Raw genomic sequence first — 57,051 nt, 5'->3', positions numbered from 1 at the left:
TGGTGAAGTCGGCCCGGATCTTCTCGAAGACGTCCTTGTCCTCGGCCCGCCAGTGGGCGAAGGAGATGTCGCCCTCGCGTGGCCCGGCGAGCCCGTTACCGGTGGCGGCCTTGTCGGTGGTGTCGGAGCCGCCGGGGCCGGCGCAGGCCGCCAGCAGTGCGGCGGCGCCGGTACCGGCGGCGAGACGCAGCAGATCGCGCCGGCTGAACGTGGTCATTTATCGATTTCTCCTGTCGAGGAGCCGAGGAGGCCACGACGCCGGAGTTCGGGCAGCAGGCCCTCACCGGCGTGGTACGCCTCCTCGAGGTGCGGGTATCCGGAGAGGATGAATTCGTCGATGCCGAGGTCGTGGTACTCGGCGATCCGGTCGGCGACCTCGGTGTGGCTGCCGACCAGGGCGGTTCCGGCTCCGGGTCGGACGAGTCCGACGCCGGCCCAGAGATTGGGGTAGATCTCCAGTCCGTCGCGGGTGCCGCCGTGGAGAGCGAGCATCCGCTGTTGCCCGACCGAGTCGGCCTGGCGCAAGGACGCCTGCGCCGCCGCGATCTGATCGGGAGTGAGGGCGTCGAGCAGGGCGTCGGCCTCGGCCCAGGCCTGCTTCGCGGTGTCCCGGGTGATCACATGCAACCGGATCCCGAATCGTCCGGTATAGCCGAGGTCGCGCAGCGCGGTGATCTTCCCGGCCACCGCGGTGGGTGGCTCGCCCCAGGTCAGGTAGACCTCGGCGTGGTCGGTGGCGACCCGCAGCGCGGCCTCCGACGAGCCGCCGAAGTAGATCGGCGGGGCGTCGAACCGGCGCGGCGCGAGGGCTCCGGCGACGTGGAAGTGCTCGCCCTTGAAGTCGAACGGCCCGGTCCAGGCGCCGCGCAGCACGGTCAGGAATTCGCCGGTCCGGGCGTACCGCTCGTCCTTGGCCAGCCAGTCGCCGAAGCGCTGCTGCTCGGCGGCGTCGCTGCCGGTGACGATGTTGAGCATCAGCCGGCCGCGGGAGATCCGCTGGAAGGTGGCGGCCATCTGGGCGGCCAGGGTGGGGGAGAGCGAGCCGGGGCGGAACGCGACCAGGAACTTCAGGGTGCTGGTCTCGAGGGCGATGGCCGCGGTGGTCAGCCAGGCGTCCTCGCACCAGGTGCCGGTCGGGGTGAGCACCCCGGTGAATCCGGTGCGCTCGGCGGCACGGGCGACGTCGATCAGGTATTCGATGTCCGGCTCGCGCAGAGCCGCACCGTCGGTGTGCGTGCTGCGTCCGCCGCGATCGTCGACGCCCACGATGGACCGGCTGTCACCGGTCGTGGGCAGGAACCAATGCAGGACCACGGGCATAGCCGGGAATATATGTGCGGCATCTCCTATCGATCAAGGGGGTGAACTAGAATATGTGCACGTTCTCACACGGTGGCTGTTCAGCGGCGGCCACGGGGACCGTGAAGACGAAGATCGTTCCCCCGCCCGGATTGGGCAGCGCCTCGATGTGGCCGCCGTGCCGCTCCACGATCCGGCGGCAGATGGCCAGCCCGAGGCCGGTGCCGGGCATCGCCGTACCGTTGCTGGCCCGATGGAAGCTGTCGAAGACGGCGGCGTGCTCCCCGTCCGGGATGCCGATGCCCCGGTCCGCCACCTGCACCCGCACCGCGCCGGAGCCGTCCACCCGGGCCGTCACGTCGATCCGCGGCGACTGGCCCGGCGGGGTGTACTTGATCGCGTTGCCCAGCAGGTTGTCCAGCACCTGCCGTAGCAGCACCCGGTCACCACGCACCGGCGGCAGCGCCCCGACGAACACGTCCGGCCGGCAACCCACCGCGTCGGGCGCGTCGGTCCGGGCGGTCACCACATCGTCGACCAGCTCACGCAAGCCCACGTCCTCGACCCGCATCGTCGCGTCCCGGGCCGCCGTGTAGTCCAGCAACTCCATGATCAGCGTGTGCATCCGGTCCGCGCCGGCCATCACCCGCCCGGCGCAGCGCAGCGCGTCCTCCACCGCCGCCGGATCCGGACCGTTGTCGTGCGGCGCGTCCGTCTCGGCCGCGGCATCCGGACCCCGGTTGCGTGGTGCGTCCGTCCCCGCCGCCGGATCCGGACCGCGCAGCGCCTCGACGATCAGCTCGGCGTACCCGCGGACCGCGGCCAACGGCGCCTTCAGATCGTGCGCCACCACCCCGGCGAACCCGCGCAGCTCGTTCTCCACATGCTTGCGTTCGGTGATGTCGTGGAAGACGGCGACCGCCCCACGCTCCCCGCCCACGGTCGCGATCGGTCGGGCCGACACACTGATCACCCGCCCCTCCGGGTGCGCCGGATTGCGGACCAGCATCTCCACCTGCTCGCTGCTCACCCCGTTCAGCGCCCGGGTCAGCGGCATCTCCGCCACCGGGTACGAGGTGATCCCGTCCAGCCGGAACAGCCCGAACCGCTCCGCCCAGTCATCCGGCCCGGTCGCCATGTCGTGCCGCCCCAGGATCCGCCGGGCCGCCGGATTGTCCAGCAGGAACCGGCCGTCCGGCCCGACCACGCCCACCCCGTCGCTGATCCCGTCCATCACCGCCAGCAGCAGCTCCGCCTGGCGGCGTGACTCCTCCTCACCGGCCAGCAACTCCTCGGTGGCCAGCCGGACCCGTTCCTCGGCCCGTTCCCGCCCGGCGACCAGCACCCACACCAGCAACGTCAGCAGAACCGTCAGACACAGGCCACCCACGGTCACCGCGGCCGGCAGTGCGCTCGCCGCACCCGGCAGCCGACTCCTCACCGCGGCCAGATGCAGGGTCCAGGTGCCGTCGGCGACCGGGACGCTCACCGTACGGCTGAGATCGCGCTCCCCGACGACCGGCGCCCGCAGCTCCGCTACGGTGACCTCCCGCCGCTCCGCATCGTCCGCGCGCAGCGCCAGGTCCAGCAGGTTCTGCCCGGCCCGGGCCAGCGTGGCACCCATGAAGTCCTGTCCGCGAACCCCCAGCAGGATCCAGCCCAGGAACCGCCGCTGCTCACCCTGATAGACCGGCGCGCTCAACACGAACGAGTTCTGCCGCTGCTCCGGCGGTTTCGTCCGATCCACGATCAGCTGATAGGTATCGGACACGGCGACGGTGCCGCTGCGGCGTGAGGCGGCCATCGCGGCGGCCGGTGCCTCGGCCCGCATCAGGTCCAGACCGGGCGTCAGCACGCTGCCGTCGAGCGACGTCAGATAGATCGAGAAGGCATGATCACCGTGTCCGTACGCGTCGAGCTCCAGGTCCGGCGCCCCCCGCGCCCGCCACGTCTCCCGTACCTCGGCGATCTGGTCGTCGGCGGCCGGCACGACCAGCGCGATGGTGTTCGCGCCGGCCAGTTTCATCGACTTCAGCGGTTCGGTCAGGGCCGCGTACTCGGACCGGGTCAGCACCTCCTGCGCGCCCGCCGCAGCCGCCGTGGTGAGCAGAGTGTCGACGTAGCGCTGCGTCTCGGTGCGCACGGCCTCGGCCGCGGCGGCGGTGCGTCGGTCCATCTGGACCCCGCCGTTGGCGGCATCGTGCCGCGCCAGCACGGCGCCGATGCCCAACGTCACCCCGCACCCCACCGCCGCCACCAGCGCGCTGATGACCGCCCGCTTCCCTCTCACCCCTGCCTTATCGGGCACCTCGGCAGCCGGACTGAGACCTCTCTCACCCCGGCCGCCCCTGAGTCGGCCCTCACTGCCGCCGGGGCAGGAGCCAGTTCACCCGCCGGACCAGCTCACCGGGGTTGACCGGCTTCGGTAGGTACTCCTCGGCCCCCGAGACGTACGCCAGATCAATATCGGTCTCGGTAGCCATCCCGCTCAGCATGATCACCGGAATCTCGGCGGTGGCCGGATCAGCGTGCATCCGATAGCAGACACTGAGCCCGTCCAGCCCCGGCATGGCGATGTCCAGCACCACCAGATCCGGCCGGGTCTCCCCGATGAGCGTCAGAGCCGTGCACCCGTCCGCCGCGGTGACCGTCCGATACCCGGCCATCTGCAACTTGAACGTCACCAGATCCCGGACCCCCTCGTCGTCGTCGACCACGAGCACCATGGGCCCGGCGGCGGTACGCGGGAGAGTCGGCGCGATGTCCAGCAGAGCCGTCATGTTCGTCTCCGGTTCTCGAGGTCGGCGGTGATCCACCACCGAGGTGACCCGAGCAATCGGCCCCGACCCCGCATTTCCCAGACGAATCCGAGTTGCCGCCGGGTTTCCATTCGGTACGGCCACCGCGGGTTTCAGGTGCGGGCGGGGGTGGCCTCGGCCGGTTCCAGCACGGTCCGGGTGGGGATCCCGGCCTGGCGGGCGGTCACGGCGCGTTCGGGGCGGCTCCGGCCCAGGAACGTCACCGCCCAGCGGATCAGCGAGCTTGCCCGGTTGCGGCCGCGCGGCAGATAGGCCCAGTGCACGCCCAGCCAGAGAAGCCAGCCGGCGAGGCCGCTGAGGCGTACCCCGCGGAGGTCGGCGACCGCGGAGAAGCGGGACACCGTCGCGATGTTGCCCTTGTCGAAGTAGTGGAACGGTCTGCCCGTCGGCTTGCCGGCGAGGCGGCGCCGGATGGTCCGTCCGGCGTGACCGCCGCCCTGGATGGAGACCTGTGCCACGCCGGGCAGGCCGTCGAGGCTCATCAGGTCGCCGACCACGAAGATCTCCGGGTGCCCGGGGACGGTCAGGTCCGGTTCGACCAGGATCCGGCCGGAGCGGTCGGTGGGTGCGCCGGTGGCCGCCGCGATGCGGGCGGCGAGCGGCGCGGCGGCGACACCGGCGCTCCACACCCGGGTCATCGCCTCGATGAAGGTCCCGGCTCCGGCGGCGGTGACCTGGACGCCCGCCGCGGAGACGTCGGTGACCAGGGTGTTCACGTGGATCTCGACGCCCAGCTCACGGAGCCGGCGGGCGGCGGCCGCCGACGAACCGGGACTGAAGGTGGGCAGGATCCGGGGCGCGGCGTCGATCAGGACGATGCGGGCGGTCGCCGGGTCGATGCGCCGGTACTCGCCGGGCAGGGTGCGGTGGGCGATCTCGGCGATCTGCCCGGCCAGTTCGACACCGGTCGGCCCGGCGCCGACGATCGCGAAGGTCATCCAGCGGGCCTGTTCGGCCGGGTCGGTGGCGAGTTCGGCCATCTCGAAGGCGGTCAGGATGCGGGACCGCAACTCGACCGCGTCGTCGATGCTCTTCAGGCTGATGGTGTGCGCGGCGAACCGGTCGTTGCCGAAGTACGACTGGGCGGTCCCGGCCGCCACGATCAGCGTGTCGTAGGGCACCTGGTACGGCAGCCCGCCCGGCGCGGTGGCGGTGACGGTACGCCCGTCGGTGTCCACATCGGTCACCCAGCCGAGCAGCACCTCGGTGTTGGGCTGCCCCCGGAAGAGCTCACGCACCGGGGTGGCCACCTCGCCGGGGGACAGGACGCCGGTGGCGACCTGGTAGATGAGGGGTTCGAACACGTGGTGGTTGGTTCCGTTGATGACGGTGACGTCGGCCGGTGCGTTCCGGAGGGCCCGCGCGGCGTACTTGCCGCCGAAGCCCGCTCCGATCACGACGACCCGGTGCCGTGCCTGTCCGATCATGTCGATCACGCTCCTCGCATCCAGTAGAACCCATCGGAGGGGGTCATAAGTCCTGGTGGGAGCGTGGGCATCAACACTGTCACAAAAGGCCGGGGACGATCGTCCCCGGCCTTTCGAAGCGGTCTAGAGGGTCACTGGACGACGAACAGCAGGCGGTTCGGCGAGCCGGATCCGGCGTTCGTCACCACACCCGTGGTGGCGTTGGCGGTCAGGGCCGAGGAGACCTGGGCCGGGGTGTAGCTCGGGTTGCGGGACAGGACCAGGGCGGCCGCGCCGGCCACGTGCGGCGACGCCATCGAGGTGCCGCTGATCGTGTTGGTGGCGGTGCTGCTGGTGTACCAGGCCGACGTGATCGACGAGCCGGGCGCGAAGATGTCCAGCGTGCTGCCGTAGTTGGAGAAGCTGGACCGCGCGTCGGTGCTGGTGGTGGAGCCGACCGTGATGGCGGTGGCGACCCGGGCGGGGGAGTAGTTGGCGGCGTTGGCGTTGGAGTTGCCGGCCGCGACGGCGTACGTGACACCCGACGCGATCGAGTTGCGGACCGCGGTGTCGATGGAGGTGCTGGCACCGCCGCCGAGGCTCATGTTGGCGACCGCCGGCTTGACCGCGTTGTTGGTGACCCAGTTGACACCCGCGATGACGCCGGCGGTGGTGCCGGAGCCGGAGCAGTTGAGCACCCGTACGCCGACGAGTTTGACCGCCTTGGCCACACCGTAGGTGGAGCCGCCGACCGTGCCGGCCACGTGCGTGCCGTGCCCGTTGCAGTCGACCGCGCCGCTGCCGACGGCGTCGTAGCCGGCCGTGGCCCGCCCGCCGAACTGGCTGTGGCTGTAGAGGATGCCGGTGTCGATGATGTAGGCGGTGACGTTGGAGGCGGTGACCGGGTAGGTGTAGGTGGTGCTGAGCGGTAGCGCCCGCTGGTCGATGCGGTCGATGCCCCAGGTCGCGTTGGACTGGGTGGCGGCCAGCGTGATCACCTGGTTCTGCTCGACGTACTCCACCCGGCTGTTGGCGGCGAGCCGTTTGGCCTGTGCCTCGGTGAGGGTGGCCTCGTACCCGTTGAGCGCCTTGCCGAAGCTGCGCTTGACCGCGCCGCCGTACGACTTGGTGAGCCCGGCCTCCTGGGCGCCGGACTTCAGCACCACGATGTAGCTCCCGGGAACCGCGTCCGCGGTGCCGGCGAGCCGGATCTGGCCGGTGGCGGGTGCGGCCGCGGCGGGGGTTCCCGTCGCGACGACCGCGGTCGCCAGCGCGAACAGACCGGCGGCCAGGATGCGGCCGCTGCTGTGTCGAATCGCCATGATCTTCCTCTCTCGCGCCTGTCGGCGGAGCACGGGGATAGATGCCCATCGCTCGACAGCTCCGAGCTGAGAGTATTCGTGACGGCTGTTAACAACTAGATATCGAAATGTATATATCTCCGGCTAAGCGATGTCCCGGATGTGCCGACAAGAGGGTGAAAGGGTCACATCCCGATACGAGGCGAACCGATGAGACTTCCGATGGCCGTACCGCCCGTTGTCGGCTACGCGGCGCTTCATCTGATCGCCGTGCTGGCCGGTGCCGGAACGACACTCGGCGATCCCGGCGAGCCGATGATCTGGCCGGCCTGCGGCGTCGCGGCGATGTGGCTGGTGATGAGCGGGGAGTCCCGGTGGCGGTGGGCCGCGACCGGCGCCGTCGGGCTGTTCACCACGGCCGGGCTCGCCGTCACCGGCACCGGTCTCGGCCTCGCCCTGCTGGAGGGCGTGGTGGCGATGCTGGGCGCGGTGGTCTTCGCGATCGCGGTGGCCCGCCGGCTGCCCGGCCTGCAGCCCTCCGCGACCGGTGGCCGGCCGCTGTCCAGCCTCTCCGATCTGTGGGGCCTGCTGCTCTGCGCCGGCCTCGCCTCGCTGGTCGGGAACCTGCTGCGGGTCGCCGGGGATCTGGTGCTCGACGGCGAACGGATGTTCTCGGTCACCGGCACCGCCGCCCTGTTTCTGCGGGACGTGGTCGCCGTACTCGTGTTCGGCTCGGCCACCCGGTTGCTCGGCGGCATCCTCGACGGCGACCGGAACCGGCTGTTGGAGGGGGCGGCCGTCTTCGCCGTCTCGGCCGCCGCCTACTGGGCGGTGTTCAGCAGTCAGGAGGACCTGCCGATCGGGTTCGTCCTGATTCCGCTGACCGTCTGGGCGGCCATTCGGCTGCCAACCCCGATGGTGGTGCTGCACGCGGTCGTGTTCGACTGCGCGGCCCTGCTCTGGACGGTGAGCGGCCACGGCCCGTACGCCGTGGTCGCCGATGTCGAACTGCGGGCCATGCTGATCCAGCTCTACGCCGGGATCCTGGCCTGCGTCGGTCTCTCCCTCGCGTTCAGCCACGACGAACGCGACCACCTGATCGAGCGTCTCCGGGTCTCCGAGCAGGAGGCCATCGACAAGGCGACGATGATGACCACGGTGGTCAACTCGATGACCGAGGGTCTCGCCATCCTCGATCACACCGGCCGTCTGGTGCTGCGCAACCCGGCCGCCGGTCGTCTGCTCGGCTCGGCGTCGGCGGTCACCGGTGAGGTGGCGCTCGGCAGCGATCACGGGTTCTTCCAGCCGGACGGTTCCCCGCTGGCCGACACCGAACTACCGCACGTACGGGTGCTGGCCGGTCAGGACGTCGAGCCGATGGACGTGCTGGTCCGCAACTCGGCGGTGCCGGAGGGGCGGGTGGTCCGGTTCAACGCGGCCCGCCTCGCGCTCGGCACCGGCCCGTACCACGTGGTGGTGGTCTTCCATGACGTGACCGCCGACCGGCGGCACCGCGACGAGCTGATGTCGTTCGCCGGGCGGGTCGCCCACGACCTGCTGAACCCGCTCACCACCATCGAGGGCTGGGCCGAGGTGCTGGAACAGGAGCTGGCCGGGTACCGGCCGGCCGAGCGGGTGGAGCGGATCCAGCGGGCCGCCGCCCGGATGCGCACGTTCCTCAACGGGCTGCTCGCCTACACCGCGGCCCGCGACGGCAAGCTGATGCCGACCACGATCAACATGGCCCTGCTGGTCGGCGACATCATCAACAGCCGCCTCGACCAGGCCGAGAGCGTGGGCGCGGCGCCGCCGTACTTCGAGGTGGGCCGGCTCGACCCGGTCGAGGCCGACCCGGTGCTGCTGCGGCAGCTGCTGGAGAACCTGATCGACAACTCGCTGCGGACGATGGCCCCGGGCGTCGCGCCCTACCTGGCGATCTCCTGCCAGCCGGCGCCGAACGGGCTGCTGCGCATCGACATCCTGGACAACAGCCTCGGCATCCCGCCGGGCACCCGGCACGAGGTGTTCACGAACTTCCACCGGGAGAAGGGCTCGACCAACAGCAACGGCCTGGAGCTGGCCGTCTGCAAGCGGATCGTGGAACGGCACGGCGGCACGATCGAGGCGACCGCCAATCCGTACGGCCAGGGCACCCGGATGTCGTTCACGCTGCCGATGGGCCGTTCCGCCTACGCCCGGGCGCTCGCCCCGACCCGCTAGACCGGTGGGACCGCGCCGAGCATGTCCAGCACGCCGCCGAACAGCGCCGCGGTGCCCGCCTGATCGAGGTGGTGCGCCTGCCAGCCGCGATCCCGCAGACCCTGCAGGACACCGATCACCGTGGTCCGCGCGGTCCGCAGGGTGGCCGGCGAGAGCAGCACCGCCGAGGTGCCGTCGGAGTGCGCGGCCCGTGCGGCCGAACCGAGGGCCACCAGGGCCGCCGCCGCGCCGTTGAGGATCTGCGCGACGTGCAGCCGGTCCCGGTCCAGGTTGAATGCGGCCACGTGCACGGCCAGCCCGAGCGCGGTCATCAGCCGGCCGGTCTCGTCGCCGCTGAGCACCGCGGGCATGGTCGCCGAGTCGTCCTCGACCGCCGTCACCCCGGAGCAGAACCCGTTGATCAGCTCCTCGGCGACATCGATCGGCACCAACTCACTGTCCCCGGCCCGGCGGCGCAGGGCGGCCTCGATCGCGTCCCGCACGATGTACTCGGGCACCACCCGCTGCCGGTCGGTCAGCCGCCGGACGATCGCGGCCACGATGTCGTCGACACGCATCGCGCCGGGCTGCTCCATCCCCCCACCCTAGGGTCTACGCGGCGGCGGGCAGAGCGACCCGGGCCGTCGTTCCGGCGTCGCCGCTGTCCACGGTCACCGTTCCGTGGTGCGCCTCGATGATGTTGCGGGCGATCGTCAGGCCCAGACCGACACCGGGAACGGCCTGGTCCCGGGCGTACCGCCCGCGATAAAAACGATCGAAGACGTATGGCAGCTCCTCGGCCGGGATGCCGATGCCGTTGTCGCTGATCTCCACGAACGGGCGCGGCACGGCGCCGGTGACGATCGTGATCGGACGGTCGGCCGGGGTGAAGAGCAGCGCGTTGCGCATCAACTGCGACAGGGCGTGCGCCAGGCGGGAGAGGTCGGCGCGGACCGGCACTTCGGCGTCGCATCGCAGTCGTACGGTCTCCGCGCGCAACGCGATGAGCGGACGATTGCCGGTGACCGCCGCCGCGACCACGGTGTCCAAGCCGACCGGCGCGACCGGGGCGGGCAGCGGAGCCTCGGCCGGCCGGGTACCGGCGAGCAGGTGGTCGACCATCGACACGAGACGTTCGCCGTTGCGGTGGATCGGCTCGATCAGCCGCCGGTAGGGCGCCAGGTCGTCCTGGTCGCCGAGGATCTCCAGATAGCCCTGGATGGACGCGACCGGCGTACGCAACTCGTGGGTGATCGTGGCGACCAGGTCGTCCTCGCGTTTCGAGGTCCGGGCCAGCTCGTCGCCGAGGTCGGCCATCCGCAGACGGTTGCGGATCGCGGTCAGGTGCACCGCCGCCTGCCCGGCGAAGGTGACCAGGTTGCGGACCTGTTTGTCGTCGACCTCGCGGGGCCGGTCGTCGATCACGCACATCGCGCCGAGGGTGTGCCCGTCCTCGTCGACGATCGGTGCGCCGGCGTAGAACCTGATGTTCGGGTTGCCGACCACGTTCGGCAGACCGGCGAAGCGGCTGTCGCGAGTGGCGTCCGGGACGATCAGCGGCCGACCGGCCGGGACGACGTGCTTGCAGAACGACACGTCCAGGGGGGTCTGCTCGTCGGCGAGTCCGTGACTGCCGGCGAACCACTGCCGGTCCCGGTCGACCAGGGAGACCGCCGCCATGGGAGTGTCGAACATCGACGCGGCCAACCGGGTCAGATCGTCGAGAGCGGCCGGCCGGGGCCGGTCGAGCACCTCGTACGACCGCACGGCGGACAGCCGGGCCCGCTCGTCCTCGTCCCGGGGATTGTGCTCCACGACTACCTTTCGGCGGAGGGTCATCGGAGCTGAGTGGAATCCGCGACGGGTTGGCGGTCCACCCCGGCGGCCGGTACCGAGAACTCGAACCGCGATCCACCGCCCGGATTGTCGGTCGCGGAGATCGTCCCGCCGTGCCGTTCCACGATCCGTTTGCAGATGCCCAGCCCGAGACCGGTCCCGGCGTAGCCGAGCGTGGAATGTGCCCGGTGGAAGTTGCCGAAGATCTCGTCGTGCTGCCCGGCCGGGATGCCGATGCCGTTGTCCGCGACGCACACCAGCACCATGTCGCCGGTCCGGGTGGCGGTCACGGTCAGTGCCGGTGTCACGCCCCGCGCGGTGTACTTGACGGCGTTGCCGATCAGGTTGTCCAGCAATTGCCGCAGCAGCACCGGGTCGGCCTGCACCGGCGGCAGGTCGGCCACCGTGAACCGGGGCGCCGGCAGGCCCGCCGCGATGGCCGCGTCGAGTCGGGCCACGGTCACCTCGGAGACCATCTGGCCCAGGTCGACGGACACCGACGCGACGGTCGCGTCCCGGGCCGTGGTGTAGGCGAGCAGCCCACCGATCAGCGACCGCATCCGCCCGGCGGCCCGGTCCACCCGTCCCAGGGCGTCCAGCGCCAGCCCCGCCTCCGGGGTCCGGGGCAGCCGCTCGACCGCCTCGGCGGCCGTCTCGGTCCAGCCCTCGACCGCGGTCACCGGGTTGAGCAGGTCGTGCGCCACCACCCCGGCGAACCCGGCGAGCTCGTCTCGATGCCGGCGCTCGGAGGTGACGTCGTGGAACAGGAACACCACCCGACGTGTGCCGTCCGGGTCGCGTACCGCCGCGGTCCGGACGCAGACGATCTGTCCGGCCGACGCGCCCGGCCGGCGGACCAGCACGTCGGTCTCCGGGACCTCCTCGCCGGCCAACGCCCGGGTGAAGATCTCCTCGAAGTCGCCCGTCGGACCGTCGGCGAGCAGCCCGTCGGCGGCCGGGTTGCGGAGCACCACCCGCCGGTCCGAGCCGATCACGGCCAGCCCGTCGGTGGTCGAGTCGATGATCGCCCGCAGCAGCTCGGCCCGCTGCGACGCCTGCTCCCGCTCGGCGGCCAGCTCCGCCTTCTCGGCGGCCAGGTCGGTCATCAGGACGTGGCGCTCGTCGCGGCCGAGAGCCAGGGCCAGCCCGATCACCGCCACCATCGCGACGTAGAGCTGGGCGACACAGGCCCGGGCGGCCGGTTCGGGGATCGTCGCGAACGGCCCGTACCCGTTCAGCGTGAAGAGCACCGCCATGGTGCCGGCGGCCAGGTCGTGCAGCACCACCAGCGGGGTGGGGAACCGGGTGCCGGCCCACACCGTCACGGCGATCAGCGCGAACGCGATCGGCAGGCCCCGGCCCAGGGCGAACCCGGCCAGGTAACCGGCAGACGAGCAGAGCACCAGGGCGGCGTACTCGACCAGGCGCACCCGCGGAGTGGCCCGCCACCAGCCGAGCGGGGTGCCGTACCGCTCCCGGAACCGGGTGACCGCCTGCGCGGCGCACAGCCCGACCGCACCGATCAGCAGGATGGCCGCGGTGTTGCGGGACAGCCAGACGAGCGTGGCCGCCCACGAGTGCCGTCCGGTGAGCAGCCACATCCCGGTCGGCCCGGCCGCGGCGCCGGCCACCGTCGAGGCGGCCGCGGCGGCCAGCAGCGCCCACAGGTCGCGGGGGCTGTGCAGGCCGGAGTCGGGTCTCAGCTCCGGCCGCCAGCGGGCCAGCAGATGCAGGAAGACCGCCACCTGGACCAGGTTGGCGCTGACGAAGACCATCGCCATCATCGGTGTCGCGCCGGTCGCCGTGTTCACCACCAGGGTGATCACGGCGAGCGCGGCGACGTCGGCCCAGCGGGCGGGCGCCTCCCGCTGAGCGCAGAACCAGACGACCGCGACCCCGGCGGCCGGCCATACCATGCTGAGGTTGGTCTCGTCCATCACGGTGAGACGGCCGGCCCAGACCGCGATCAGGTAGGCGACCGCGAACATGCCGGTCCGAGCCAGCGATCCGCGGTACGTCATGGCGCACTTCCCAGGAGACCCGTCGGGCCCCCTATCGGCGGGAAGTGTGGGGAACTGAGCGTCAGCCCACCGCGGCGCGGCGTGCGGTGTAGTCGTTGCCGGAGCGCTGGCTCGGGTACTGGATCAGGCTGTCCGGCTGGTCGTCGTAGGCCGCGTCGGCCCAGCGTGCCCGCGGGGTGCTCTCCAGCGGGTCGGTGTCGTAGACCGACCGGGTGTGGAACCGCTGCGCGTAGTCGAGCATGCCGTCGACCAGCCGGTCCACGTCACCGGCCGGCCGTACCACGAGACGCATGAACTGGCTGGTCATGCCGAGCTTGTTGCCGCACTCACGGGTCATGATGCCGTGGTTGGCGACCAGATAGTCGCGCAGCGCCACACCGGACCACTCGTTCGGCAGCTTGACCAGGAAGAAGTTGCCCTGTGACGGGAAGACCGTCAGGCCCTGGATGCGCTGCAGCTCCCGGCCCATCGACCGGCGGTCCCGGCTGAGCAGGCGCAGGCTCTCCTCGTACTCCATCTCGTGGTCGGAGATCATGTGGACGACCTTCTCGGCGAGCGAGTTCAGGTTCCACTTGGGCAGCATCTTCGCGATCTTCCCGGCGATCGCCGGGTTGGCCAGCATGTAGCCGAACCGGATGCCGTGCAGGCCGAAGTTCTTGCCGAGGCTCTTGAGCACCACCGCGTTCGGGCGGATCACCGCGTCCGGGCCGACCGAGGGGTAGCGCTCGGCGTCGGAGAAGTCGATGAACGATTCGTCGACGACGACCAGGTCCAGGTCGCTGAGCGCGTCCATGAACCGGATCACGTCACGCCGCGGGATGTAGTGGCCGTCCGGGTTGTTCACGTTGCAGACCACCGCGACCCGGGACTTGCGCTCCCGGATGAACTGGACGTACTCCTCCAGGTCGAGGCGGAACCCGTCGCGCTCCTGGAGGGGGAACATGTCGACCCGCTTGCCGGTCTCCATCGGCTGGTCGGTCCACCGGCCGAAGGTCGGGATCGGGATCGCCACGCTCTCCTTGATCAGCAGGTGGTCGATCCAGGTGATCAGCTCGGTCGAGCCGTTCGCCATCGCCACCGTCTGCGGGTGCAGGCCGAGCACGCCGGCCAGCTTCTTGGTGATCGTCGACGAGTCGCTCGGGTAGTACTTGAGGATGCTCTTCAGGTCCCGGGTCAGCTCGTCGAACATCTCCGGGGTGGGGAAGTACGGGTTGCACGGGATGCAGAAGTCGACGATCTCGACGCCCTCTCCCGCGGCTCGTGACACGTCGAAGAACGATGCGCTGTGTGAGCCCTTGTGCAGGATCGACGTATCGATACCGGTCCGCGCCACGGTAGTCCTCCCGAACCCCTCGGTGATGGTGCCGCCCTCCGATACGGGCACGGGGGTTGAATCGTTCGATACTTAATTCTCAGGAAAGAAACAGCCTCCGCCACGATTGATCAACTAAGTCGTTCTCTTCTCTGGTGGCTGTGACGGAGGGAGAAGGATGCGCGGATTGATCAGGCTCTGGCTGGCGAGCGTCGTGGTGATGGGCGCGGTGATGACGGCGAGCCCGGCGCACGCCGCGCCCCGGCCGACCTTCATCGACCAGGCCCTAGCATGAGGTGACGTTACGGAGGGGGTCCGCATGACCGGGTGGCCGACGGCACCGGCGATCTACGAGATCGGCACGTGGCCGTGGCTGGCCGGGCTCAGCCGGCGCTACGGCCGTGCGGTGACCCTGGCGACGGTGCCGGGCGAGGTGTGGGACGAGGTCGCCGCGCCCGGCGTCGACGCGGTCTGGCTGATGGGCGTCTGGGAGCGCAGCCCGGCCGGTCTCGCGGTGGCCCGGACGAACGAGTCGTTGCAGCGCGCCTTCCGGGCCGCGCTGCCCGACCTGGCCGACGACGACGTGGTCGGCTCGCCGTACTGCGTGCGCGGCTACCGGGTCGACGACCGGCTGGGCGGTCCGGCCGGGCTGGCCACAGCCCGGGCCGAACTGAATCGGCGCGGCCTGAAACTGATCCTCGACTACGTGCCCAACCACGTCGCCCCGGATCATCCGGCGACCGTCGATCACCCGAACTGGTTCATCCAGGGCGGCCCGGCCGACCTGGCCGCCGACCCCGGTGCCTGGTTCGAGGCGGCCGGTCGGGTGCTGGCGTTCGGCCGTGACCCGTTCTTTCCGCCGTGGCCCGACGTCGCCCAGCTCAACGCGTTCGACGAGGGGCTGCGCGAGGCGACCGTCGCCACCCTGACCTGGATCGGCGAGCAGTGCGACGGTGTCCGCTGCGACATGGCGATGCTGGTCGTCAACGACATCTTCGCCGGCACCTGGGGGGCGTATGCGGGGGCGGTCCCGGCCGCCGAGTTCTGGCCGCCGATCATCGAGCGGGTCAAGGCCGCCCACCCGGGGCTGGTGCTGATCGCCGAGGCGTACTGGGACACCGAGTGGACGCTCCAGCGGCAGGGTTTCGACTTCTGCTACGACAAGCGCCTCTACGACCGGCTCATCCACGAGGACGCCGAGTCGCTGCGCAAGCACCTGGTCGCCGACCGGGGCTACCAGGACGGGCTGCTGCGGTTCACCGAGAACCACGACGAGCCGCGGGCCGCCGCGAGCATGCCGGCCGGTCGTCGCCGGGCCGCCGCGGTGGCCATCGCCACGCTGCCCGGCGCCACCCTCTGGCACGACGGCCAGTTCGAGGGCCGGCGTACGCATCTGTCGGTCTTCCTCGGCCGGTACCCGGACGAGCCGGCCGACCCGGAGCTGCGTTCCTTCCACCGGCGGCTGCTGTCGATCGCCCCGGGCGTGCGCCGCGGCGAGTGGCGGCTGCTCGACACCCGTGGCTGGCCGGACAACCCGTCGCACCGGGACGTGGTCGCCTGGTCCTGGCACGAGGGGACGGCCCGGCGGCTGGTCGTGGTCAACTTCGGCGACCAGTCGGCCCAGGCGCGGGTCACGCTGCCGTGGCCGGGCCTGTCCGGCCGGTCGTGGGAGCTGACCGACCTGCTGGACGGCCGGGTCTTCGACCGGGACGGCGATGAGCTGTCCGGCGAGGGCCTCTTCGTGGATCTGCCGCCGTGGGGCACCCACGTCCTGACCGTGGAGCCGGCCTGACCGATCTGGACCGGATCAGACCAGAGAGCCGGCCCGCAGCCGCAGGCGCGGCGGGGTCGCCGGCAGGGCCGCGGCGGCGTCGGCGGCGACCGTCACCACCAGGCAGCCGGGCCGCCGGGCGACCTCGGCGGTGACCCCGAGCAGTCGGGCTGCCCGGACCAGGACCGCGGCGATCTCCTGATCCCGCAAGGTCACCCAGAGCAGATGGCCGCGCCGCCGCTGGCCGGCGGCGAGCAGAGCGGCCCGCCAGGCGGCCTGCGCGAGGGTGAGCCGCTGCACGTGCCGCGGCGAGGAGGCGCCGAGCTGTTCGGTGCCGAGGAGGGCTTGCCGACCCTGGCGCCAGGCCGCCGCCAGCATCCGGCTCGTCGCCAGACGCTGCGATTCCGCTACGACCACGCGCTGCACCTCGTATCGCCGCCGCCCGCCCCCCGTTCGGATCTCCCGCGCCGCCTCACAACCGAGGCCGTCGAGCAGGTAGACCAGGCGGTCCGCAGCGTCTTCCCGATCGAACTCGGCCAGCGCCTCACCGGCCCGCGGAACCGGGGCGGGCAGGGGCTGTCGCTGGGTACGGGAGTTGTCCACGCACTCGACCAGGCAGGCCGACTCGAACGCGCCGGGCAGCGCGTCGGCCAGCACGACCGGACGAATCGAAGTCGGGTCCATCGGCATCTCCCTCCGTGGCTGAGGACACCGTCGCCGATAAGGCCGTTCGGCCGGTACACCCGCGGCGCAGACTTGAGGGAAACTTGCGCGGACCGGGCCGTCCCGCGTGGGGAAACAAAGGTGACCCTTCGAACCAGCCGTCGCATGGCGCTTGCCGGGCTGGTCACGCTACTCGTCGTCACAGGCTGTGGCCGTGACGCTGCGGAGGATCGCCAGGTACGGATCGCCACCGGCAGCCCGACCGCGGTCTACTACGCGATCGGCACCGCGTTCAGCGGCATCGTCGACCGGGAGCTGCCGGGCACCGACGCCAGCGTGCTGGCCACCGCCGCGTCCAAGGCGAACATGGACCTGGTCGCCGGCGGGCAGGCCGAGGTCGGGTTCGCCCAGTCCGATGTGCTGGTCACCGGCGGCGCCCCGGCCCCCGGGCTGGTCGCGCTGGCCCGGGTCTACGACGACCTGCTGCACCTGGTGGTCCGCGCGGACAGCCCGGTCAAGGGCCTGGCCGGGTTGCGGGGTAAACGGGTCTCGGTCGGCGCCACCGGCTCCGGCACCACGGTGACCGTCGGCCGGCTGCTCTCGGTGGCCGGTATGTCGGGTACCGTGCAGCGCCGTGACCTGGGCCTCGACGACTCGATCCGGGCGCTGGAGCGCGGTGAGATCGACGCGTTCTTCTTCTCCGGCGGGCTGCCGGTCACCGGGATCAAACGGCTCGGCTCCCAGGTCGGCATCCGGATCGTCGACCTGTCCGAATGGGCCGGTGAGCTGCGCAAGGCCTACAGCGACGTGTACGTGGTCCGGGACGTGCCGACCTCCGCCTACTCGCTGCCGCCGGTGGCCACGATCGCGGTCCCGAACCTGCTCGTCGTCTCCGAGAAGATGCCCGAGGACCTGGCGTACGACCTGACCCGTCTGCTGATGGAGCGGCGCGGGGAGCTGGCCGCCGCCCACCCGGCCGCCGAGCGCCTGGAGCTGCGGGCCGCGATCTCCACCCTGCCGGTACCGCTGCATCCGGGGGCGGCCCGCTACTACCGCAGCGTCAAGCCCTGAACCGGATCGTCGCGGCCAGGCCGCCCTCCTCGGCGGGGGCCAGCGTGAACCGGCCGCCGGACGCCTCGACCAGCACGTTCACGATCGACAGGCCGAGTCCGGCGCCGTCCACGTTCTGCGCGTCGGGGGCCCGCCAGAACCGTTCGGTGGCCTGCCGGCACTGCTCCTCGGTCATTCCGGGGCCGGTGTCGCGTACCGTCACCTCGGCATCGCCGTCCTCGGCGGACCGCAACCGGACCGCCACCCGGCCACCGGCCGGAGTGAATTTGAGGGCGTTGTCGATCAGCGCGTCGAGCGCCTGATCGAGAGCGGTCGCGACCAGCCGGGTCGGCACCGGCTCCGCGGGCAGCTCGGCGACCAGCTCGACGTCGCGCCGCTCGGCCAGCGGCTGCCACGCCTTCACCCGGTCCGCGGTCAGCGCCGTCGCGTCGGCCGTCTCCACCTGGTGCCGACCGCGTTCGGCGCGGGCCAGCGCGAGCAGCCCGTCCAGCACGTCGGCCAGCCGGTCGGTCTCCTCCAGGGCGAACTCGCGGTCCTCGCGCAGCTCCTCGTCGTCGACCCGGCTGCCCAGGTCCTCGATCCGCAGCCGCAGCACGGTCAGCGGGTTGCGCAGCTGGTGGCTGGCGTGCGCGACGAACGATCGCTGGCGCTCCATCGCCTCGGCGACCGCGTCGGCCATCTCGTTGAAACTCGCCGACAACCGCCGCAGCTCGGGCGGCCCCAGGCCGGGCTGCACCCGGGCCGCGCTGTCCCCGCCGGCGATCTCGTGCGCGGCCGCGTCCAGCCTGGTCACCGGGCGCAGCACCCAGCTGGCCAGCCGGTCCGCGGTGGTCAGGCAGGAGGCCACCGCCAGCACCCCGACCAGGGTCAGCACCAGCCACACGATCAGCACGTCGCGGCGGCTGCGGTCGGTCGGCGAGACGGTCAGCACCACACCCAGCACCGCGCCGCCGTCACTGATCGGCACCGCCACCATCAGCGGCTCCCGCTCCCACGGCCACAGCGTGCCCGGCGAGCTCACCTGGTGCCCGGCGAGCGCCCCACGGACCGCGACCGCGGGCGCCGCCGGTGCCGTGCCGAACGCGCTGAGCACCCGCTGGTCTTGGTCGACCAGGAGCGTGCCGATGCCGTAGAGCTCCTGGTAGCGGCGTAACTCGTCGTTGAGCGCGGCGAGGTCGCCGCTGCGCACCGCGGGCGCCGCCAGCGACGCGAACCGGGTCGCGTCAGCCAGCCGGTCGGCGACCGCCCGGTCGGTCTCCCGGCTGGCGACGGTGACGGCGAGCGGGATCTCCAGGGCCAGCAGCACCATGCAGAGCAGCAGCAGGTAGGTGACCACCAGCCGCCTGCGCACGCCGTCTCCCGTTGCTCATGTAGTGCGCAAACGGTAGCCCACACCGCGGACGGTCTCCACCAGCCCGGGATCGCCGAGTTTCGCCCGCAGCGACGCCACGTGCACTTCCAGGGTGTGTTTGCCGGACCAGGTGGTCTGCCACACGTCCAGCATGATCCGCTCGCGGGTCAGCGCCACCCCCGGCTGCCGGGCCAGTGAGCTGAGGATGTCGAACTCCTTGCGGGTCAGCATCACCGGCACACCGTTCATCTCGACGGTCCGGGCCGCCGGATCGATCCGTACCGGGCCCACCTCGATCGCCTCGACGGCCACCGGGGCCTGTCGCACGGTCCGCCGCAGCAGTGCCTCGATCCGGGCTTGGAGCTCGGCCATCGAGAACGGCTTGACCACGTAGTCGTCGGCGCCGACCCGCAGCCCGGTCACCCGGTCGCGTTCCTCACCGCGCGCGGTGACCGCGATGATCCCCAGGTTCTCGTTACGGGCCCGCAGCGTCCGGCACACGTCGAGGCCGTCGCCGTCCGGCAGGTTCAGGTCGAGCAGCACGAGGTCGCAGGGTGCCGCCTCGAGCGCCGCGGTGGCGGTGGCGGCGTGCTCCACCGCGTAGCCCCGCCGCTGCAGCATCGAGGTCATCACCGCCCCGACCCGGCGGTCGTCCTCCACGAGCAATATCCGCATCGGTGTCCGCCCATCCTCGTTCGATGTTCGAACGGTAACCGCCCATTGTTTCCAGCGGGACCCTGCCGGAACACCGTTGGCACGCTCGCCAGGGGTTAGGTCAGGGTCGTCCGGGTACCGAAGGGGCACATCGACTTCATCGGCTACCGGCGGCACGGCCACGCCGCCATGTAGCTAACAACTCGTGCCGGGCAGGTGCAGCCGGATGACCGTGCCGCCGGCCGGTGACTCGTCGACGGTGATCCGGCCACCGTGCCGTTCGACGATCCGCATGCAGGTGGACAGGCCGATGCCGTGGCCCTTGCGGGACTCCGGGTCGACCTGGGCGAACATGTCGAACACCCGGTCCCGCTGCTCCGGTGGAATGCCCAGCCCGTTGTCGGCGACCGACACCACACAGCCCGCGGGATCGGGCACGCAGCCGACCTCGATGGCCGGCGCCCGGTCCGGATGCCGGTACTTGATCGCGTTGTCGATCAGGTTCTGGAGCAGCTGCCGCAGCAGGGTCGGGTCGCCCTCGACGGACGGCAGCGACCCGCCGACGGTGATCGCGGCTCCCGCGCTCTCGGCGTGGTCACGCAGGTCGGCGAGCACCTGGGCGACCACCTCGTTCAGGTCGACCGGCACCGCCCGGATCGGCGCGTGCCCGGCCCGCGCGTAGTCGAGTAGTGCCCGGACCAGCTGCTGCATCCGTTCCAGGGCCCTACCGGCGCCGGACACCCACTTGGCGCCGCGTTCGTCGAGCTGGTCGCCGTACACCTGGCCGAACATCTCCAGGAAGCCGCTGGCGCTGGCCAGTGGCCGGACCAGGTCGTGACTGACCGCCGCCGCGAAGCCCTCCAGCTCGTCGTTGGAGCGTTCCAAGTCGCTGACCGCCAGCCGCAGCTCGGCGTGCGCCCGCTCGATGGTCTGCCGGTGCTCCCGATCGCGGGTCACGTCGGTGAACGCCACCACCGCGCCGACCCGCTCGCCGTCGTCGGTGACCATGCTGCGGCTGTTCGCGGTCACCGTGAGCCGGGAGTCGTCGGCGGTCCGCAGCACGAACTCCACATCGTCGACCAGATGGTCCCGCAGCGCCCGGTACAGCGGGGTCTCGTCCGGTGACAGCGGGGTGAGCCCGTCCGCCTCGAGCAGCTCGCAGCGGTTCGCGAGGATCTCCAGCGGCGTGGTCAGGTCCTCACCGGCTCCGGCCCAGCGCCGTACCGCCCGGTTCAGCACGGTGAGCCGCCCGTCGGCGTCGGCCGCGGCGATCCCCACGTCGACCGTGTCCAGCAGGGTCTCGATGAACTTGTGGCTGCGCTCGGTCTCCAGGGCGAGTTCGGCGCTGATCCGGGCCTGCCGGCGGCGCTCGAACAACCCGACGATGATCTCCGCGAGGTCCTCCAGGCGGGCGATCTGTCGACGGCTCAGCGCCTTGCTCACCTCGTCGAAGACACAGAGGGTGCCGAGCGCGTACCCGGCCGGGCTGATCAGCGGCGCGGAGGCGTAGAACCGGACGTTGGCCATCCGCCCGTCCACCCACGGGGTGCTCGCGTAGACCGGATTCAGCCGGGCATCGGGCAGGTGGACCACCCGACCGTCCCGAAACGCGATGTCGCACATCGAGTCGCCGCGGTCCGAGTCGCCGCCCGGGAAACCCACGGTGGTGAGCTGACACTGCCGGTTCTCGTCGATCAGGTTGAGGGTCGCGGTCGGCACGTCGGCGACCATCGCGGCGACCCGGACGACGGCGGTCAGCTCGTCGTCCGCGGGGGCGTCCAGCAGCTGATATTCGTGCAGCGCCGCGAGCCGCTGGAACTCCGCGTCGGGACGCTCGATGGCCAGTGTCAGCACGACCCACCGTTCGGCACCGTACCCCCGGTTCTTAGTGCTCCTCGAACGTTTTGAGCAGCTGCAGCACGGCCGGTCCGATGATCACCACGAAGATCACCGGGAACATGCAGAACAGGATCGGGAAGAGCATCTTCACCGGCACCTTCTGGGCCGCCTCCTCGGCCCGCTGCCGTCGTCGGACCCGCTGCTCCTGAGCGTGCTCCCGCATGATCGGCGCCACCGAGATGCCCAGTTCACCGGCCTGGATGAGAGCCGTGACGAGACGTTTCAGATCTCGCACGGTGGTACGCCCGGCAAGCGCCCGGAGAGCCTCGGACCGGGCCACCCCGAGCCGCATCTCCTGCAGTACCCGGTGCAGTTCGTCGGCCATCGGCCCCCGGGTGCTGCGGGCCACCTGGTCCATCGCCGAGTCCAGGCCGAGCCCGGCCTCCACCCCGATCACCATCACGTCCATCACGTCCGGCAGCGACCGCTGGATGGCCTCCTGCCGTTTGATCGACGCGTTCCAGAGCAGCAGCAACGGCAGGAACGCCCCGGCCGCCAGCCCGAGGATCGCGCCGCCGATCAGGCCCGGCCGCCCCTTCAGCGCGTTGCCGGTCGCCGCGAGCAGCAGCGACACCACCACCATCGCGGCCGGTCGGGCCCGGATGATCCGTGGCATCGGCCAGTCGGCCGGGTTGCCCGCCATCTCCAGCATCCGGTTCAGCCGGTCCCGGTCGCCGGGTGGGGTGAGTAGCGCGCCGAGCCGGTCGGCGATCCGGCCCATCCGGCCGTTCTCCTCGACGGCCTGGTGCCGGCCCTGGTCGGCGTCCGGATGGCCGGTGAAGACGGCGAGCGTACGCATCACCCGGTCACGTCGGATCTCCGGCACCGTGAACGCCACCGCGACCAGAAGGATCGCCCCGGCCAGCCCGGTCACCGCGAGGATCGCGACCAGCCCGGCGCCCACCTCAGACCTCCACCCGGACGACCGCCCGCAGCCAGAACCCACCGACGACCATGCCGAGGACGGCGATCGCGAGCAGGATCAGCCCGGTCGGGGTGGTGTAGAGCGGCCGCAGGTAGCCCGGTTGGACGAGCTGGATGCCGAGCGCGGTGAGCAGCGGCATGCTGCCCAGCACCCACGCCGAGATCCGGCCCTCCCCGGACAGCGCCCGCACGTGCCGTTTGATGTAGGCGCGCTCGCGCATCGTGTCGGCGGTGGTCTGCATGACGTCGACCAGGCTGCCGCCCACCTCGCGTTGCAGCCGCAGGGCCATCACCAGCCACACCATCTCCGGGCTGCGCATCCGCTCGCCGACCCGTTCCAGGGCGTCCTCGAAACTGCCGCCGATCCGGGTCTCGGCCAGCGCCCGCCGGAGCTCGGCGGCGACCGGGCCGTTGTCGTCGCGGACCGCCGCCTCCAGGGACTGGTGGAGGGTGAAACCGGCCCGCAGCGAACTGGTCATCAGGTTGAGGGCACCGGGCAGGTCGTCGCCGAACTGCCGCTCCCGCCGCTGGACCCGTGACCGCAGCACCGCCCCGGCGCCCAGGTAGCCGACGAGCATCCCGATGACCAGGGCGAACGGCCACGGCAGCAAGGCCGTCGCGGCGACCGCGAGCAGCGTGCCGGCGGCCAGGCGGACCGCCAGCCACTCGGCCGGGCGCAGGCCGCCGCCCAGCCGGTCGAGCATCGCCTCGTCCCGGGCGGCCAACCGGGCCAGCATCGGGACCGCCTCCAGCCGACGCCCGGCCGTCACCATCAACCGGCGGGTGACCGGAACGCCCTCGTCCGGGGTGCGCACCGAGAACCGGCGGAGCACGGCCAGTCGGCGCTGGATCGGGGTGCGCCCGAACACCGCGTCGATGGCCGCGTATCCGGCGAGGAACGCGGCGCCGCCCCCGAACACGAGGACCATCACCAGGATCACCATCCGCGGCCCGCGAACAGTGCCGGTTGCAGGACCACCCCGTACGGTGCCAGCGCGTCGAGGAAATTCGGCCGGACGCCGGTCGCCTTCAGTCGGCCGCCGCGGGCGTCCGAGGCGTACTCGTACAGGAAGATGTCCTGGAGGGTGACGATGTCGCCCTCCATGCCCACCACCTCGGTGATGTGGGTGACCTTGCGGGTGCCGTCCTTGAACCGGTTGACCTGCAGGATCAGGTCGACGGCGGAGGCGATCTGGTCGCGGATCGCGCGGCTCGGCAGGTCCATGCCGGCCATCAGCACCATCGTCTCCATCCGGGAGAGCGCGTCTCGCGGCGAGTTGGCGTGCAGCGTGGTCAGCGAGCCGTCGTGGCCGGTGTTCATGGCCTGCAACATGTCCAGGGCGGCGCTGTCCCGGACCTCGCCGACGACGATCCGGTCCGGCCGCATCCGCAGCGCGTTGCGGACCAGTTCGCGGGTGGTGATCGTGCCGCGGCCCTCGGAGTTCGCCGGCCGCGACTCCAGCCGGACCACGTGCTCCTGGGCGAGCTGGAGCTCGGCGGCGTCCTCGATGGTGACGATCCGCTCGTCGGCCGGCACGAACCCGGACAGCACGTTGAGGATGGTGGTCTTGCCGGAGCCGGTGCCGCCGCTCACCACGACGTTGCGCCGCCCACGGACGCAGCCCTCCAGGAACTCGGCCGCGTTGCGGTTCAGGGTGCCGTAGCTGAGCAGGTCACCGACGGTCAGCGGGACCGAGGCGAACTTGCGGATGGTCAGCGACGAGCCGTCCAACGCGATCGGCGGCACGATCGCGTTGACCCGGCTCCCGTCCGGCAGGCGGGCGTCGACCATCGGGCTCGCCTCGTCGACCCGGCGCCCCACCCGGGAGCAGATCCGGTCGATGATCCGGCGCAGGTGCGCCTCGTCGTCGAACTCGGCCGCCACCCGCTCGATCCGGCCGAACCGTTCGACGAACACCGCGTGCGGCCCGTTCACCATCACCTCGGTGACCGACTGGTCGCGCAGCAGCGACTCGATCGGCCCGTGCCCGAGCACCTCGTCGACCACCTCGCGGACGATCCGGGCCCGGTCGGCGCCGGAGAGCGGGGTCTCCTCCCGGGCCAGCAGCTCGTTCAGGCCGTCCCGGACGCGGGAGTCCAGGTCGTCGGCGCGGTCGCGGTCGTTGCCGTACAGGGTGGGGCCGAGTTCGTCGGCCAGCCGGCGTTGGATGCGTAGCCGTACCTCGTTCACCTGGTCGGATCCCGGCGCCACCCGCTCGGTGGGCGCCGCCGAGCGGGCCGCCTGCAGGTTCTTGGCGGCGGCGAGCCGCGCGGACAGGCTCATCCCCGGTCCTTCCGCCGGCCGAAGCCGAACAGCCCGCGGCGCCGGACGGGCGCCGTCTCGATGCCGGCGCACCGGTCGGCGAGCTGCCGGATGGCCCGGCTCACCGGATGCAACGGGTCGGTCATGGTGAGCGGCTCGCCCTGGTTGACCGAGACCGGCACGTCCCGGCTGGACGGCACCCGCACCGCGAACGGCATGCCGACCGCCGCCTCGACGTCGGAGACACTCAGTCCCACCTCGGTGTTGGCCCGGTTGAACACCAGCAGCCGGCGGTCCTTCGGATAGTCCAGCAGGTCGAACATCTCCGAGGTGAGCCGGACCGACTTCAGCGCCGGCAGGTCCGGGGTGACGATCGGGATGAACCAGTCGGACATGTCCAGGGCGGCGAGCACCTGGTCGGTCACCACGGCCGGGGTGTCCACCACGATGAAGTCGTACGCCGGGCGGGCCACGTCCAGGACCTCCACCACGAACTCGCGGCTGATCCGTTCGCCCTCGGCCGGGCTGGGCGGGGCGAGGAGCGCGTCCAGGCCGCTGCGGTGGCCGGCGACGATCGACCGGAGCCCCGGTTCGTCCAGGCGCCCGCTCATCGACAGGCCACCGGTGATGTTGCGCTCCGGGGAGAGCCGCAACATGATCGCGACGTCGCCGAACTGCAGGTCGAGGTCGATGAGCAGCACCCGGCGACCGCCGCCGGCGAGGGCCACCGCCAGGTTCGCGGCGACCGTACTGCGGCCGCAGCCGCCCTTGCCGGCGAAGACGGTGACCACCCGGGCGTACGGGGCCTGCTCGGTGGTGCCACGCAGGGTGCTGCTGAGCGCCTTGGACAGGTCGATCGACCGGATCGTGGCGGCCCGCAGCCCGTCGTGGTCCGCCTCCTCGACGATCTCGCGCACCCCGGAGCGCAGGCAGTCCAGCACCACCGCGGGCTCTAGTGTCCGGCGGATCAGCACCACACCGATCAGCGGGCGCTGGAGCCGCTGGTACGCGGTGAACATCAGTGCCTCACCCAGGTCCACGGTCGCGCCGAGGATCACCAGGATCGTCTCCGGATAGCGCGGCAGGTGCGTCTCCAGGTCGCCCATCGTGGCCAGCATGGTGCAGCCGACCTCGCGAAAGGCCGGCCCGACCTCGGCGCGCCGGGCCTCGTCGGGTTCGACGTAGACGTAGAGGGTCATCGGTACAACCCGTCGGTGTCGACGCCGCCGCCCGGGGTGACGGTGACCGTGGCGCCCAGCAGGGCCAGGTAGAGCGAGCAGTAGCGGGACGCGTGCACCAGCCGCTGAGCGTCCTTCGGCCCGACCGCGAGGGTGACCGTGTACCGCTCACCGATGCCGGCCTGCCCGCCGCTCGGCGCGTTCAGGATCTCCGCCTGGTGCGAGGCCGACGCCGACGGATGCACCACGACCGTTTCGGGCGCCTCGCCGATCACGATCACCCGGGTACGCGGCAGCAGCGCCCGGGTCCGCGGCGGCGGGTCGGTGTCCTTGGGTTCGAGCGGGCAGCTGGCGTAGACGGTGACGTCGTCGCCCGCGCTGACGTCCCCGGCGACCTGGGGCGCGATGCTCAGCGCGACGGTGACCGCGAGTCGGTCGGCGGGCACGGTGATCCGCCGCGACGCGGAGGGCTCCGGCGTCGGCATCTGGAACAGCGGCCGCAGCAGCAGCTGGCTGGTCTCCAGCGGGGCGGACAGGCGCAGTTCGTCGAGCGCGGAGTCCCAGCCGGTCAGGGCGCCGTCCGGCACGGTCTCGGCCGGCACCAGGATGCGGTCGGTGAGTTTGCGCACCTCGGCACCGGGGGTGCCGGCCGGCACGTGCCGGCCGGCGACGAGCACCCAGACACCCTGTTTGCCCTCGACCGCCCGGCGGTCCGCGCTGTGCAGGTACGACAGCAGGGCCGTCCCGCTCATCACCGCCAGCAGGAGGGCGGCGAGCAGGATCAGGACGCGCCGCCGCACGGCGCCACCACCCCGCGCGACGTCAGCCGAGGCACGACATCACACCCTTGGCGGTGATGGTGACCGGGGTGGTGCGCGCGATCCACGCCATCAGCGGGGTCGCCGGCTGGAAGACGCGCTGGACGTTGACCACCGAGTCGGTGCCCGCCGGTGACGAGGCGGCGCAGACGGTGACCCCGTTGGTGGTGGGGTAGGTGAGCGTGACACCCGTACCCACCACCGAGGTGATCTTGGTCTTGACCTCGGCGACGGTGCCGTTGAGCGCACCCAGCCGGGCACCCTCGCGGGCCGCCGCGGTGAGCTGGATGTGCTGTTGAAGGAGTCGGCCCATGTCGATGATCCCGAAGAGGATCAGCAACAGGACGGGGAGCACGATCGCCATCTCGACGATCGCCGCCCCGTCCTCGGACGACGGGCCGACCAACGACCGGGAACCGCTAGATGTTGTCGGTGATCTTCTTGAGCACGCCGGCGATGTCGGTCTCGAGGGCCTGCAGGCCGACGATGAGCGCCACTGCGATGAGAGCCACGAGCAGCGAGTACTCGACGATCGTCGCACCCTCGTCGGAGCTGTGCTTGGCACGCAGGTATCCGATGAGCAGCTTGAACTGTTCCATGGCCGGTCCTCACTCAAGGGGCCACCCTCCCTGGTGGCCGTTGCCCTGTTCATCGGACGTATCCGGGGAACCATGAGGCCGGCCTCGGTTGCGGGATAGTTACCGGTCAGTGGTGGAAGAGGTCTGTGCCAGCACCGATCGCAGGGTGCCGGCCAGCACGTCCGCGGTGTACGGCTTGCTGATGAACGGCGACCCCGCCTTGATCAGCCCGCGTTTCACGGCGATCTCCTCGGGCACTCCGGAGACGTAGACCACCCGCATCCCGGGTCGGACCGTCGCCGCCGACCGGGACAACTCGCCGCCGGAGACGCCCGGCAGCCCCAGGTCGGTCAGCAGCACGTCGATGGTGCCGTCGTGCACCCGGCACGTCATGAGCGCGCCCACCGGGTCCTTCGCGGCCAGCACCGAGAAGCCGCGCATCTCGAGCATCTGCATGGTCAGCTCACGCAGGTCCTCGTCGTCCTCGACCAGCAACACGACCGGTCCCTGCCGTTCCGCCGTCTTCCACATGACCCTCTCCCGCACGGACGCCTTTCACGCTATCGAGTGCGGTGCGTCCGGCAGCCGGGAATCGGCAAACGTGGCCTCCCAGGTCTTTTCGCTGGTCAGCGCGGTAGGGTCACCGTGAAGCGGGTGCCGCCGCCCGGTCCGGGTGCCGCCGCGATGGTCCCGCCGTGCGCCTCGACGACCGCCTTGGTGACCGCGAGTCCCAGCCCGGTCCCCTTGATCTTGCGGTCCACCGCCGTGCTGGCCCGGAAGAACCTGGTGAACAGCTTCGGGTACTGATCGGCCGGGATGCCGATGCCGGTGTCGGTCACGTCGACGGTCACCGCCTCCCGGTCGGCGTGCGCCGCGACCGTGACCGTCCCGCCCGGCGGCGTGTACTTGATCGCGTTGGAAAGCAGGTTGTCCACCACCTGCCGCAGCCGCGCCGACTCCCCGGACACCACCGGCAGCGGGCCGATCTCGGTGACCAGCTCGACCTGCGCGGTGATCCGGTGCTCCTCGACGGCCTGGCGCAGCAGCCGGTCCAGGCGCAGCGGCCGCGGGTCCAGCATCGCCGGTCCGCTCTCGAACCGGGCCAGGTCCAACAGGTCCTCGACCAGGTGCAGCAGGTGGGCGCTGGTGCGCTCGATGGCGGCCAGCTCGGCCCGCCCGGCGAACTCCGGCTCCTCCAGCAGCGAGTCGGTGTAGGCCGCGATGATCGCGATCGGGTTGCGCATCTCGTGGCTGACCACCGCGACCAGCTCGTCCTTCAGCCGGTCCAGCTCACGCAGCCGGCGGACCTGCTCCTGTTCCCGGGCGAGCAGCAGCTCCCGCTGGTCGGCCAGCTCACGCCGCTCGGTGACGTTGGTGGCGATCCCGTCGATGAAGTGCACGCCGTCCTCGGTCCGCGGGAAGCCCCGGCACCACACCCAGCGGATCACCCCGTCGAAGCCGATGAACCGGCACTCGAACTCACCCGGCCGGCCCGCCTTCAGCGCCTCCTCGTAGAGCCGGAACAGCGGCATGTCCTCCGGGTGGATGTGCTCGGCCATCAGGTGCGCGAAGGTGTCCGTCGACGGCAGCGGCCCGCCGAAGACCCCGTTCTCTCCGGGGCTGACGTAGAGGATGTGCCAGCGGTCCGGTGGTTCGTACCGGACGCTCCAGACGCAGTCGTTGATCTGTTCGATCACCCGGTTGAAGTCCCGCCGGGCGGCGGCCAGCGCCAGGTTCAGCTCCTCGGCGCGGCGCCGTTCGATGTAGCGGCCGGTCTGGGCCGCGATGTCGCGTAGTACGGCGAGGAAGTCGTCGTCCCGGCCGACCGGGGAGTCGGAGAAGAACACCAGCGCCCCGGCCACCCGCGCGTTGCAGTGCACCGGCATGCCGATCGCGGAGCGCAGCCCCAGCCGGTGTCCGAGTGGCAGCCGGCCCGGGTCGGTCAGGTCGCCGAGCAGGTCGTTGCTCCAGATGTCGGCGTTCCGCTCCCAGACCGCCCCGGCCACCCCCTGGCCGATGGTGAAGTCGAGTGGCTCGTCACCGGTGAACCCGGCCAGGTCGAACCCGTCGCGGCGCCACGATCCGGCCCGTACGATCCGGTGCCGTTCCTCGTCGACCTCCCAGTACTCGGCGCATACCCAGCCCAGCTCGGTGGCGACGGCGGTGGCGGCGGCCATCGCCGCCTCCCGGGCCGAGCACGCCTCGGCCAGGGCCTGGGCCACCGCGTGCCGGCACCGGCGCAGCATCTCGGCCCGGTACGAGTCGGTGATCTCGTGCATCGCGACGACGGCGCCGAGTCGTCGGCCGTCGATCGCGTCGATCGGGCGGGCGTTGGCCAGGAACCGGCGGGGTGGCCGGTCCGGCGCGCACACCACCATCTCCTCGTGTTGCACGGTCTCGCCGGCCCACGCACGGGCCAGCGGCACCTGATCCGGCTCCAGCGGGGTGCGTCCGTCCGCCGCGAGCAGGTGATAGGTGGTCGCCCACGAGTCGGCCGCGATCGACAGCTGCCCCAGTCCGTGGATCTCCTGCATCGCCGGGTTGAACTGGGCCAGCCGCCCGTCGCTGTCGCACGCCGCGACCCCGGTGTCCAGGCTGTTCAGCAGTGCCTGGAGGAAGGCCCGCTCCTGGCGCAGCTCGGTACGGGCGGTGGTGCGCGCCGTGATGTCGTGCAGGAACGCGTGGAAGATCGGTTCGTCCCGATCGTGGTGGAGCTGGAGGGTCATCTCGACCGGGAACTCCCGCCCATTGCGATCAATAGCGGTCAGCTCCAGCCGGCGCCCGGCCAGCTCCGACATCCCGGTGAGCCGGACCCGGGCCATCCCCGCGTCGTGTGCCGCACGCAGCCGGGGCGGGATCATGAGATCGGTTGCCGGCCGGCCGGCGGCTTCCGCGGCGGTCCACCCGAAGAGCTGCTCGGCGGCGGTGTTCCAGGCCGTCACCCGGCCCCGGGCGTCCATCGAGATGAACGCGTCGTGGGCCTTGTCCAGGACCGCACGCAGCCGAGCCACGGTCCGGAGCGCCTCGTCGCGCTCGGCCCGCAGCGTGTCCTCCGGTGCGGAGACGAGATCCTGCCGGTGCGTCGCCATCACCGAAACCGATCGGCAACCGGACGCGACCACTGAGGCGTGACCACGGTCTCATTGCATCGGGAATTATCGATCTCTTGGTCTGGTTGAGCCGGTCACGAGAGGCCGGAAGGGTCCCTCAGGAGAGCGGAGAGAGTGATCAGAATGAGCCAGCAGAAGGTCATCGCGGTTGTCGGCGCGACCGGTGCCCAGGGCGGCGGACTCGTCAAGGCGATCCTGGCCGACCCGTCCGGTGACTATGCGGTCCGGGCCCTCACCCGGGATACCACCTCGCCCCGCGCGCAGGAGCTGGTCAAGCTCGGCGCCGAGGTGGTGCAGGCCGACAACTATGACGAGGAGAGCCTGGTCGAGGCGTTCACCGGGGCGTACGGCGCCTTCCTGGTGACGAACTTCTGGGCGCACATGTCGGCCGACCGGGAACTGGAGGAGGCCGCCAACCTGGCGAACGCCGCCAAGCGGGCCGGTCTCCAGCACGTGATCTGGTCCACCCTGGAGGACACCCGCGACCACATCCCGGTCCATGACGACCGGATGCCGACCCTCCAGGAGAAGTACAAGGTCCCGCACTTCGACGCCAAGGCCGAGGCGGACCGGCTGTTCACCGCGGCGGGCGTGCCGACCACGTTCCTGCGCACCACGTTCTACTGGGAGAACCTGGCAAACGGCTGGGGTGCGACCCGCGCCGCCGACGGGGTGCTCACCCTGAGTCTGCCGATGGGCGACAGCCGGCTCGCCGGGATCGCCGTCGACGACATCGGCCGGACCGCGTACGGCCTGTTCAAGGCCGGTCCCGCCGAATACGCCGGCCGGTTCGTTCACATCGCCGGTGAACACCTGACCGGTGAGCAGATCGCGGCCGGACTGTCCCGCGCGACCGGTGAGCGTGTCGTTTACCGCCCGTTGACCCACGACGCCTACCGTGGTCTCGGTTTCCCGGGCGCCGACGAGGCGGGCAACATGCTCCAGTACTACACCGAGTTCGAGGACTACTTCACCGGAGTCCGCGACCTGGCCGAGGTGCGCCGGCTCAACCCGGAACTGCAGACCTTCGACCAGTGGCTCGACGCGAACGGCCACACCGTACCCACCAACTGACATTTCCGGAGGAAGCACCGCATAGGATGCGGCGGTGCTCATCCGGGAACTATCCGCACGTTGTCTGACCGTGGTCGGCGCGCCCTGGTTCAGTGCCGCCGGCTTCGCGGTCATCGCGGTCAACGCGGCGTGCCTCGGCCTGGAGACCTACTCCGGGATCGAGGCCGCCGCCGGACCGTATCTGCGTCTCATCGAGCACCTGTGCGTCGCCGGTTTCGTCCTGGAGTTGCTGGTCCGCTTCGGCGCCTGCCTGGACCGCCCGTCCCAGTTCCTCCGCGACGGCTGGAACCTCTTCGACATCGCCATCCTGACCGCCCCGCTGATCCCCGGCGTCCGCGAGAACGTGACGTTGCTCCGGCTCCTGCGGCTGGCCCGGATCGTCCGAGCGTTCCGCCTGTTCCCCAGCCTCCGGGTGATCCTCGTCGGCATCCGCCGCAGCCTGCCCGGCCTGGGCAGCTTCCTGCTGATCACGGCCCTGGTCATCTACGGCTACGCGATGGTCGGCTGGATGCTGTTCGGCGCGGCCGATCCGGAGAAGTACGGCACCGTCGGCCAGGCCATGTTGAGCCTGTTCCTGCTGCTCTCCCTGGACGACATCACGAACATCCTCGCGGCCGGCCGCGAGGTCACCCCGTGGGCCGTCCCGTACTACGTCTCCTACATGGTCGCGGCCTGCTACCTGCTCACCAACCTGCTGGTCGGCCTGGTCCTGACCGCCCTTCAGGAGGCCCACGAGGCCGAACGCGCCGCCACCGCCGGCAAGAAGAGCGGCCCGCCCATCCCGATCGACACCACCGCCCACCAGCAGATCGCCCGCCTCCGCGAGGCGCTCGACGCCTTGGAGGCCCAACTTCTCACCCCGGCGCCACCTCCGGAGATCCCCCACTCCCGCGAGGCGGTCCATTGAAACCCTCATCCGGTACGCCGTGGGCCGCCCCGAATCCCACACCTCCCACACCCACGACGCGACGCCCGGCCCGCTCCCGCACCCAGCGCGCCCGCCGGGCTGGTTGCGTGGTCCCGGCGAGGAGCTCCCGTGCCCAGGCCCGCGACGGCGATCGATGCCGTCCCGCATCCGGAAAGAGGCTAGCCTCCTAGGATGACCCAGGGGATAGGGTCCGGTTCGTGACTGGTATCTCGGAGATCACGGTGGCCACGCCCGCCGATCGCGAACCCATCGTCGAATCGCTGGTGGCGGCGTTCCTCGGTGATCCGGTGTTGCGGTTCGTGTTTCCAGGCGAAGACGACTATCGGCGGGAGGCGCCGCTGCTGTTCGGCCGTCTCTTCGACAAGCGGGTGAACAAGGCGACCATCTGGACGATCGAGAACGGCGCCTCAACCGCCATCTGGGAACCCCCGACCGGTGGCGACACCCTACCCGGCGACATCGGACTGTCCACCGGAGCGGCCGAGCGGATGGCCGCATACGACGACGCGCTGCACGCCGCTCTGCCGGACGAGCCGTTCTGGTACCTGGGAGTCCTGGGCACCCGCCCCTCCGCGGCCGGCCGCCGCCTGGGCCGGGCGGTGATGGCCACCGGCCTGCGCCGAGCCGCCGAGGACGGCCTCCCGGCGATCCTGGAGACCAGCCGGCCCTCGAATGTGGACCTCTACCGCCGAGCCGGCTGGACAGTGGCGGCCGAGTTCCAGGCGCCTCTGCAAACCTGGGTGATGCGCCGATAGCCACCTCGCCGAAAGGCGGTCGAGATCTCCGCAACGCCAGGTTTCCTTGGCGCCTTTTCGCCGGGAACGGTGGTGGGCGGCGGTGGGCGGCGGTTCCCGGCGTGCGTGGGGGTCAGGCCGGGACCGGCTGGGCTGGGCGGATGGTCTGGGCGGCGGTCCACCAGATGCCGAGGATCAGCAGAAGTTCGCCGACGTTGCCGGTCCAGAAGGCGACCGCGCCCAGGGCCGCCGCCACGAACATGGTGATCGCGCCGATCAGGAGCCATGGTCGGCGGGCGCGGAGTTGCAGGGCGATGCCGATGCCGATCAGCACCAGGATGGTGACCACGGCCGGGATCGGGGCGCCGTGGGAGGCGGCGTTGGTGTAGCGGAGGGTGTCGGCGTACCGGGTCGGTTCGAGATCGAGGTCGAGGATGTCGAGGTAGACGCCGGCGGCGATCAGCAGCACGGTCAGGGCGCCGAAGGCGGCGGGTGCGGTGCGGCCGGTGAGGGACTGGACTCCGTGCCGGCGGCCGAGGCCGACGCCGACCATGATCAACAGGGGGACGAGGAGCCCGTGTGTGATGTAGCGCGGGCGGGAGAGGGCCTCCAGGGTGTCCCCCTCGCCGATCGTGGAACCGAGGGCGATGATCGTGTTGTCCCAGATCAGCGCGAGGATCACGAAGATCAGCAGGGTCAGTGCCCAGTCCGGCCGTCGTCGCCGCATGGTGAGGACGAGGGCGAGCAGGACGACTTCCGCGACGGCGATCATCCCGAACAGCGCGCTGAGCATCCGCGACCCCATGTTCCATTGAGGGAAACGATGTTCCGTTAACGTAGGCGGAGGTTCGCGCTGAGGCAAGGTCCGCGGAGCGCGGTAACGGTATTCACGCGCCGCCCCGACTCGCGGCGCTCCCGCCCTGAGGCCCACGGCGGTGGCCGACCACCCCGGAGGGTGACCGGCCACGAGCGGCTGACGGGTCAGCCCACCGCCACGGGTTCGGGAGCGGCCGGTGCGGGTGCCGGCACCGGGAGGCGGCGCAGGCGGCGGGCCTCCCGGCGAGACTCGATCATCGTGTAGAGGACCGGGATCAGTACCAGTGTGAGCAGCGTGGAGCTGACCAGACCGCCGATCACGACGACGGCCAGCGGCTGGGAGATGAAGCCGCCCGCCCCGGTGATGCCGAGGGCCATCGGCAGCAGAGCGAAGATGGTGGCCAGCGCGGTCATCAGGATGGGCCGCAGCCGCCGTAGCCCGCCCTCGACGACGGCTTCGGTGACCGTCATGCCGCGTTCGCGGTACTGGTTGATCAGGTCCATCAGCACGATCGCGTTGGTGACCACGATGCCGATCAGCATCAGGATGCCGATCAGGGCGGCCACGCCGAGCGGTGTTCCGGTGACCAGCAGCAGGGCGATCGCGCCGACGAACGCGAACGGGATCGACACCAGCAGGATCAGGGTCTGCCGGATGCTGCGGAACACCGCGACGAGGATCAGGAACACCAGGGCGATCGCGACGGCGATCGCGAGTCCGAGCTGCGCGAAGGCCTCCGACTGCTGAGCGGCCACCCCACCGGTCTCGAACGAGGACCCGGCCGGCGCGGTCAGCTTGTCGAGGGCGGCCCGCACCGCCGAACTGGCCGCGCCGGTGTCGTCGCCGACCGGAGTGGCGGTGACGGTGTTGGTGCGTTCGCCGTCGACCCGGGTGCGCTGGACCGGACCGTCGACCTCGGTGACGGTGGCGACCTTGTCGAGCCGGACCGGCCCGGCCTGGGTCATGACGTTGACCGCCTTGAGGGCGGCCAGGTCACCCGGTACGGCGGTGCCGGTGCTGACGACCACGTCGTGCCGAGTGCCGTCGACGGTGACGCGGGTGACGGTGGCGCCCTGCACGGCCTGCCGGAGCGCGCCGACGATGGCCTGGTCGGTCAGGCCGTACCGGGCGGCGACCTCGCCCTTGGCGACGATGCTGATCTGCGGGGCGCTCTCGGACAGGTCGCTGGTCACGTCGGTGACCTCGGCGACACCGGCGAGGGCTTCGGTGACCTGTGCGGTGGCGGTCTTCAGAGTGGCGTCGTCGTCGGCGCGGACGGACACTTCGATGCCGCTGCCACCGAAGCCGCCGCCTCCGCCGCCGACGCTGATCTCTCCGGCGCCGGTGATCGTGGCGAGTCTCGCTTCCAGGGCGTCCTCGACGACCGTTGCGTCGGCGTCGTCGGTCAGGTTGAGCGTGTAGGAGACGCTGCCGGCGCCGCCACCGCCGCCGAACAGGCCGCCCGACGAGCCGATCCGAACCTGGTACGACGCGACGCCGTCCAGTCCGGTGAGAGCCGCCTCGACCTGCTGGGCGGCCTTGTCGGTGCCGGCCAGGTCGGTGCCGGCGGGCAGCGTCTGGGTGATGCTGAGGGTGCCCTCGCCGGACTGGTCGATGAAGCTGGTCTTGAGTCCGCCGGCCATCGCGACGGTGGCGACGAGCAGCGCCGCGGCGATGCCGAGGACGGTTTTGCGACGGCGTACCGAGAAGGCGATCACCGGCAGGTAGATCCGCTGGAGACGGCCCTGCCGTTCCTCGGCCTCGACCCGCTGCCGGTAGGTCTCCGGGTCGATCCCGGCGGCGTCGGTCGGGGCCTTCAGGAACCAGTAGGCGAGCGCCGGCACCACGGTGAGCGAGACCAGCAGCGACGCGAGCATGGCCACGGTCACGGTGATCGAGAAGGAGCCGAAGAGTTCACCGACCATGCCGGACACGAACGCGATCGGCAGGAAGACGGCGACCGTGGTGAGGGTGGACGAGGTGACGGCGGAGGCGACCTCGCGGACGGCGGTGATGATGGCGTGGCGGCGGTCTTCGCCGTACCCCAGATGCCGTTTGATGTTCTCCAGGACCACGATGGAGTCGTCGACGACCCGGCCGACGGCGATGGTGAGCCCGCCGAGGGTCAGGATGTTGAGGGAGTAGTCCTGCGCCCATAGCACGATCAGCGCGATCAGCAGTGACAGCGGGATGGACACCGCGGTGACCAGGGTGGACCTGGCCGACCGCAGGAACAGCACGATGATCAGGACGGCCATCAGCAGGCCGAGCGCGCCCTCTTCCAGGAGGCCGTCGACGGATTCCTTGACGGCGGGGCCGTTGTCGGACACGACGGTGAGGGCGGCGCCGGAGCCCAGGGCCGTGGTCAGTTCGGGCAGCAGGTCACGGACGTCCTCGGAGATCGAGGAGGAGCTGCCGCCGTGGTCCATCGTGATCGAGACGCCGAGACTGGGCTGCCCGTTGGTACGCGTGATGGAGACGGCCGGACCGTCGGCCCGCCGTACCTCAGCCAGGTCGTGAAGTTGTCGTGGTTTCGTCCCGGTGTTGATCCACAGGTTCTCGACCTGCTCGATCGAGGTGACCGGGCCGCCGACGGCGAGGCTGAGGTCGCGTCCGCCGGCGGCGATCGAGCCGGCCGAGGAGGTGCCGCCGAGGTTGCTCAGGGCGGTGATGATCGCCTGCGTGTTCGCCGGGTTGGTCGGGGTGACCGTGAGGATCTGGGCGCGGGCGCCGGAGACGGTCACCTCGTTGACGCCGTCGACGGCCTGAAGTGCGGGAACCACCCGGTCGGTGAGGGCGTCGGCGGTGGTTCCGGTGGCGGCCAGCGTGATCGTCGGCATGTCGCCGGTGCTGCCGGTGCGGACCTGCGGGTCGACGTCCTGGGGGAGGCGGGTACCGAGTCTGCCGATGGCCTGTTCGACCTCGGCGGCCGCGTCGTCGATGTCGGTGTCGAAACCGAACGACAGCTGGACCGTGGCGGTGCCCTGCCGGGAGACGGAGGTCATGCCCTCGACGCCGGTCAGGTTCTGGACGGCGTCCTCGAGAGGCACGGTGACCTGCTGTTCGACCACTTCGGGGGCGGCGCCGGGATAGGTGGCGACCACACTGACGGCCGGGAACGACAGGTCGGGCAGCAGTTGCTGCTTGAGGGAGGCCGCCGCGTAGCAGCCGAGGGCCACGACGAGTGCGGCGACGATGGCCACCAGTTTGCGGTGGGCCAGACTGAGACGGGCGAATATCGACACCCGGAAAGTGTCGATTCCGAGGCGTGCCGGAATCGTCGTCCAGCGGCGGGCGAAACGGCTACCGCGAGTGCGGTAATCCGGAAGCGGGCAATACCGCCGCCGCGGTCACTGACAGCCGGTCCTCAGCGTGCTCTCAGCCGCGGGACACGTTGACCAGGCCGCTCTGGTAGGCGACCACCACGAGCTGCGCCCGGTCCCGGACGCCGAGCTTGGCCATCGCCCGGTTGACGTGCGTCTTCGCGGTCAGTGGGGACAGGAACAGCCGTTCGCCGATCTCGTCGTTGGTGTAGCCGTGCGCGACCAGCACCAGCACCTCGCGTTCCCGCTGGGTGAGCTCGTCCAGCGGCACCGCCGTGACGGCCGGTCCGGGGCCGGGCTGGCTCTGCAGGTGGTCGAGCAGGCCGCGGGTGGCGCGCGGGGAGAGCAGGGCATCACCGGCGGCCACCACCCGCACGGCGTGGATCAGCTCGTCGGCGCCGACGCCCTTGCCGAGGAAGCCGCTGGCCCCGGCCCGTAGCGCGAGCATCACGTTGTCGTCGTTCTCGAACGTGGTGAGCACCAGGATGCGTACTCCGGCGAGGTCGTCGTCGGCGGCGATCCGGCGGGTCGCCTCGATGCCGTCCATGCCGGGCATCCGGATGTCCATCAGGACCACGTCGGCCCGCCGCTGCCGGGCCAGTTCGACGGCTTCACGACCGTCCATCGCCTCCCCGACGATCTCGATGTCCGGCTCGGAGTCCAGGATCATCCGGTAGCCGGCGCGGATCAGCGCCTGGTCATCCGCCAGCAGAACGCGAATCACGATTTGTCCTCAAAAGGTAGGGTGGCGCAGACGAGGAAGAGGTCCGGGGTGTCGCGGACGTCGAGAGTCCCGTCGGCGGCGGTGGCGCGTTCCCGCATCCCGACGATGCCGTATCCCGAACCGGTGCGGTGTTCGGTGCTGGGCGGATTGGTGACATCGATCGTCAGGGCTCTCCCGGACCAGGTCAGGGACAGGGCGGCGGAGCCGGTGCCGTGTTTGTGTGCGTTGGTCAGCGCCTCCTGCACGATCCGGTAGGCGGCCAGGTCGGTCAGCGCCGGCAGTTGCCGTTCGGTGCCCGTGGTGTCGACGGTGACCGTCAGCCCGGCCGCGGCGACCGTCTCCAGCAGCGCGGGCAGCCGGGACAGTCCGGGCGCCGGTTCGGTGTTCACCACCGGATCGTCCGACTGCCGCAGCACCCCGACGATCGACGACAGCTCCTTGAGCACGTCGTCACCGGCGTGCCGGATCAGGTCGAGCGCCGGCCGCACCTGCTCGGGCCGCCGGTCGAGCAGATGACTGGCCGCGGCGGCCTGCACACTGATCACCGCGATGTGGTGGGCGACCACGTCGTGCAGCTCCCGGGCGATGCGCAGCCGCTCCTGGATGACCCGCCGCCGGGCCTCCTCCTCGCGGGTCTGCTCGGCCCGGCGGGCGCGTTCCTCGACCTCGGCCAGGTAGGCGCGGCGGCTGCGGGTGGCGTCGCCGAACGCGGTGGCCATCCCGACGAAGGTGAGCGTGGGCAGGCTGTCCAACACGAACGGGTCCCGGCGGCGCAGCGCGTCGGCCAGGTAGATGGCGCTGCCGCAACCGGCGACGAGCAACCAGGTGGTACGGCGGTCGGTGCGCGAGGCGACGGTGTACGCGACGATCCCGCCGGCCAGGATCAGTAGCGGATGCCCGTGCTGGGTGATCGTGTACTGCGCGACCAGCCCGGCGGTGACCACGATGAGAACCGTGCGGGGGAACCGGCGCCGCCCGGCGACCGCGCCGACCGCGACCACGGCGGCCACCCAGTCGATCGGCGTCATCTGCCGGTCCCTGGGCAGCCCACCGGTCCGCCAGTAGATGAACAGCGACAGGGCCAGCAGCAGCGAGGCGATCGTGCTGTCGACGGCGGTCGGATGCCGGGTGGCCAGGGCACGTAGCCCGGCCCGGCGCGGAAGGACGGTTCGGCTGACCATGGCCTGATCAACGGTAGTGCCGGCGGGGTGGCGGGGCGTCATCCAGCGGTGGTAGCGACCGGTACCGCCGCTGAAGTAATCACCACCTCGTCCACCTGGGGTTCATTCGCCGTTCCCATGAGATTCACAGGATTCATCGAGGTTTCTCTGTCTTCGTTATCCCTAGATATGGGGCATGACGTCCCTGCACTCGTTCAACCGGTACGAGATCAAGTACCTGCTGCCCAGCGATCAGGTCCCGGACCTGCGCCGGGAACTGGTCGCCCGGATGGATGCCGACAGCCACGGCACCGAACGCGGCTACGGGGTGTGGAGCACCTACTACGACACCCGTGACCTGCGGTTCTACTGGGAGAAGATCGAGGGTCTGAAGTTCCGCCGGAAACTTCGGGTCCGCCACTACGGCGACCGGAACGACGTCAGCGACGACACGACGGTGCACGTCGAGATCAAGCAGCGGGTCAACCGGGTCACCCAGAAACGGCGGGTGGCGCTGCCGTACCACCTGGCCCGTGATCTCTGTGACGGCCGGCAGATGGTGGACCATGAACCGCGACAGGCCGCCTTCCTGGAGGAGGTCCTGGAGCTGATCTCGGTGCTCGACCTGCGGCCGGTCGCGATGACCGGCTACCAGCGGGAGGCGTATGTCGGCCGGGACGCCGACGTGGGCCTGCGCGTCACCCTCGACCACCGGGTCCGCGGCCGGGACCGCGATTTCCACTTCGCCGCCGACGCGGAGAACCGGCTGATCGTGCCGGCCCGCCTGTCCGTGGTCGAGTTCAAGGCCAACGAGCGGGTGCCGTACTGGCTCACCGATCTGGCCGCCCGCATGAACATGTCGATCGTGCGGGTCTCCAAGTACTGCCAGAGCGTCGAGGCCTTCGGTAGGGCCCCGCGTTCGATCTTCCATGTTCCTGAAATCGGGCACAGTCCCGATTCCGAGACTGTCGAGGTCTGAATATCATGCCCTTCGAAGTACAGGACCTGTCCGGCACGTTCAGTGTCGGTGACATCGCCATCGCGCTGTCGCTGTCGTTCCTGCTGAGCGCGTTCATCGCCTGGGTCTACCGGTTCACCCATCGCAACGTGTCGTACTCCCAGTCGTACGTGCAGACGCTGGTCATCCTCGGCATGCTGATCGCGCTGATCATGCTGGTCGTCGGCTCCAACATCGCGCGGGCGTTCGCCCTGGTCGGCGCGTTGTCGGTGGTCCGGTTCCGGAATGCGATCAAGGAGACCCGCGACGTCGGGTTCATCTTCCTGGTGATGGGCGTCGGGATGGCCGCCGGCACCCGCTTCTACACGCTGGCGATCGTGGCCGCGGTCGCGATCAGCCTGGTCATCCTGGTGATGTACCGGTTCAACTGGTTCGCCTCCAACGTGCAGCGCCAGGTCGTCAAGGTGCAGGTGCCGCCGGACGGCAACTACACGCAGAACATCCAGGACGTGCTGATCACCCTCACCTCGGAGTTCGAACTGATCAGCATCGAGTCGATCCGCGGCGGGGCGTTGACCGAGCTGATGTACACGGTCCGGCTGAAGAAGGGCACCGAACCCGGCGAGCTGATCGGCAAGCTCGGCGAGCGCACCGGCGGACAGCGGGTCACGGTTCTGACCGGGTACGACCAGACGGACCTCTGATGAAGCGCCGGCTGGTCCACCGGATCCCGGTGCGGGTCCGGCACTACTGGAAACTGCTCGCCACCTGCGCGGCGACCCTGCTGGCGTTCGCCGTGGTGTTCAGCACGGTCCGGGTCGCCCCGCTGGTCACCAGCGCCGGCGACGAGGACGGAGACAAGGTGACGGTGAACCTCGCCGGCACCACCGACCTGTTCGACGCGACCACGGCGCACACCGTCAAGCTGACCTTCCACGACGACGACTACCAGCGGGTGCTCGACGCCTTCTGGAACGACGACGAGAAGGAATACCTGGAGGCCGACCTGACCCTGGACGGCACGGTCATCCCGAGCGTCGGCATCCGGCTGAAGGGCAACTCGACGTTGCAGAGCGTCACCCGCAACGGCGAGTCCCGCCAGCGCGGCGGTTTCGGCGGCGCCCGCCAAGGCGCTCCGCAGGGCGGTGCCGCTCCGCAGGGCGGTGCCGCTCCGCAGGGCGGGGGCGGCTTCCGAGGAGGCGGCATGGGCATGGGCGGCCGCGCCTCGCTCAAAGCCGAGGAACCGGAGACTCTGCCCTGGCTGATCCGCTTCGACGAGTTCGTCGAAGGGCGCCGCTACCAGGGACACCGCGAGATCGCGGTGCGCGTCGGCGGCATGGGCGGCGGCGCCGCGGTGCTCAACGAGGCCGTTTCGCTGAACGTCCTCGCGGCGGCCGGTGAGATCACTCAGCGGTACGCCTACACGAGCTTCACCGTCAACGACCGCCCCACCACCGCCCGGCTGCTGGTCGAGCACCCGGACGACGAGTTCGCCGACACCGTGGCCACCGCCACCGGCCACTCCGGAGTGCTCTACAAGAGCCTGGCCAGTAGTCGGTTCACCGACCAGGGCGACGACCCGACCGAGTACGCCGACGACTTCAAGCAGATCAACAAGAAGGGCAGCCAGGACCTCCAACCGGTCATCGACCTGATCCAGTGGGTGAACAGCGCCAGTGACGCCGAATTCGACGCGAAGCTGGCCGACCACGTCGACGTCGAGTCGTTCGCCCGCTACGTCGCCACCCAGAACCTGCTGGTCAACTTCGACGACATGGCCGGACCGGGCCGCAACTACTACCTCTGGTACGACCTGGACACCAAGAGGTTCTCGGTCGTCGGCTGGGACTACAACCTGACCCTGTCCGGCGCGGCCGACCAGGACCCGTCCCAGTCGGTGAGTATGGGCGGCGGTGGGATGCGCGGCGGCGGCGGTTTCCCCGGCGGCGGCGATTTCCAGCCACCGGAGGGCATGGAGATGCCACAGATGCCGCAGGGCGGGGGCGGCGGTCGGGGCGGCTTCATGAGCGGACACAAACTCAAGGAGCGTTTCCTGGCCGCCGCGGCCTACCAGGACGTCTACCGGAAGGCGTACAAGGAGCTGTTCAACAAGATCTACGGCAATGCCGCGGCGCTCAACACGATCACCGCGATCACGACGGTGATCGGCACCGTCGACGGCGCGGACCCCGCGGCTGTGAAGACCGAGGCCGACAACCTGACCACCCTGATCCGGGAACGCACCCGGTTCCTGGCCACGCACCAGTTCATCACCGGGTGACACCCGGCCGGCTGTCCATGGCCCCCCATGACAGCCGGCCGGGTCCTTCCTCCGGTAACGACCGGGCCGACCGTCGGCACGGCCCGCCCCGACTTGAGAGGAATCAGCGCCGCGGTTCGTCCAGGCCGAGAAGCCTGTCGAAAAGGCGGAACCGGAAGACCACGGTCAGCGTGAGATACCAGAGGATCAGCGCCGGCAGCACCACGAAGAACACCGGCTTCGACGGGCCCATCAGACCGAAATAGTTCCACAGCACCGGTACGCACAGGATCGCGCTGAACACCACACACAGTCCCAGCACCAGTAGCGCCGGCCGTTTGTCACCGGTCGGCGCGGTCCACGCCGCGAACGCCCGCGAGCGTGGCGCCAGGAACAGGATCAGCAGGAACGACGCGAAACAGAAGAACGTCGACAGGCCGGTCTGGGCCAGGATCGTCGCCGACGCCGTGGTGAAGTCGGCGTCCACCCCGTACGTCAGGCCGGTGGTCTTCTCGAACTCGTGGATGATCCGCGCCGGGGTGCGACCGGGCTGGAACCCGTGCGAGATCATGCTGTACAGCGCCGTGTAGATGGCCGTGCCGAAGGTCGCGGTCACCACCGACGCGGGCGCCACGAACCGGACCAGGTTGCGCAGCATGTCCGGGTCCGGCCGGCCACGCCCGGCCCAGAACGTGAGGAACACGGTGGGGATGCCGACCGTGAACATGGTCAGGCCCACCTGCGTCGGCGAGTACGGGAAACCCAACTGCAGCATCGTCACGGCCAGGATCACCAGGCCCTGACTGGCCACACGCGCCAGGAACACGTACAACGAGATCCCGATGCCGTTGATGATCTTCCGGCCCTCGTGCTGGGCCGGTGGCAGCGCCGCGAAACTGTCGTCGACCAGCACGATGTCGGCGACGTCCCGGGTCACCGCGCTGCCGCTGCGCATGGCCACGCCGACATGCGCCTGCTTGAGGGCGCGGGCGTCGTTCACCCCGTCGCCGATCATCGCGACGTAGCGGCCCTGCCGGCGTAGCGACCTGACGATGCGTTCCTTGTGCTCCGGGGCGACCCGGCCGAACACGCTGGTCCGGGCGACCAGTCGGTCCAGCCCCGGATCGTCGAGGTCGTCCAGGTCGCGGCCGGGCACCGGGTCGGCGCCGCCCAGCCCGGCCCGGGCCGCGATCGCCGCGACCGTCCGCGGGTCGTCGCCGGACAGCACCTTCAGATCCACCCCGTCGGCCTGGAACCGGGCCACCGTCTCGACCACGTCCTCGCGTAGTTCGTCGGCGAGCACCGCCAGCGCCATCGGCTCCAGCATCGGCAGGTCCGGCCGGCCCGCCGCGTCCCGCAGACCCGCCTCGGGCTCCTCGGTCCGGGCCAGCAGCAGCACCCGCAGCCCGCGCCCGGTCCGGTCGATGATCTCGGTGGCCTCCACCGGCTGCCGCAACCGGTCGGCCAGCGCGTCCGGGGCGCCCAACACCCACGTGCCGGACTCGGTGACCATCCCGGACCAGCGCAGCGACGACGAGAACGGCACCTCGTCACGGACCTCCCAGACCGGCCCGCCCAGCGACCCGGCGATGGCCAGACAGGTCAGATTCGGGGTGGTGGCGTTGTGGGCGAGCCCGCCCAGCGCCTCGGCGGCCTCGTTGTACTCGCGCACCCCGAGCGGGACGATCTCCTCCAGGGTCAGCTGACCGGTGGTCAGCGTGCCGGTCTTGTCGGTACAGACGACGTCCACGTTGCTGACCGACTCGACCGCGTTGACCTGCTGCACCAGCGCCCCACTGCGGGCGATCCGGACGGCACCGGCGGTGTAGGCCAGGGCGATCAGAAAGAACAGCCCATACGGTACGAGACCCGACAGCACCGCGGTGATCTGGACGACCCGCAGCACGCTGAACCCCTCCAGCGCCGCCTGCGCCAGAATGCAGCCGCTCATCAGCGCGGTCAGCGCCATCACGACCCGCACGATGAACTCGATGCTGCGCTGCAGCGGGGTCCGGTCGGTGGTGGAACGCCGGGCCTCGGCGGTCAGCCGGCCCGCGTAGCTGTGCACCCCCACGTCTCGGGCCTGCTGGTGCCCGTCACCGGCCACACACAGGCTGCCCGAACGCAGGTCGTCGCCCGGGTGCTTGACCACCGGGTCGGACTCGCCGGTCAGCAGCGACTCGTCGGCCTCCAACCGGCCGCCGTCCAGCAGCGGCCCGTCCACCACGATCTGGTCACCCGGCCGCACCCGCAGCACGTCACCGCGAACCACCCGGTCCGGGGCGATCTCCACCTCGCGGCCGTCCCGGACGACCAGCACCCCGCCCCGGTCCAGCAGTTGCAGCCGGTCCAGTTTGCGTTTGGCGCGGATCTCCTGAGCCGCGCTGATCACCGCGTTGATCAGGCCCAGGCCGACGCTGATCAGGGCGTCGCTGTACTGGCCGAGGCTGAGCAGGGCGGCGCCGATCACGAACAGGATCAGGTTGAAGAACGAGAAGACGTTGGTCCGCAGGATCTCGCCGTAACCGCGCGACCCGCCCTGCACGGCGGTGTTCGCCTCACCGCGCCGCCGTCGGGCCTCAGCCTCCGCCTCGGTCAGCCCGTCGATCGGCGCGAGTATCACCTGTTCCACCAGATCGAGACTAAACACCCAAAAGCCGCTCCACGCCGGTGATGAAGATGTTCAGGTCGAAGTCGAGCCGGGCGTCGGTCCCGGATCCCTGGTCTTCGCGTGGGAGCAAACCGGACTTCGGGTGACACCGATTGTTCGGCTTCCGTGTGCCGTTCGGCACTCTTCTGCTCGCCGGCACGGCGTCCGGCATTAACTCTGCCGCCGCCCACCGCCCATAGCTTCGACTCGATCACGCCCGGCCGCGCCCCGCCCCCGGTGGCGCCCCAGCCCAAGCGAGTCGACTCATGCCTGCACTCCCGGACGTCAGCGTCGTCATCCCCACGTGCAACCGCCCGGACCTGGCCGTCCGCGCGGTTCGCAGTGCTCTCGCGCAGACGCACGGTGACCTCGAGGTGATCGTCGTGGTCGACGGTCCCGACGACGACACCACCACCGCCCTCGCCGCCGTCGGCGACGACCGGCTACGCGTCGTGGTCCTGCCCGAACGCGGCCGCGCCCCGCACGCCCGCAACGTCGGCGCCGCCGAGGCCCGCGGCCGGTTCACCGCCCTGCTCGACGACGACGACGAGTGGCTGCCCGGCAAGATCGAGACGCAGCTCGCGCTGGCCGCCGGCTCCGACGCGACCCATCCGATCGTCGCCACCCGGCTGATCAACCGGACTCCCCGCGCCGACTCGGTCATGCCCCGCCGGCTGCCCGCCGCCGGTGAGCCCCTCAGCGAATACTTCACCGTCCGGCGTGGCCTCTTCTACGGCGACGGTTTCATCCAGACCTCCACGATCATGGCGCCCACCGACCTGTTCCGGCGGGTGCCGTTCACCGTGGGGCTGCGCCGCCAGCAGGAACTCGACTGGGCGCTGCGGGCCGTCCGGGAGGACGGTGTGGAGCTGCTCTACGCCGAGGAACCGCTCGTGCTCTGGCACCAGGACGAGGACCGGGAGCGGATCAGCCTGCACAACCCCTACGACGAACAGCTCGAATGGCTGCGCGACAACCGCCACCTGTTCACCCCGCGGGCGTACGCCGCCTTCACCCTCAGCGTGATGAGCTCGATGGCCGCGCCCGGCCGGGCGGGCCGTCACTTCCGCGAACTCCTCACCGAAGCCCGCCGCCACGGCCGCCCGGGCGCCCTCGACTACCTCACCCACCTGCAGATCTGGGCCCTGCCGCCGGCCGTCCGGGCCCGCCTGCGCGATCTCGTCGTGGGCCGCCGTTCCGCCGCCGACAACACCACCCCCGCGCCCGAGCCGGTCGATGTCGCCTGACCGGCGGCGGGTAGCCGTCTGGCGCAGCGCGATGCTGCTCGGCTCGGAGACGTTCATCCGCGCCCAGGGCGACGCCCTGACCCGCTGGGAACCGGCCTACCTGGGCGCCACCCGCATCGACTCGGCCCTGTCCCGCCCGGACGACGTGATCGTCTTCCCGGACGGCCCGGCCGGCCGCCGCGAATTCCTCGGCCTGCGGCTCGGCGGCACGTCACCCCGCCTGCGGGCGGTGCTCGCCCGGGTCCGCCCCGAACTGGTGCACGCCCACTTCGGCGGCGACGGCTGGCTGATCAGCCGGACCGCCCGGCAACTCGGCATTCCGCTGATCGTCACCGTCCACGGCCACGACGTGACCCGGCAGCCGCAGAGCTCCGGCCTGCATGGACTCCGCTACCGCCGGAACCTGCGATCGGTCTTCGGCCGGGCCGCCCTGGTCATCGCGGTCTCCGAAGTGATCCGTGACCGGGCCGAGGCGTGCGGCGCCGACCCCGCTCGGATACGCGTGCACTACACGGGCGTGACCGTCCCACCCGCCGTCCCGGTCGTGCCGAAACGCTGGGACGTCGTGTTCGTCGGCCGTCTCGTGGCCAAGAAGGGCGTCGACGATCTGCTCACCGCCCTGTCCCTGCTCGACTCGCCACGCCCGCGGGCGCTGCTGATCGGCGACGGACCGCTGCTGCCCGAGATGCGTGCCCTCGCCTCTCGACTCCGCCTCGACGCCACCTTCGTGGGCGGCCTGGCGCCCGAGTCGGTCCAGCGGCACCTCGCCGAATCCCGGATGCTCGCCGCCCCGTCCAAGACCGCCCCCGACGGTGACACCGAAGGCCTGCCCACCACCATCCTGGAAGCCGCCGCCCTGGGCCTGCCGGTGGTCGCGACCAGGCACAGCGGCATCCCGGAGGCGGTGCTCGACGGCCGGACCGGCCTGCTCACCCCGGAGGGCGACCCGGCCGCCCTGGCCGGATCGATCGCCCACCTCCTCGGCGACGCCGAACTGCGCCACCGGATGGGCGCCCAGGCCCGCGAACACGTCGCCGCCCACTTCAACCTGGCCACCCAGACGCTCCGGCTGGAGTCCCTCTACGACCAGGTCAGCTGAGACGGCGTAGTGCGGCCCTGGCCAGGTGCTTGCCTCGGCGGACGCCGCCCAGGACGGCGGTCGCCGCACGGCCGCCCGTGGTCGCCTTCAGGACGGTGATGATCTTGTGGGCTCGGGAGAGGTCGGACTGAAGGGTGGCGGTCCTCTGCTCGTACCACGTCAATTGCGCCTTGGCCTCGGCCAACTGCTCGGCGAGACGGTCGTGTGCGGCGGTGAGCTCCCGCAACGTCGACGGGGTCGGCCTCGGGGCCGGAGCCGGATCCACCGGAAGTCCGGACATGGCCGCCAGCAGTGAGTCCGTGCCCTCGACCGGCCACAGGTGGGCCAGGCCCTCGTCGTGCAGGGCGGCCGCGAGCTGCTGAAGCGGTGACTGGCCGGGAGCCGGCGACAGGGTGCCGGCGGGGGCGTCGGTCGTCGGGAGCAGGGTGCCGTCGGGGGTGCGGAGCAGGGCGTCGGCGGGGTGGGCGGCGTGCGGGCCGGACTGCCAGGCGGTCAGCAGGGTGCGGAACTCCGGCTGGTCGCCGGAGCGGGCGGCGGCCAGCAGGGCGTCGTGGAGACAGATTCCGGGCGGCACCGGGCCGAGGGTGCCGACGGTCCAACCCGAGGCGGTACGCACCAGCCGCTCTTGCCCGAGCAGGCCGTCCGGCAGGGGCGACGGATGATGGCCCGGGTACGCGGCGACGACGATCCAGGCGGGTGCGAGTCCACCGGCCAGCCCGTGACGCAGCAGGTCGGCGGCGAGCGGCCGGGAGTCGGCGAGCAGTGGCCCGGCGGGCAGTCCGGCCCGCCGCAGCGCCGAGGTGAGGTACCCGTGCAGGTTCGGATCGGTGAGCGCGTCCTCGTCGAGCAGCACCGACGGCGACTCGGGCGACGGGTGGGCCGCCCAGTCCCGCAGTACGTCGAGTCCGGCCGACCGCAGGTGGGCGCGGAGCCGTTCGAGGCCGGCGGGTCGGGTCGGGTCGGTGGCCGGGAAAGCCGACCAGGCCTCGTCGCCGGGGGTTCCGGTGCCCGCGTAGAGACGGTGCAACCCGACCGGGTTGGCCACCGACAACAGCAGTCGCCCACCGGGACGCAGCACGGCCAGCAACTGGGCGACCCCGGCCGCCCACGGCAGGTCGGCGGTCTCGGTGGAGCCGGTGCGGTCCAGCCCGTCCAGGGCCACCACGGTGTCGTACGCCGGAACCGCCGCGAGTTTCGCCAGGCTCCCGCAGCAGACCTGGATCCCGGCGCGCCCGGCCCACCGCCCGGCCAGCTCGTCGGCGTCCGGTACCCCGCGCACCAGCACGGTCACCTGCCGCGCCGGGATCGCCTCGATGAGCTCCGGTTCGTGCGGCCCGACCACGAGGACGTGTCCGCGGGCGGTGGCGGCGAGTTCCCGCAGTGGCGCGCCACGCGCCGGGGACCGGTCCGACCAGTGCGGCATCTCGCCGCCGAGAAGAAGCGCCGTCATGTCGTGGTCCAGTGGAAGAGGTGCCGGAGCTCGGCAGGGGACAGGGTACGGTCGGCGCCGAGCTCGTCGACGGCGATGGCGTGCGCGGTGGCCGTGTCGATCTTCGGGCCGTGCAGGTCGGCCCACTGGCGGCGGATCCGGTTCCGGCCGCCGAAAAGGTCCTGCTCGCCCTGCAGCTGCATCGGATCGCCGTAGACGGCCGGTTCGCAGCCGGCCAGGATGCCGTAGAAGACGGCGGAGCACAGCCGGTTCGACGCGACCCGGCGGTGCCGGCGCTGTTCGGCGAGCTGCCGGGCCAGGAATCCGGGGTCGAGGTCCTTCCACCAGCCACCCCGGTAGCCGTGGCAGATCACCCGGAAGCCGGCCTGCTCATAGCGCCGCCGAACCCGTACGGTGCGATATTCCTGCCAGTAGAGGCAGACGGTGACCGGCCCGGATTCGGTGTCGCGGATCTCGGCGATCAGCCGGTCGTGGTCACCTTCGACGTGCTGGCCCTCCCAGCCGTGGAACGGGTACCAGATGGTGCCGTCCCGTTCGGCGTCGTCGGCCTCGGGTTCCATCGCGGTCAGGTACGCCCACGGGGCACCCACCACGTGCACCTGCCGGCGGCCCATCGACCAGGCCCGGCGCCGGGTCCGTTCACTCCAGACGAACGTCGGGACACCCGGGACGAACTCGTGGTCGGGGGCGAGGCCGTCGCCGATGTTCCAGCCGTGCTGCAGGTAGCCGTGGATCCGTGGCGGATCGGCCTCGAATCCGCAGTACCGGGCCAGCACGAAGGAGTGCCCGTAGTAGTGGTTGGCGTGGTGCACGCCCCATCCCATCGTGGGAAGGCGTACACCACGCAAACACCAGACGATCAGCCGGTGACGGCGAACAGGGCGGCGGCGTACGCCTTGTGGCCCTCCGGAGTCGGGTGGTACGACTCGGACAGGTTGTCCCGCAGCCCGTGGATCCACGGCTCCTTGGTGCACGCCTCGTGACCCTCGAAGGCCTTGCGTACGTCCACGAAGGTGAAGCCGGCCGCCTTGACCCGGCCCTCGATCAGCTCGTCGAGCGAGTCGGCGCCGTCGTTGAGGGCCTTGCGTCGGGCGTCGCCGAGCGCGTCGCAGGACACCCCGGCGGCACCCGGCGCGGCCACCAGGTGCGGATACCCGGTGACGAACACCTTCGCGTTCGGCGCCGCCTCCTTGATCATCTGGTAGAGCGCGTCCAGTTCGGCCGGCAGGGCGCTCTCGACGGTGGTGACCGCGGTGTCGACCGACGTCTTGCACGTCGCGTCGGTACCCAGCAGGCACGTCTGGAGCGACTTGGTCCAGCCCGCGTCGTTGCCGCCGACCGTCAGCGTCACCCAGCCGGTCTTCTCGTTCAGTGCCCGGAGCTGCTCGAACCGGACATCGTTGATCTTCGCGCCGGCGCAGGTGGCGTCGGTGATGGTGCCGAACGAGGCGACCGTGCGCAGCGTGGCCCACAGGTGCGGATAGCCGCCGTCCTTGCTCTGCACGCAGGTGGTGCTCTCCCCGTAGTTCCCGGCACCCAGCCCGGCGGCGTACGAGTCACCGAGCGCCACGAAATCACGGGCCTCCACGGCTTTCGTGGCGGCCTCCTCGGCGCCGCTACAGGCCGTGAGGGCGGCCAGCACCGCCACGGTGGTCGCGACCGGGATCCAGCGTCGCTTCAAGGCAACTCCTTAACGAAAGATAGATCCCGTGAATAATGCATGACGGCCGCGGTCCGGCATACTGCTGACCTGTGACGACTCGCGAACCCCGCCTGGAGATCGAGTACTGCACCCAGTGCCGCTGGCTGATGCGGGCGGCCTGGACGGCGCAGGAGCTGCTCACCACGTTCACCACCGACCTGGGCGAGGTGGCCCTGGTCCCGGGCGTCGGCGGCGTCTTCGAGGTCCGGCTGGGCGCGGAGACCCTGTGGTCGCGCAAGGCCGAGGGCGGCTTCCCCGAACTGGTCCATCTCAAGCGTCTGGTCCGCGACCGGATCGCCCCGGGTCGATCGCTGGGGCACAGCGATGGGCACAAGTCCGGCGAGTCGAGCGGGAGTAGGGCAGAGTCGGACGGGTGATGTCCCGCTGGACGTTGTACGTCCCACTGCTGGCCCTGTTCACCCTGATCCTCACCTTCGGCCGGGATCTGCCGACGGCGCTCGTGGCGGTGGTGTCGTTGCTGCTGGCGGGCGCGGTGCTGGCCGCGGTGCACCATGCCGAGGTGGTGGCGCACCGGGTCGGGGAGCCGTACGGCTCACTGATCCTCGCCGTGGCGGTGACCATCATCGAGGTCGCGCTGATCGTCACGCTGATGGTCAGCGGCGGGGAGAAGGCGCAGTCCCTGGCCCGGGACACCGTCTTCGCCGCCGTGATGATCACCTGCAACGGCATCCTCGGCCTGTCCCTGCTGGTCGGTGCGCTGCGCCGGCGTTTCGCGGTGTTCAACCCGGAGGGCACCGGCGGCGCGTTCGCCACGGTCACCGCGATCGCCACGCTCAGCCTGGTGCTGCCGACGTTCACCACGAGCCGGCCCGGACCCCAGTTCAGCCCGGCCCAGCTGGCCTTCGCCGCGGTCGTGTCGCTCGGCCTCTACCTGCTGTTCGTGGCGGTGCAGACCCGTCGGCACCGGGACTACTTCCTGCCGATCACCACGGCCGGTGAGGTGATCGACGCCGAGGAGCATGTCGACCCGCCGTCCGGCCGGACCGCTCTGCACAGCCTCGGCCTGCTGCTGGTCGCCCTGATCGCGGTGGTCGGACTGGCCAAGGGCGTGTCGCCGGCGATCGAGTCGGGAGTGGCCGCGGCCGGACTGCCGCAGTCCGTCGTGGGTGTGGTGATCGCCCTGCTGGTGCTGCTGCCGGAGACCATCGCCGCGGTCCGCGCCGCCGCCCGGGACCGTATGCAGACCAGCCTCAACCTGGCCCTCGGCTCGGCGATGGCCAGCATCGGCCTGACGATTCCGGCGATCAGCGTGGCCATGATCTGGCTGGACGGGCCGCTGCTGCTGGGCCTCGGCGGCACCGAGATGGTGCTGCTGGTGCTGACCGTCGCGGTGGGTACGCTGACGATCGTGCCGGGCCGGGCCAACATCCTCCAGGGCGGCCTGCATCTGAGCCTCGCCGCGGTGTTCCTGTTCCTGGCCGCGAGCCCGTGATCCACGCCGCACGGTAGATTGCTGCCGGTGAACAAACAGGCCCAGGCCGTCGTGCTGTTCCTCTTCGGCGGCGCGATCCTGAAGGCGTCGCTGACCGACCTCTACCTGCGCTATGTGCAGGAGGCGCTGCGACCGTTCCTGATCGCCTCCGGCGCGCTGCTGGTGTTCGCCGCCGCCGCGACCCTCTGGTATGACCTGCGCGGCCGGCGGGGCCCGGACGAGCCGCACGACGAGCACGGCCACCATCACGAGCCGCAGGTCGGCTGGCTGCTCATCCTCCCGGTGCTGGGCCTGCTCCTGATCGCGCCCCCGGCCCTCGGGTCGTACACCGCCGAGCAGACCGGCACGGTGCAGATCGGTGCCGAGTCGGACTACCCGCCCCTGCCCGAGGGCGACCCGACCACGGTCAGTCTGCTCGACTACGCCTCCCGGGTGATCTACGACGAGGGCCGCAGCCTGACCGGCCGCCGCCTGCAGTTGACCGGTTTCGTGACCACCGGCGACGACGGGGTGCCGATGCTGGCCCGGATCGTGGTGAGCTGCTGTGCCGCCGACGGTCGCCCGATCAAGGTGGGCCTGACCGGCGGCCCGCCGATGGACGTGCCGGCCGGGACGTGGCTGCAGGTCACCGGGACCTACACCGAGAAGCGTGGCAAGGACCCGGTCAACCAGGCCGACGTCGCGTTCCTGCAGGTGACTGAGTGGCAGCCGGTCAGCGCACCGAAGCAGCAGTACGAATGAGCGCCCGCTCCACAGTGGCCCTCGGGGTGGCCCTGCTCGCGGCCGGCGCCCTGCTCGCCGGTGGCCTGCCCGAGCAGCCCGCCGCCCCGGTGACGTCGGCCGTCCGGCCCACCGCCGAGCAGGAGTGGCCGGCGGCGGCCCGCGCCGACCTGCGTGACCTGACCGTCGAGCCGCTGCTGTTCCTGGACGCGACGACCGCGGTCGGCCAGGTGACCGACGGCGATTTCGTACGGCTGCTGGTGGAGAAGGCCGGTATCGCCCGCGAGTTGCGTCGCCTGCCGGCCGCCGACGACCCGCGGTTCGAGGCGATGACCGTCTCCGGTGACGAGCTGATCTGGGCCGAGTCGTCGGGCAGCCGTCCGGTGGAGATCTGGGCGGTCCGGCGTGACGGCGGCGACGCCCGGCTGATCACCGCCGACACCGGCAACACGCTGTTCTACGGCAACCAGTACGACCTGGTCGTGGACGGCGGCCGGGTGCACTGGGTGGCGGGTGAGGGCGACAAGACCACCCAGATCCGGTCGGTCGCGCTGACCGGCGGCGAAGTGGACGTCCGGGAGGAGCCGGGCCGCTGGTCGCTGTCGGCGTGGCCGTGGCTCACCGACGACACCGGCGCCCAGTCCGGTCAGGTCCGGATGCGGGAGATGACGACCGGCCGGGAGGTGCGGGTGCCGTTCTCCGGCGCCGAGTGGGGGATGTGCGCCCCCACCTGGTGCCGGGTGATGGTGATGAACGGTGAGGGCCTGGCCCGGATCGACGTGATGCGCCCGGACGGCACCGACCGTCGCCGGGTGGCCGGACCCGGCACCCAGGCCGCGGTCAGTGACGTCGCCGTGCTGGACCGGTTCGAGATCCTCTCCGAGCCGGGGCCGGAGTTCGACCTGACCGGCACGGCCGGCCTCGTCGTCCACGACCTGACGACGGGCCGGACCGTGACTCTCTCGGCGGGGGCCGACCTGGCCGCCACCAAGGACGGCATGCTCTGGTGGTCGACCGGCACCCAGGAGACGGCCGTCTGGCACACCCTGGATCTAAGAACCGTGTGACGGTCTGCCGCGCAGCGACAGCAGGGCGTCGACCACCAGGAAGGCGGCCAGCGGGATGCCGAACAGCGGCAGTGCCCAGCCGAGCGCGAAGACCACCGGCACGCCGACCACGATCGCCCACGCGGGCAGCCCGAGCCAGGCGCCCCGGGCCGGTGCGGCGCCGACCACGGCACGGCGGTCGTCCCGGGTCGGCCGTCGCTGCCACCACATCCGGTAGCCCCACAGGATCACCGACAGCAGACCGATCGCGAGTGCGGCCAGCAGCAGCTGGTTGACGATGCCGAACAGGATGCCCATGTGCGCCTGCACGCCGAGTTTGGTGAGCTGGGCCAACACCGGCCAGTCGGCGAAGTCGCTGCGGGCGACCACGGTGGAGGTGGCCGGGTCGACGGCGATCCGGTCCAGGCTGACCGGCCAGGTGTTGTCGATGCCGGAGACGGTCCAGGCGGCGCCACCGGTCTCCGGCAGGCTCAGCTCGACCGGGCCGGACAGGCCGTTGTCCCGGGCCACCCGCAGGACGGTGTCGGCTTGGGCCGGGTCCACCGCGACCGGCGCCTCGCTGCCGGCGCCGTGGTGGCCACCGGCGGACGGGGTGGCCCCGGGAACCTCCAGGGCCGGGCGGCGACCGTCCAGGGCGTCGAGCGCGATCTCGAAGTTGCCGCCCGCCCAGCGCGACCAGGTGAGACCGGTCGCGGCGAGGATGAGTAGGCCGAGGCTGATCCACAGGCCGGTCGCGGCGTGCCAGCCCCGGGTCCGGCGCACGCCCTTCTTCGCCGACAATTCGGGAGCGAGCATCTTGCGTACGCTGCGCCGGCGCCGCCACCACAGGACGATCCCGCCCAGGGTGAGCACCCACAGCCAGCTGGCGGCCAGTTCCGAGTAGTTGCGGCCGAGGTCGCCCAGGTGCAGGTTGCGGTGCAGGTCGTCGAGCCAGGTGGTGACCGGCGTCGAGCCGTACCAGGTGGTCAGCTGCCCCTGCACCGTGCCGGTGTGCGGGTCGACGTAGACGGTGTGCTGCTTCTCGCCCAGGTCGGGCTGGGCGAACACGACCCGGGTGGTCTGCTCGCCGTCGGCCGGCTGCACTGCCGCGATCGTGCCGTCCGGGTGGGCGGCTCGGGCGGCGGCGATCTGGTCGGCCAGCGGGAGGACCGGGCCGCTCGTGGTCGCGGCGGTCAGCTTGTCGCCGTACAGGATGCCGTCGAGCTGTGGTGTCGCCGTGTAGAGCAGCCCGGTCAGGGCCGCCACCGCCAGGAACGGGGCGACCAGCACGCCGGCGTAGAAGTGCAGGCGCAACAGCAGGGCGCCGAACGCGCCGGTGCGGCGCGAACCGCGGGCCGGCGGCGCCGCCGGGGTCACCGGCGCGGTGGTCAGTTCGGGTGTCACGGCCATCGGCTGTCCTCGTCAGGGTGTCGGCGGCGCGGAAGTGCGCCGGCATCCAGGGGGAAACGCAGTCGACGCCCGGGCCTTGGCGGCGTCGCAGCATTGGTCGCCGGATGTGGCCCCGAAGTTCCCAGAGACTTTTCAGGCACTTGAGATCGATGAGCCGGGAACTACGGCCCGCCGACCGGCGACTAACGGGCGTCACCGACCTCCCCATCTCGTGGGGTACCGCCACCCCGTGGGGCACTGCCCAGAAGGACCTGTTGAACGAATGGACCACACCGATCGGATCCGCGGTCTTCGCCATTCCGGGCGAGCGGCCACCCGCCTGAGCCGGCCCCTGCTGGCCCTGGCCGCGCTGCTCGCCGTGCTGCTGCCCGGCGTTCCGGCGTGGGCGCACAACGCGCTGGCCGAGGCGAACCCGGCGAAGAACGCCACCCTGAAGAAGTCGCCCTCCGAGGTGAAGCTGCGGTTCCTGCAGAAGCTGAACCCCGACTACACCACGATCACGGTCAGTGACGCCGCCAAGGCGAAGGTGGCGACCTCGGACCCGAAGGTGGACGGGGCGACCGGCTCGGTGACCTTCGGCGCGCCGCTCGTCAACGGTGTCTACACGGTGGCCTACCAGGTCGTCTCCACGGACGGGCACACCGTGAAGGGGTCGTACCAGTTCACCGTGAACGACCCGGCGGCAGTCGAGCCGTCGTCCGCCCCGCCGTCCCTTGCGGCGACGACGGAGCCGGCGCCCGCGGCGACCACCTCCTCGGCCACCACCTCCCCGGCCACCACCTCCCCGGCCACCGTCGACCTGGCGGAAAAGTCCGAAGAGTCGTCAAATTCTACGCTGTATGGTCTCATCGCCGGCATCGTGGTCGTCCTCGCCGCCGGCGCCGCTTTCCTGTTCATCCGTCGCCGCAAGGCGTGAAGGGGTCCCCCATGAAGCAGTCCGCGCTGCGGCGCGTCGCCACCATCTCCGCCGTCGCCGCCGTGTTCGTGCTCGGCGTGGCCGGGCCGGCCGCCGCGCACGTGACGGTCAACCCGGGTACCGCCACCCAGGGCGGCTACACGAAGGTGTCGTTCCGGGTCCCGAACGAGAGCGACAGCGAGTCGACCACCAAACTGGAGGTCAACCTGCCGGCGGAGAGCCCGATCGGGTCGGTGTCGGTCAAGCCGGTGCCGGGCTGGACCGCGGTCGCCGAGAAGTCGAAGCTGGCCACCCCGGTCAAGGTCCACGAGAGTGAGATCACCGAGGCGGTCAGCAAGATCACCTGGACCGCGGCGGCCGGTTCGGAGATCAAGCCGGGCACCTTCCAGGAGTTCGACGTGTCGCTCGGGCCGCTGCCGGAGGTCGACCAGCTGGTCTTCAAGGCGCTCCAGACGTACTCCGACGGCACCGTGGTCCGCTGGATCGACGAGCCCGCCACCGACGGCACCGAGCCGGAGAGCCCGGCCCCGGTCCTGAAGCTCGCCGCCGCCGGAGCGGCCCCGTCCGCGGCCGCGCCCACCCCGACCGCCGCCGCGGCCGCCGAGGAGGGCGACACCGGCGACAGTGGCGCTGCCTGGGGCATCGCCGGCCTGGTCGCCGGTCTGGCCGGCCTGATCCTGGGCCTGCTCGCCTACCGCAAGGCCGCGAGCACCACCACGCCGGCCGCCTGACGCCCGCGCGCCCGGCCCGCGGTCCGTGCCGCGGGGCGCCGCCCGCCGCAGTGCGCGTTCGATCAGCGTGATTCCTGTTCGAGGCCGGCCGTCAGGCCGGCCTCGATCTCGTCCGGGGCCCGCATCCGCCAGGCATCCGTGATCAGCTCCCTCAGCCGTTCGGGTGTGACCCGCTC

The 57,051-nt window shown here is 71.1% G+C and carries 50 protein-coding genes (2 of these 50 running past the window's edge); 17 read left to right on the top strand and 33 right to left on the bottom strand.

From position 1 onward, the window contains the following. The 6 genes from Q0Z83_RS34285 to Q0Z83_RS34260 all read right to left on the bottom strand — a co-directional run. Positions 1-217: the 5' end (the start) of an extracellular solute-binding protein gene (locus tag Q0Z83_RS34285; RefSeq protein WP_317787389.1), read on the bottom strand. The gene continues 1,073 nt to the left of window position 1, outside the view; the window shows 217 of its 1,290 coding nt (coding positions 1-217); the start codon lies at positions 215-217; its stop codon lies off the left edge, out of view. Next, the gene (locus tag Q0Z83_RS34280) at positions 214-1,320 is read right to left on the bottom strand and encodes an LLM class flavin-dependent oxidoreductase (protein WP_317787388.1); all 1,107 of its coding nucleotides are present in this window, start codon (positions 1,318-1,320) and stop codon (positions 214-216) included. The genes Q0Z83_RS34285 and Q0Z83_RS34280 overlap by 4 nt, the downstream gene beginning before the upstream one ends. 46 nt (positions 1,321-1,366) lie before the next feature. Continuing rightward, complete coding sequence (locus tag Q0Z83_RS34275) at positions 1,367-3,589, bottom strand: ATP-binding protein (protein ID WP_317787387.1); 2,223 nt, start codon at positions 3,587-3,589, stop codon at positions 1,367-1,369. Positions 3,590-3,659: 70 nt separating this feature from the next. Then, entirely contained in the window at positions 3,660-4,079 is a 420-nt protein-coding gene (locus tag Q0Z83_RS34270; RefSeq protein WP_317787386.1) for a response regulator transcription factor, read from the bottom strand. A 131-nt stretch (positions 4,080-4,210) separates the two neighbouring features. Continuing rightward, complete coding sequence (locus tag Q0Z83_RS34265; RefSeq protein WP_317787385.1) at positions 4,211-5,545, bottom strand: NAD(P)/FAD-dependent oxidoreductase; 1,335 nt, start codon at positions 5,543-5,545, stop codon at positions 4,211-4,213. A gap of 131 nt (positions 5,546-5,676) precedes the next feature. Further along, positions 5,677-6,846: a S8 family peptidase gene (locus tag Q0Z83_RS34260; protein ID WP_317787384.1), complete on the bottom strand. Its 1,170-nt coding sequence runs from the start codon at positions 6,844-6,846 to the stop codon at positions 5,677-5,679. Positions 6,847-7,035: 189 nt separating this feature from the next. Here Q0Z83_RS34260 and Q0Z83_RS34255 point away from each other — a divergent pair, with 189 nt between their 5' ends. Beyond that, a complete protein-coding gene (locus Q0Z83_RS34255; protein WP_317787383.1) occupies positions 7,036-9,045 on the top strand; it encodes an ATP-binding protein in 2,010 nt (669 codons plus the stop codon). Here Q0Z83_RS34255 and Q0Z83_RS34250 read toward each other — a convergent pair. The 4 genes from Q0Z83_RS34250 to Q0Z83_RS34235 form a co-directional block, all read right to left on the bottom strand. Next, positions 9,042-9,620: a hypothetical protein gene (locus Q0Z83_RS34250; RefSeq protein ID WP_317787382.1), complete on the bottom strand. Its 579-nt coding sequence runs from the start codon at positions 9,618-9,620 to the stop codon at positions 9,042-9,044. The two genes, Q0Z83_RS34255 and Q0Z83_RS34250, sit on opposite strands and share 4 nt — an antisense overlap. Positions 9,621-9,636: 16 nt before the next feature. Continuing rightward, positions 9,637-10,839, bottom strand: coding sequence for a GAF domain-containing sensor histidine kinase (locus Q0Z83_RS34245; RefSeq protein WP_317787381.1), 1,203 nt, complete (start codon positions 10,837-10,839; stop codon positions 9,637-9,639). Between the two features lie 20 nt (positions 10,840-10,859). Continuing rightward, positions 10,860-12,881, bottom strand: coding sequence for an ATP-binding protein (locus Q0Z83_RS34240; RefSeq protein WP_317787380.1), 2,022 nt, complete (start codon positions 12,879-12,881; stop codon positions 10,860-10,862). Between the two features lie 61 nt (positions 12,882-12,942). Next, on the bottom strand, positions 12,943-14,214 hold the full coding sequence (locus Q0Z83_RS34235) for a pyridoxal phosphate-dependent aminotransferase (protein WP_317787379.1): 1,272 nt from the start codon (positions 14,212-14,214) through the stop codon (positions 12,943-12,945). A gap of 298 nt (positions 14,215-14,512) precedes the next feature. Here Q0Z83_RS34235 and Q0Z83_RS34230 point away from each other — a divergent pair, with 298 nt between their 5' ends. After that, positions 14,513-15,985 (top strand): alpha-amylase family protein, encoded by a 1,473-nt coding sequence (locus Q0Z83_RS34230; RefSeq protein ID WP_317787378.1) that lies wholly within the window; start codon positions 14,513-14,515, stop codon positions 15,983-15,985. A 15-nt stretch (positions 15,986-16,000) separates the two neighbouring features. On the opposite strand, the gene Q0Z83_RS34225 is transcribed toward Q0Z83_RS34230, so the two are convergent. Further along, a complete protein-coding gene (locus tag Q0Z83_RS34225) occupies positions 16,001-16,648 on the bottom strand; it encodes a hypothetical protein (protein ID WP_317787377.1) in 648 nt (215 codons plus the stop codon). A 144-nt stretch (positions 16,649-16,792) separates the two neighbouring features. On the opposite strand from Q0Z83_RS34225, the gene Q0Z83_RS34220 reads away from it, so the two are divergent. Further along, entirely contained in the window at positions 16,793-17,698 is a 906-nt protein-coding gene (locus tag Q0Z83_RS34220) for a TAXI family TRAP transporter solute-binding subunit (RefSeq protein ID WP_378078822.1), read from the top strand. On the opposite strand, the gene Q0Z83_RS34215 is transcribed toward Q0Z83_RS34220, so the two are convergent. The 12 genes from Q0Z83_RS34215 to Q0Z83_RS34160 all read right to left on the bottom strand — a co-directional run bounded on the left by Q0Z83_RS34215 (position 17,688) and on the right by Q0Z83_RS34160 (position 30,452). Beyond that, entirely contained in the window at positions 17,688-19,049 is a 1,362-nt protein-coding gene (locus tag Q0Z83_RS34215) for a sensor histidine kinase (protein ID WP_317787375.1), read from the bottom strand. The two genes, Q0Z83_RS34220 and Q0Z83_RS34215, sit on opposite strands and share 11 nt — an antisense overlap. Positions 19,050-19,064: 15 nt before the next feature. Beyond that, complete coding sequence (locus Q0Z83_RS34210) at positions 19,065-19,724, bottom strand: response regulator transcription factor (protein ID WP_317787374.1); 660 nt, start codon at positions 19,722-19,724, stop codon at positions 19,065-19,067. A gap of 174 nt (positions 19,725-19,898) precedes the next feature. Continuing rightward, positions 19,899-21,557: a sensor histidine kinase gene (locus tag Q0Z83_RS34205; RefSeq protein WP_317787373.1), complete on the bottom strand. Its 1,659-nt coding sequence runs from the start codon at positions 21,555-21,557 to the stop codon at positions 19,899-19,901. 31 nt (positions 21,558-21,588) lie between these two features. Then, complete coding sequence (locus Q0Z83_RS34200; protein ID WP_317787372.1) at positions 21,589-22,506, bottom strand: type II secretion system F family protein; 918 nt, start codon at positions 22,504-22,506, stop codon at positions 21,589-21,591. 1 nt (position 22,507) lies between these two features. Then, positions 22,508-23,455, bottom strand: a complete 948-nt coding sequence (locus tag Q0Z83_RS34195; protein WP_317797187.1) for a type II secretion system F family protein — start codon at positions 23,453-23,455, stop codon at positions 22,508-22,510. 8 nt (positions 23,456-23,463) lie between these two features. After that, positions 23,464-24,810, bottom strand: coding sequence for a CpaF family protein (locus Q0Z83_RS34190; RefSeq protein ID WP_317787371.1), 1,347 nt, complete (start codon positions 24,808-24,810; stop codon positions 23,464-23,466). Then, positions 24,807-25,988: an AAA family ATPase gene (locus tag Q0Z83_RS34185; protein ID WP_317787370.1), complete on the bottom strand. Its 1,182-nt coding sequence runs from the start codon at positions 25,986-25,988 to the stop codon at positions 24,807-24,809. Before Q0Z83_RS34185 ends, Q0Z83_RS34190 begins: the two co-directional genes overlap by 4 nt. After that, the gene (locus tag Q0Z83_RS34180) at positions 25,985-26,767 is read right to left on the bottom strand and encodes an RcpC/CpaB family pilus assembly protein (RefSeq protein WP_317787369.1); all 783 of its coding nucleotides are present in this window, start codon (positions 26,765-26,767) and stop codon (positions 25,985-25,987) included. The genes Q0Z83_RS34185 and Q0Z83_RS34180 overlap by 4 nt, the downstream gene beginning before the upstream one ends. 22 nt (positions 26,768-26,789) lie before the next feature. Next, entirely contained in the window at positions 26,790-27,191 is a 402-nt protein-coding gene (locus Q0Z83_RS34175; RefSeq protein WP_317787368.1) for a TadE/TadG family type IV pilus assembly protein, read from the bottom strand. Between the two features lie 13 nt (positions 27,192-27,204). Further along, the gene (locus tag Q0Z83_RS34170; RefSeq protein ID WP_317787367.1) at positions 27,205-27,384 is read right to left on the bottom strand and encodes a Flp family type IVb pilin; all 180 of its coding nucleotides are present in this window, start codon (positions 27,382-27,384) and stop codon (positions 27,205-27,207) included. Between the two features lie 99 nt (positions 27,385-27,483). Next, positions 27,484-27,894, bottom strand: coding sequence for a response regulator (locus tag Q0Z83_RS34165; protein WP_317787366.1), 411 nt, complete (start codon positions 27,892-27,894; stop codon positions 27,484-27,486). 95 nt (positions 27,895-27,989) lie between these two features. Continuing rightward, the gene (locus Q0Z83_RS34160; protein WP_317787365.1) at positions 27,990-30,452 is read right to left on the bottom strand and encodes a PAS domain-containing sensor histidine kinase; all 2,463 of its coding nucleotides are present in this window, start codon (positions 30,450-30,452) and stop codon (positions 27,990-27,992) included. Between the two features lie 144 nt (positions 30,453-30,596). Between Q0Z83_RS34160 and Q0Z83_RS34155 the strand changes: the two genes are divergently transcribed. From Q0Z83_RS34155 to Q0Z83_RS34145, 3 genes are all read left to right on the top strand, one after another. Beyond that, positions 30,597-31,547 carry an NmrA/HSCARG family protein gene (locus Q0Z83_RS34155; RefSeq protein ID WP_317787364.1) on the top strand — a complete coding sequence of 317 codons (951 nt, stop codon included), beginning with the start codon at positions 30,597-30,599 and terminating at the stop codon, positions 31,545-31,547. Between the two features lie 34 nt (positions 31,548-31,581). Next, positions 31,582-32,454 (top strand): ion transporter, encoded by an 873-nt coding sequence (locus tag Q0Z83_RS34150; RefSeq protein ID WP_317787363.1) that lies wholly within the window; start codon positions 31,582-31,584, stop codon positions 32,452-32,454. A gap of 218 nt (positions 32,455-32,672) precedes the next feature. After that, complete coding sequence (locus tag Q0Z83_RS34145; protein ID WP_378078802.1) at positions 32,673-33,230, top strand: GNAT family N-acetyltransferase; 558 nt, start codon at positions 32,673-32,675, stop codon at positions 33,228-33,230. Between the two features lie 112 nt (positions 33,231-33,342). Here the strand turns inward: Q0Z83_RS34145 and Q0Z83_RS34140 are convergent, their stop codons facing one another. The 4 genes from Q0Z83_RS34140 to Q0Z83_RS34125 form a co-directional block, all read right to left on the bottom strand. Continuing rightward, positions 33,343-34,002 (bottom strand): hypothetical protein, encoded by a 660-nt coding sequence (locus tag Q0Z83_RS34140; protein ID WP_317787362.1) that lies wholly within the window; start codon positions 34,000-34,002, stop codon positions 33,343-33,345. Between the two features lie 188 nt (positions 34,003-34,190). Beyond that, positions 34,191-37,271, bottom strand: a complete 3,081-nt coding sequence (locus Q0Z83_RS34135) for an efflux RND transporter permease subunit (protein WP_317787361.1) — start codon at positions 37,269-37,271, stop codon at positions 34,191-34,193. Between the two features lie 133 nt (positions 37,272-37,404). Beyond that, the gene (locus Q0Z83_RS34130) at positions 37,405-38,073 is read right to left on the bottom strand and encodes a response regulator (protein WP_317787360.1); all 669 of its coding nucleotides are present in this window, start codon (positions 38,071-38,073) and stop codon (positions 37,405-37,407) included. Continuing rightward, entirely contained in the window at positions 38,070-39,254 is a 1,185-nt protein-coding gene (locus tag Q0Z83_RS34125) for a sensor histidine kinase (protein ID WP_317787359.1), read from the bottom strand. The genes Q0Z83_RS34130 and Q0Z83_RS34125 overlap by 4 nt, the downstream gene beginning before the upstream one ends. 175 nt (positions 39,255-39,429) lie before the next feature. Between Q0Z83_RS34125 and Q0Z83_RS34120 the strand changes: the two genes are divergently transcribed. The 3 genes from Q0Z83_RS34120 to Q0Z83_RS34110 are packed head-to-tail and all read left to right on the top strand — an operon-like array spanning position 39,430 to position 42,472. Beyond that, positions 39,430-40,212, top strand: coding sequence for a polyphosphate polymerase domain-containing protein (locus Q0Z83_RS34120; protein ID WP_317787358.1), 783 nt, complete (start codon positions 39,430-39,432; stop codon positions 40,210-40,212). A 5-nt stretch (positions 40,213-40,217) separates the two neighbouring features. After that, the gene (locus Q0Z83_RS34115; protein WP_317787357.1) at positions 40,218-40,895 is read left to right on the top strand and encodes a DUF4956 domain-containing protein; all 678 of its coding nucleotides are present in this window, start codon (positions 40,218-40,220) and stop codon (positions 40,893-40,895) included. Further along, a complete protein-coding gene (locus tag Q0Z83_RS34110) occupies positions 40,895-42,472 on the top strand; it encodes a CotH kinase family protein (RefSeq protein WP_317787356.1) in 1,578 nt (525 codons plus the stop codon). Before Q0Z83_RS34115 ends, Q0Z83_RS34110 begins: the two co-directional genes overlap by 1 nt. A 103-nt stretch (positions 42,473-42,575) precedes the next feature. On the opposite strand, the gene Q0Z83_RS34105 is transcribed toward Q0Z83_RS34110, so the two are convergent. Beyond that, entirely contained in the window at positions 42,576-45,083 is a 2,508-nt protein-coding gene (locus Q0Z83_RS34105; protein WP_317787355.1) for an HAD-IC family P-type ATPase, read from the bottom strand. Positions 45,084-45,367: 284 nt separating this feature from the next. On the opposite strand from Q0Z83_RS34105, the gene Q0Z83_RS34100 reads away from it, so the two are divergent. Continuing rightward, positions 45,368-46,348, top strand: a complete 981-nt coding sequence (locus tag Q0Z83_RS34100) for a glycosyltransferase family 2 protein (protein WP_317787354.1) — start codon at positions 45,368-45,370, stop codon at positions 46,346-46,348. Further along, entirely contained in the window at positions 46,338-47,447 is a 1,110-nt protein-coding gene (locus Q0Z83_RS34095) for a glycosyltransferase (RefSeq protein ID WP_317787353.1), read from the top strand. The genes Q0Z83_RS34100 and Q0Z83_RS34095 overlap by 11 nt, the downstream gene beginning before the upstream one ends. On the opposite strand, the gene Q0Z83_RS34090 is transcribed toward Q0Z83_RS34095, so the two are convergent. Genes Q0Z83_RS34090 through Q0Z83_RS34080 form a run of 3 tightly spaced genes read right to left on the bottom strand, consistent with a single transcriptional unit; the run spans position 47,440 to position 50,578 of the window. Next, positions 47,440-48,897 (bottom strand): methyltransferase domain-containing protein, encoded by a 1,458-nt coding sequence (locus Q0Z83_RS34090; RefSeq protein WP_317787352.1) that lies wholly within the window; start codon positions 48,895-48,897, stop codon positions 47,440-47,442. The two genes, Q0Z83_RS34095 and Q0Z83_RS34090, sit on opposite strands and share 8 nt — an antisense overlap. Beyond that, complete coding sequence (locus Q0Z83_RS34085) at positions 48,894-49,709, bottom strand: hypothetical protein (RefSeq protein ID WP_317797185.1); 816 nt, start codon at positions 49,707-49,709, stop codon at positions 48,894-48,896. The genes Q0Z83_RS34090 and Q0Z83_RS34085 overlap by 4 nt, the downstream gene beginning before the upstream one ends. Positions 49,710-49,756: 47 nt before the next feature. Then, a complete protein-coding gene (locus tag Q0Z83_RS34080; RefSeq protein ID WP_317787351.1) occupies positions 49,757-50,578 on the bottom strand; it encodes an SGNH/GDSL hydrolase family protein in 822 nt (273 codons plus the stop codon). Positions 50,579-50,649: 71 nt separating this feature from the next. Between Q0Z83_RS34080 and Q0Z83_RS34075 the strand changes: the two genes are divergently transcribed. From Q0Z83_RS34075 to Q0Z83_RS34060, 4 genes are read left to right on the top strand one after another with little or no spacing between them, the layout of a single operon-like run. After that, positions 50,650-50,976 carry a SelT/SelW/SelH family protein gene (locus Q0Z83_RS34075; RefSeq protein ID WP_317787350.1) on the top strand — a complete coding sequence of 109 codons (327 nt, stop codon included), beginning with the start codon at positions 50,650-50,652 and terminating at the stop codon, positions 50,974-50,976. Continuing rightward, positions 50,976-52,052, top strand: a complete 1,077-nt coding sequence (locus tag Q0Z83_RS34070; RefSeq protein WP_317797184.1) for a calcium:proton antiporter — start codon at positions 50,976-50,978, stop codon at positions 52,050-52,052. The genes Q0Z83_RS34075 and Q0Z83_RS34070 overlap by 1 nt, the downstream gene beginning before the upstream one ends. A gap of 27 nt (positions 52,053-52,079) precedes the next feature. Beyond that, complete coding sequence (locus tag Q0Z83_RS34065) at positions 52,080-52,793, top strand: TIGR03943 family putative permease subunit (protein WP_317787349.1); 714 nt, start codon at positions 52,080-52,082, stop codon at positions 52,791-52,793. Next, a complete protein-coding gene (locus Q0Z83_RS34060; RefSeq protein WP_317787348.1) occupies positions 52,790-53,839 on the top strand; it encodes a hypothetical protein in 1,050 nt (349 codons plus the stop codon). Before Q0Z83_RS34065 ends, Q0Z83_RS34060 begins: the two co-directional genes overlap by 4 nt. Here Q0Z83_RS34060 and Q0Z83_RS34055 read toward each other — a convergent pair. Further along, the gene (locus tag Q0Z83_RS34055; RefSeq protein ID WP_317787347.1) at positions 53,825-55,228 is read right to left on the bottom strand and encodes a PepSY-associated TM helix domain-containing protein; all 1,404 of its coding nucleotides are present in this window, start codon (positions 55,226-55,228) and stop codon (positions 53,825-53,827) included. The two genes, Q0Z83_RS34060 and Q0Z83_RS34055, sit on opposite strands and share 15 nt — an antisense overlap. A 262-nt stretch (positions 55,229-55,490) precedes the next feature. Here Q0Z83_RS34055 and Q0Z83_RS34050 point away from each other — a divergent pair, with 262 nt between their 5' ends. Together Q0Z83_RS34050 and Q0Z83_RS34045 are read left to right on the top strand one after the other, a co-directional pair. Next, positions 55,491-56,144 (top strand): copper resistance CopC family protein, encoded by a 654-nt coding sequence (locus Q0Z83_RS34050; protein WP_317787346.1) that lies wholly within the window; start codon positions 55,491-55,493, stop codon positions 56,142-56,144. An 11-nt stretch (positions 56,145-56,155) separates the two neighbouring features. Continuing rightward, positions 56,156-56,875 (top strand): YcnI family copper-binding membrane protein, encoded by a 720-nt coding sequence (locus Q0Z83_RS34045; RefSeq protein WP_317787345.1) that lies wholly within the window; start codon positions 56,156-56,158, stop codon positions 56,873-56,875. Between the two features lie 62 nt (positions 56,876-56,937). Here the strand turns inward: Q0Z83_RS34045 and Q0Z83_RS34040 are convergent, their stop codons facing one another. Continuing rightward, positions 56,938-57,051: the 3' portion of an MmcQ/YjbR family DNA-binding protein gene (locus Q0Z83_RS34040; protein WP_317787344.1), read on the bottom strand. The gene runs 273 nt beyond the window's last position; only the last 114 of its 387 coding nucleotides appear in the window; its start codon lies off the right edge, out of view — the gene reads right to left on this strand; it ends in the stop codon at positions 56,938-56,940.

The organism is Actinoplanes sichuanensis, from assembly GCF_033097365.1.
In the GTDB taxonomy this organism is placed as follows: domain Bacteria; phylum Actinomycetota; class Actinomycetes; order Mycobacteriales; family Micromonosporaceae; genus Actinoplanes; species Actinoplanes sichuanensis.
This window is presented reverse-complemented; position numbering and strand designations above follow the sequence as displayed.

What these genes read in the sequence shown, in the direction of transcription:
- Q0Z83_RS34280 (WP_317787388.1), bottom strand. Translation starts at nt 1,320, where the DNA reads ATGCCCGTGGTCCTGCATTGGTTCCTGCCCACGACCGGTGACAGCCGG.
- Q0Z83_RS34270 (WP_317787386.1), bottom strand. Translation starts at nt 4,079, where the DNA reads ATGACGGCTCTGCTGGACATCGCGCCGACTCTCCCGCGTACCGCCGCC.
- Q0Z83_RS34265 (WP_317787385.1), bottom strand. Translation starts at nt 5,545, where the DNA reads ATGATCGGACAGGCACGGCACCGGGTCGTCGTGATCGGAGCGGGCTTC.
- Q0Z83_RS34260 (WP_317787384.1), bottom strand. Translation starts at nt 6,846, where the DNA reads ATGGCGATTCGACACAGCAGCGGCCGCATCCTGGCCGCCGGTCTGTTC.
- Q0Z83_RS34255 (WP_317787383.1), top strand. Translation starts at nt 7,036, where the DNA reads ATGAGACTTCCGATGGCCGTACCGCCCGTTGTCGGCTACGCGGCGCTT.
- Q0Z83_RS34250 (WP_317787382.1), bottom strand. Translation starts at nt 9,620, where the DNA reads ATGGAGCAGCCCGGCGCGATGCGTGTCGACGACATCGTGGCCGCGATC.
- Q0Z83_RS34240 (WP_317787380.1), bottom strand. Translation starts at nt 12,881, where the DNA reads ATGACGTACCGCGGATCGCTGGCTCGGACCGGCATGTTCGCGGTCGCC.
- Q0Z83_RS34230 (WP_317787378.1), top strand. Translation starts at nt 14,513, where the DNA reads ATGACCGGGTGGCCGACGGCACCGGCGATCTACGAGATCGGCACGTGG.
- Q0Z83_RS34225 (WP_317787377.1), bottom strand. Translation starts at nt 16,648, where the DNA reads ATGGACCCGACTTCGATTCGTCCGGTCGTGCTGGCCGACGCGCTGCCC.
- Q0Z83_RS34220 (WP_378078822.1), top strand. Translation starts at nt 16,793, where the DNA reads ATGGCGCTTGCCGGGCTGGTCACGCTACTCGTCGTCACAGGCTGTGGC.
- Q0Z83_RS34210 (WP_317787374.1), bottom strand. Translation starts at nt 19,724, where the DNA reads ATGCGGATATTGCTCGTGGAGGACGACCGCCGGGTCGGGGCGGTGATG.
- Q0Z83_RS34195 (WP_317797187.1), bottom strand. Translation starts at nt 23,455, where the DNA reads ATGGTCCTCGTGTTCGGGGGCGGCGCCGCGTTCCTCGCCGGATACGCG.
- Q0Z83_RS34190 (WP_317787371.1), bottom strand. Translation starts at nt 24,810, where the DNA reads ATGAGCCTGTCCGCGCGGCTCGCCGCCGCCAAGAACCTGCAGGCGGCC.
- Q0Z83_RS34185 (WP_317787370.1), bottom strand. Translation starts at nt 25,988, where the DNA reads ATGACCCTCTACGTCTACGTCGAACCCGACGAGGCCCGGCGCGCCGAG.
- Q0Z83_RS34170 (WP_317787367.1), bottom strand. Translation starts at nt 27,384, where the DNA reads ATGGAACAGTTCAAGCTGCTCATCGGATACCTGCGTGCCAAGCACAGC.
- Q0Z83_RS34165 (WP_317787366.1), bottom strand. Translation starts at nt 27,894, where the DNA reads ATGTGGAAGACGGCGGAACGGCAGGGACCGGTCGTGTTGCTGGTCGAG.
- Q0Z83_RS34160 (WP_317787365.1), bottom strand. Translation starts at nt 30,452, where the DNA reads ATGGCGACGCACCGGCAGGATCTCGTCTCCGCACCGGAGGACACGCTG.
- Q0Z83_RS34155 (WP_317787364.1), top strand. Translation starts at nt 30,597, where the DNA reads ATGAGCCAGCAGAAGGTCATCGCGGTTGTCGGCGCGACCGGTGCCCAG.
- Q0Z83_RS34140 (WP_317787362.1), bottom strand. Translation starts at nt 34,002, where the DNA reads ATGCTCAGCGCGCTGTTCGGGATGATCGCCGTCGCGGAAGTCGTCCTG.
- Q0Z83_RS34125 (WP_317787359.1), bottom strand. Translation starts at nt 39,254, where the DNA reads ATGGTCAGCCGAACCGTCCTTCCGCGCCGGGCCGGGCTACGTGCCCTG.
- Q0Z83_RS34120 (WP_317787358.1), top strand. Translation starts at nt 39,430, where the DNA reads ATGACGTCCCTGCACTCGTTCAACCGGTACGAGATCAAGTACCTGCTG.
- Q0Z83_RS34115 (WP_317787357.1), top strand. Translation starts at nt 40,218, where the DNA reads ATGCCCTTCGAAGTACAGGACCTGTCCGGCACGTTCAGTGTCGGTGAC.
- Q0Z83_RS34110 (WP_317787356.1), top strand. Translation starts at nt 40,895, where the DNA reads ATGAAGCGCCGGCTGGTCCACCGGATCCCGGTGCGGGTCCGGCACTAC.
- Q0Z83_RS34100 (WP_317787354.1), top strand. Translation starts at nt 45,368, where the DNA reads ATGCCTGCACTCCCGGACGTCAGCGTCGTCATCCCCACGTGCAACCGC.
- Q0Z83_RS34095 (WP_317787353.1), top strand. Translation starts at nt 46,338, where the DNA reads ATGTCGCCTGACCGGCGGCGGGTAGCCGTCTGGCGCAGCGCGATGCTG.
- Q0Z83_RS34090 (WP_317787352.1), bottom strand. Translation starts at nt 48,897, where the DNA reads ATGACGGCGCTTCTTCTCGGCGGCGAGATGCCGCACTGGTCGGACCGG.
- Q0Z83_RS34070 (WP_317797184.1), top strand. Translation starts at nt 50,976, where the DNA reads ATGTCCCGCTGGACGTTGTACGTCCCACTGCTGGCCCTGTTCACCCTG.
- Q0Z83_RS34060 (WP_317787348.1), top strand. Translation starts at nt 52,790, where the DNA reads ATGAGCGCCCGCTCCACAGTGGCCCTCGGGGTGGCCCTGCTCGCGGCC.
- Q0Z83_RS34055 (WP_317787347.1), bottom strand. Translation starts at nt 55,228, where the DNA reads ATGGCCGTGACACCCGAACTGACCACCGCGCCGGTGACCCCGGCGGCG.
- Q0Z83_RS34050 (WP_317787346.1), top strand. Translation starts at nt 55,491, where the DNA reads ATGGACCACACCGATCGGATCCGCGGTCTTCGCCATTCCGGGCGAGCG.
- Q0Z83_RS34045 (WP_317787345.1), top strand. Translation starts at nt 56,156, where the DNA reads ATGAAGCAGTCCGCGCTGCGGCGCGTCGCCACCATCTCCGCCGTCGCC.